The organism is Neobacillus drentensis (assembly GCF_036962125.1).
Lineage (GTDB): Bacteria > Bacillota > Bacilli > Bacillales > Cytobacillaceae > Neobacillus > Neobacillus drentensis_B.
In genome coordinates this window covers 95776-151234 of record NZ_JBALOA010000004.1, presented here as the reverse complement: position 1 = coordinate 151234, position 55459 = coordinate 95776, and the positions used below count along the sequence as shown (strand labels likewise).

Below are 55459 nucleotides of genomic sequence, written 5' to 3'. Positions count from 1 at the left end.
TAGAAAAAACAATAGGCGAAATTATTTAACTTTATTCCAAAAATAGGTAGAATAATATTTGAAATATATTGACTATTTACCCAATTCAAAATAAACTTAATTATGCAAGAAAATAGGATAATAGGGGGGATACTAGTTTTTGTTCATCACTTTATTCTAGTAGAGTGATAAATTGCTAGAAGTATTCTATCATTTTAAAAAGGGGGAAACGTGTTGAAAATCAGAAGAATTTTACCATTATTTTTGGTCTTTTTAATGGTTTTTTCAAGCTTTGCGCAGGCAGCAGCTCCTTCAGTGTCAAAAAGTAGCAAAGTTGACAAAACTACGGCCGTGACTAAAGCGCCTGTTTCGAAAAAACTACCAAAGTCAGTAAAAGTAAAAAATACACAGAAAACTTATAAAAAATCAGATAAAGTTCGTGTAATTGTTGAAGTTGATGGTGACCCTGCGATTACATATGCAACAAAGCAAGGGAAAAAGTATAGTGACCTATCAAAATCAGTCAAGGCACAACTACAAAATAAACTTCAAGATGAACAGCAAGCTGTAAAAAGCCAGTTTGCAAAAAAAGCAATCAAAATGCAATATAAACAAAACTTCACAACGACCGTTAATGGATTTAGCGGTATTGTCGAATATGGACAGATTGCAGCGATTAAAACAGTTGATGGAGTAGCAAAAGTATCGATTGCTACTGAATATCAACGCCCTGAAATTGAGCCAAACATGAAATATAGTAAAGAAATCGTTGAGGCTCAAAAAGCATGGGAAGCTTATGGTAAAAAAGGTGAAGGGATGATTGTTGGTATTATTGATACCGGGATCGATCCAAGCCACAAGGATTTTGTTTTAACTGATGGTTCCAAAGCAGCGCTTACCGAAGAAGAAGTGGAAGCTGCTGTTACAAAAGATGAATTAAAAGGAAAGTTTTACACGGAAAAGGTTCCTTATGGTTATAACTATTATGATGAAAATGCGCAGATTCTTGATTTAGGTCCGGATGCTTCTATGCACGGTATGCATGTTGCTGGTACAGTTGCAGCAAACGGTGATGAAGCAAATGGCGGAATTAAAGGGGTTGCACCAGAAGCGCAATTGCTAGCATTGAAAATATTCGGAAATGACCCGGAAATGCCTTCTACATGGGGCGACATTGAAATCAAAGCGATTGATGATGCGATCAAATTAGGCGCAGATGTTGTCAACATGAGCTTAGGTTCAACTGCTGGTTTCGTATTACCGGACTCTCCTGAGCAACAGGCTGTTCAAAGAGCTGTGGATAATGGTGTGTTAATGTCTATCTCAGCTGGGAACTCCAACCATTTAGGGGATGGATATTTCAATCCATACGCAGAAAACCCTGATTATGGTGTAGTAGGAACACCTGGTAGTGCCAATAGTTCATTACAGGTTGCTTCTTTGGAAAATAACTATCTTGATTTATATGCTGCTACCTATTCCTTCGATGGTACGTTAGCTGGTAAGGCTCCATATCTATCTTCGAGCAGTGTAGACCCAAATAAATTGGAACAAAAGAAATTTGATATTATTGATGCTGGCATTGGACAGCCTTCCGATTTTGCAGGAAAAGATTTCACTGGGAAATACGCATTAGTAAAACGTGGAACGCTTACTTTTGTTGAGAAAACGATGAATGCTCAAACTGCAGGTGCTGCCGGTATTATTGTTTATAACAATACTAGTGGATTACTTAGCATGGCTACATCTCCAGAAATTAAGATTCCACAACTATTTGCTCTAAAATCTGATGGAGATGCCATGAAGGCAGCATTAGTTGCGGGCCAGAAAGTATCGATTGAATTCCAAGGTGATAAGAAAACAACACAAAATCCATCTGCAGGACAAATGTCTACTTTCACTTCTTGGGGCGTCACGTCTAATTTAGATTTCAAACCAGAAATCACTGCACCAGGTGGAAATATCTATTCCACATTAAATAACAACTCATATGGTGTGATGAGTGGTACATCCATGGCAGCACCACACGTATCAGGTGGATCTGCACTTGTTCTTGAACGCGTGAAAGAGCAATTTGCTACTCTTTCAGGTGCAGATAAAGTAGGTATGGCGAAAAACATATTAATGAACACAAGTAAGGTTATTGACGATAAAGGCACATATAATGCTGCTTATACTCACAACCCATATTCACCACGTCGTCAAGGTGCTGGTGTAATGCAATTACATGCAGCTCTAAGTACACCGATTGTTGTGACGAATGAAGCGACAAAAGAAGCAAAAGTTGCTTTAAAAGAAATTAAAGGCGACCAAGCTACTTTCACTTTAAAAGCACAAAACTACTCTGACCATGAAGTGACTTATAAAGTAAATGGTAATGTGCAGACAGATTTGGTCATCAATGGTGTAGACCAATTAGAATCACAAGGTATTTACAAAGCAGATAGCGAATGGGACCCTGATACATTTGCTGGGCAATACCCAATTTCATTTAGTGCGGACGAACTTACTATTCCTGCTAATGGAAGTAAAACAGTTGATGTAACGGTTGATTTAGCAGACGCCGTTGATTGGTGGAACAATGAGCCATTAGAAACAATTTTTAAAAATGGCTACTTCGTTGAAGGTTTCGTTACTTTAACAGATGTAAACGATGTAAATCCGACCGTTTCCGTACCATACGTTGGGTTTAAAGGTGATTGGAATAAGTCGCCAATTCTAGATGCTAAAATCTATGACGAAAATATCAATGATTCCTTCTATGGTTGGACTGGTATGGTTACTGCCGCTGGTACGGACGAGGAAGGTAACCAAAACTATGATTACTTAGGTGTTAATCCTGCTGATGAAACAGCTAAGGAAGCTAATATTGCAATTTCGCCAAATGGTGACGGTCAAAATGACAATGCCGTTCCAATTCTTTCCTTCTTGCGTAATGCCAAAACAGTAGAATACAAGATTGTTGATAAAGATGGAAATGTGCTTCGTAAACTTAAATCGGATACACTTGTTTCTAAAAACTTCAATGATGGTGGTAGAGGAGCTCAATACTACCTAAATCCATCCAATGCATGGGACGGAAAAGTGAAGAACAAGGTAGTAGCAGATGGTCAATATTTCTATCAAGTCGATGCGACTATTGATTATGCTGGAGCAAAAGCTCAAGAATTGAAATTCCCTGTCCTAGTGGACACGGTTGCACCAACTGTAAAAGCAAGTGTAAATGGTGATAAACTAACCGTTGAGTCCACAGATGGAACGGGTTCAGGTGTGGCTTATTACGACATTACCGTGAATGGCAAATCTGTATACGGTGATAAAGAACTTCCATTAGCGGGTGACAAAACAGAATATACCTTCAAAGCAGCTCCAGCAGTTGGATCTACTGTTGAAGTTGTGGCACATGACTTTGCGGGTAATACTAGCACAGCAGTAGTTGAAGGCGCGAATGACACAACGATTCCATTTATCCATGTAACTTCCATTGGAGCTACAGGAATCTATCATTCTCTTGAACTCCCTGTTGAAGGTTATCTAACAGACGATTCAAAAATCCGTGAATTAACGGTTGACGGAAAGTCGGTTGAATTGAAATATAACGAAGAAAAAGCTCGTTATGAATTCAGCACAAAAGTAACAGTAGCTGCAGATGGAGTCCACGAAATTGAAATTAAAGGGACAGATGTGGCTGGAAATGAAATTGCTTACCTAGTTCGTGATTTAATTGTTGATACAACAGCACCGAAAATCAGTGTCGATGTACCAGCTAAGGTGAAATCAAATGTTAGCTCAGTTGATCTTAAAGCAACGATTTCTGATAACTTTGACAAGCTACGCTACTTTGTTGATGGCAGTGAAGAATTCTTTAAAGATACCAATCCAGATCATTTCGGGATGGAGGGCATTAGCAAAGAAGTCTCTACCACAGTAAATCTTGATCTTGGTAACAATACTTTCTTATTAGAGCTTGTTGATATCGCAGGTAACAAGACAACCAAAGAAGTAAATATTTTCCGCGGTGAGTCCAAATATAAAGTGAAGTTCTACAATGGCAGCAGTGTTGTGAACACTACTGAGGTTGTTGAGGATTCAAAGGTAAAAGCTCCAACAGCACCAAGCAAGTCAGGCTATACCTTCATCGGATGGTATAAAGATGCAGGCTTCAAAACGAAGTTTGACTTTAATGCACCGATAGTGGCAGACACTAACGTATATGCACGTTATGTGAAGAATCCTTCTGCACCAACATCTGTAAAAGCTGCTTCTTCTGACTACAATAAATTAACTGTCAGCTGGTCAAAAGTAACAGGTGCAAGCGGCTATGAGGTTTACCGTGCAACTTCTAAAACTGGTGCCTTCACTAAGGTAGCAACGGTTAGCGGAAGCACATCTAGCTATGCCAATAGCAGCTTAACTACTGGTCAAACCTACTACTATAAGGTTGTTGCGTTTACAACTGTAGAAGGTAAAAAACTAGTAAGTCCTAACTCAAGCACTGTAAGTGCCAAGCCTGCTCTTAAAACACCTACAAGTGTGAAGGCTGATAAGGCAAGCAGCACGTCTATTAATGTGTCTTGGGATAAAGTAAGTGGAGCCAGCGGTTATGAAGTGTACCGTGCAACTTCAAAATCTGGAAGCTACACTAAAGTAACAACTACTTCATCTTCAAGCTATACGAATACGAAGTTAACTAAGGGCAAAACTTACTATTATAAAGTAAGAGCTTATCGTACAGTAAACGGTGCGAAGGTTTATAGCTCCTATTCAAGTGTGGTTTCAAGAGGATTAAGTAAGTAATAAAGGTTAAAGTAAAACGCTCGGGTTCTTAGGAATCCGAGCGTTTTTATATGATCGAGTATATTCACTTTGCTGACTATTTTTCATTTGCCATTTTCACAAGGGTAATAATATCGCTTGATATCTTGCCATAGGAAGGATTTTTAGACTTAATATTCGATTTGATTCCATCAATGAGCGGCAACGCTTTTGGGTTTGTGATGGTCAAGATTTGAACATGGCCGTTAAAGGCTTTATCGATCATTTCTTTGGCACGATCTAAATTATCGTCCGTATTTACCTTGTCTTTATCCACTCCGTCTAGATTTCCTTTTCCAGAAGAACCAGAGGTGCTTTTTAACACCTTATTTTGGAGCTCATCGTAGCGTGTCGAGGTCACTTCTGGTTTTGAACGTGCCAAGATAACGGTGTCATCAAGCACAAACACCTTTATTCCAGGAATCCCCTCTCCAGACAGACGTGACTCCAAGTGGGAAGAGATCCCGCCGTCATGGAGGCTGGAACTGCCAATCAAACTATAGACATTGGTTCCTACCCCACTTGTGGTTTGGCTGTTAAGGTTGGTCGTACTTTTCTTTGTTCGATCTACGCTCGGAATGACATTCACACTATCTTGGTTATGGACGTGCCCGTTTCCTTTTTGGTTTACCTTCTGATCATGGAGATTTTCAGCAGCCCCCACCTCATGCCCTTTTAAACCATTTTCACCAGCACATGCCGTTAGCATCAATACCGCACCAACGAAAGGTAACCACCAGATTTTCCATTTTCTTTTCAAGATAATTTCCTCCTTTTTTTAAATCATTTTCTCCATTGTTATTTCTAAGTATGAGTGGATTATTTTGGGAACATATTAAAATTAGACAATTTTGGAGAATAATGTCGAAAAACCATGGAGGTTCAAAAATGGCTGAAGAAAACAAACAGAATCCTGAATCCATATCAAGAAGGAAGTTTTTACGGAACACAGGCTTCACCGTTGGCGGGTTAGCTGTTGGTGGTGTCTTAGGCAGTCTCATCCCTAGGAACAATGATAAACAGCAAAAAGCACCACCGGCAGAGGCTGAAAATTTTAATCAGGCACTGATGTATTTTACACCTGAACAATTTCAACTAACCGAAGCTGCAACAGAACGGATTTTCCCTGAGGATGAGACCGGACCAGGTGCTAAAACGCTCGGGGTAGCTTTCTTCATTGATCATCAGTTAGCGGGTGATTGGGGATTTAATGCACGTGAATATATGCAAGCTCCTTTCTTCAAAGGAGAAAAAGTTCAAGGCTACCAAGGACGGTTAAGGCGTAGAGATATTTTTGATATTGGGCTAAGGGAGCTTCAAAATCACAGTATGGCGGTTCATAAGAAAAAATTTACTGAACTAAAAGAAGAAGAACAGGATGCCATTCTGAGCGATTTCGAACAAGATAAGGTGAATTTAACAACCATCTCACCAAGTGGATTTTTTCTGTTACTGCGAAGTGCTACCCTAGAAGGAGCATACAGCGATCCTCTATATGGCGGGAATCGGAATATGAACGGCTGGAAAATGCGCAACTTTCCAGGCAGTCAAATGGCATACACCGATATTATTGATAAAGAATTTAAGAAAATAAATCCGCAGAGTTTAAAAAGTCATTTGAATCACTAGAAAAGCGGAAGTGCCCTTGGGCGCTGGAGCTATACACTAGAAAAAGTTCATTACTAACTACAAAGAAGCAGGTGGAGACAATGGCGAGAAAATTACCAAAAGTCGATGTAGTGATTGTTGGTGTTGGGTGGGCCGGCGGCATCATTGCCTCTGAATTAACAAAAAAGGGACTTAAAGTAGTCGGTTTGGAACGAGGGAAGGAAAGAAAAACAGAAGATTACTTTATGGTTCATGACGAACTTCGTTATGCATTGCGGTACGGATTAATGCAAGATTTGTCCAAAGAGACAATTACTTTCCGAGGAAATGAAAGAATTCGGGCCTTACCAATGAGGCAGTACGGCTCGTTTTTGCTTGGCGATGGTTTAGGGGGTTCGGGTGTCCACTGGAACGGGCAGACTTTCCGCTTCTTACCCTACGATTTTGAAATCTATAGCAAGACTGTCGAACGGTATGGGAAAAACAAAATTCCTGCAGGTATGACGATTCAAGATTGGGGAATTACCTATGATGAGTTGGAACCGTATTATGATCGATTTGAAAAACTAGCGGGAATTTCAGGGGAGGAGAACCCGCTTGCAGGTAAACGATCAGACAAATATCCAACGCCGCCAATGAAAAAGTCACCTCCGCTGAAGATGTTCGAGGAAGCAGCGAAAAAGTTAAAACTGCACCCGTATATGATGCCGTCTGCCAACCTTTCTGAATCCTATAAAAATCCAGATGGGATCTCTCGCGCAGCCTGTCAATATTGCGGCTACTGTGAGCGCTTTGGGTGCGAATATGGAGCAAAGGCAGATCCTGTGGTGACCGTCATTCCAGTCGCAAATAAAACAGGAAATTTTGAGATTAGAACTCATTCCAATGTAAGAAGGATTTTAAAAAAGGGCGATAAAGTAACAGGCGTTTTGTACACGGATGTGACGACTGGAGAGGACATTGAGCAGCCGGCCGATATTGTCGTAATGACTAGTTATGTTTTCAATAATATCCGCCTATTATTAATGTCCGACGTGGGCAGAGCATATGATCCTGGGTCGGGTAAAGGTGTGATTGGGAAAAATTATGCTTATCAGGTCATCAAAGGAAATGCAGTCGGATTTTTTGAGGATAAAGAGTTTAACACCTTTGCTGGGGCTGGCTCGCTTGGGATGGTCCTGGATGACTACAATGGCGATAATTTTGACCATTCAAAGGTTAATTTTATCCATGGCGGAATGGTTTCTCTTAGTCAGACGGGAATGAGACCAATTCAAAACAATCCCGTTCCTGGAGGCAAACCAACCTGGGGAAAGGAATTTAAGGAGAAGTCCGTCAAATATGCCAATCGCTTTTTATCAGTAGCTGCTCAAGGCTCCTCTATGCCTTTCCAGCATCACTATCTAGACCTTGATCCAACCTATAAAGATGCATATGGGGACCCATTAATCCGGATCACATTTGATTTTGAAGAGCAAGATCGGAATCTGGCAAAGTTCCTTGCCGGGAAATGTGAAACTGTCCTTAAAGAAATGGGAGCCGATCATATCGATACAATGAAAGAATTAGGCCCATATGATATCACTACCTACCAGTCCACGCACAATACAGGTGGAGTTATCATGGGTTCTGACCCATCCACTTCTGCTGTTAATAATTATTTGCAAATGTGGGATTATGATAACCTGTTTGTCATTGGGGCATCTGCGTTTCCACACAACTCAGGATATAATCCGACTGATACCGTCGGTGCCCTAGCCTATCGTGCCGTAGAAGGCATCCTTAAATACCAAGATAAGGGCGGCCAAGTTGTATAATTTTCTTAACAATAGATTAAAACGTAGTAATAGTGTTAATATAGATAAAAGAAATGGAAGCAGGAGGAGAAATAAATGACGACTGTAAATGAGAACAATACCTTACCGCCAAAAACTTGTTCAGTTGAACGCTTAGTCACATTGGAATCCGACGTACAGAAAGTCCTTGCGGGTGAAAAAACAGCGACACGTCGTAATGGCCGCTATGCAGACCCAGGTGAAATCATGACACTTGATGGCCGTGATTTTGTGGTTGACCGTGTGTATTCCCAGTCATTAGGTGAACTAACTGATGATGATGCACGCCGCGAGGGCTTTGAAAATGTCGAAGCATATAAACAATCAATCTTAAGCATTCATCCCGGAATGCCTTGGCTGCCGCAAATGCGGGTCTGGGTTCATGAGTTTAGCCCTGTTCAAAAATAGTAAAATAACTGCGGTCCATTTCATTGAAATGGGCCGTTTTTTTTCAGGCACAGGTCAAATAATTGTTTATTCCTTCTAAAAAAAATTATAATATTCCTTAAAGAAAGATTTCCGACATACTGGGGTGAGTGGGATGAAGTTTTTACCTAAATACATAAAAAAATATTGGAAGTCTTTTATGATTGCAGTGTTTTTCCTTACCCTTGAGGCGATTAGTGATTTGATGCAGCCCACAATAATGGCAAAGATCATTGATGAAGGTGTCGCCAACAAGGATATCCACTATGTTTTGAAAATGGGCGGGTTCATGCTGCTTATCACAGCCTGTGGTGCCGTCGCTGCATCCACTAGAAGTGTGGTTGCTAGTATTGTTTCCCAAAACTTTGGTACAGAACTGCGGGCGGACCTTTTTAAAAAGATCCAAACGCTCTCATTTAAGAATATTGATAAATTTGACCGAGCCTCTCTGATTACAAGGCTCACTAATGACGTCACCCAGGTTCAAGTATTTGTCAATGGCTTAATGCGGATATTCGTGAAAGCACCGCTTCTGGCGATTGGAGGCTTGATTATGGCAATGCGGTTAAACCTCCAGCTCTCGGTTGTCCTCGCAGTGGTGGTACCAATTGTTGCCTTGTTAATTATCGTCAATTTGCGCTTAGGATTTCCCCGCTTTTCCCGCGTCCAAAAAGCCCTGGATCGTGTAAACAGTGTCATGCGTGAGTATCTATCTGGTGTACGGGTTGTGAAGGCATTTAACCGCTTTGATGCTGAGGTGGGAAAATTCTCGAGTGTGAATGAACACTATAAACAAAGATCCATTTCAGCCAATCGGCTGATGGCTACGTTCAGCCCCGTAATTATGCTAACAGTCAATTTGGGGATTGTTGCTGTCCTTTGGATTGGCGGCCTTGGAGTAGATAATGGCAGCATTCAGGTGGGTCATATTATTGCCTTTATCAACTATATGACGCAAATATTATTTTCATTGATGATGATTTCGATGGTTTTCAATATGTTTGTCCGAGCTAAGGCATCAGCTGGGAGAATCAATGAAGTATTTTTACAGGAAGACAATCTCACTTGGCTTGAGGGACAGGACGAACCTTTCAAGGAAAAAGGCAGAATTGACTTTGAAAATGTCTCCTTTTCCTATGAAAATACGGCTGGCGAACCAATCTTAAAAAATATTAATCTGACAATCATGCCGGGCGAAACGGTGGGTATCATCGGTTCAACAGGCTCCGGCAAAAGCACGCTTGTCGGCCTGATTCCCCGCTTCTATGATTCTGTGAGCGGCACGATTAAAGTAGATGGCGTCGATAGTAAGCGTGTAGAACCGAAAGTTTTGCGGGAAAAAATTGCGATGGTGCCACAAAAGAATATTCTATTTACGGGCAGTATCGAGGAAAATATCCGCTGGGGAAAGGAAGATGCCACGGACGAGGAAGTGGTGACGGCTGCGACCATTGCTGGGGCACATGATTTTATTGAACGTTCACCAGAAGGCTATCAGACAAGAATTGGTCAGGGTGGCGTCAATTTTTCCGGCGGACAAAAGCAGCGGATTTCAATTGCCCGCGCGTTAGTGAAGAAACCGGAAATTTTAATCCTAGATGACAGTACAAGTGCGGTTGATGTTGCAACGGAGGCAAAAATTAAGGGAGCTCTGAAGAAATATGCAAAGGGTCTCACCTGTATATTGATTGCGCAGCGGATTACCTCAATTATTGATGCAGATAAAATTGTTGTTCTTGACCACGGTGAGCTAGTTGGTTTGGGCACACATCAACAACTATTGAAGGATTGCCGCGTGTACCAGGAAATCTACCAATCCCAAGTCGGTAAGGAGGTGCAGCCATAAATGTCTAAAGAAAATGCACAGACGGCTACCACCCCTCCTACCCCGCCGCCAATGAGACCAGGAGTCTTTGGGGGTGCCCACAGGCGCGGGCCAGTGGTAAAGCCAAAGAATTTTAAAGGAACATTACAGCGGCTTTGGGACTATTTTGGCAAAGAGCGGAAAATGCTGACGATTATTTTTCTCTTTATTGTCGCCGACGCGGCCTTAATGCTCCTTGCCCCCTACCTGATAGGCAAAGCAATTGATGCGATGCGTAGGAATGGCGGTGGAGTAGATTTTGGTTTTCTAGAAATCGTAATCTTCATTTTGGCAGCGGCCTATTTGCTCGACAGCCTGCTTACTTTTTTGCAAGGATGGCTAATGGCTGGCGTATCGCAGCGCATTGTCAAAAGCTTACGGGATGCTCTTTTTAAAAAATTACAAAAGCTGCCTGTCTCCTTTTTTGATTCTCGGTCACATGGTGAATTAATGAGCAGACTATCAAACGATGTGGATAACGTCAGTAACTCCATCTCGCAATCAACAACGCAATTAATGTCCGGTGTGGTCATTATTAGCGGATCACTAATTTTGATGTTATTATTAAGTCCGCTCTTAACGGTGGCGAGTTTAATAACCGTGCCGCTTGTCTTTTTACTAACGAGAACGATTGCTAAGCGCACAAGTGTTCTTTTTAAAAGCCAACAAGTTGAGTTGGGTAAATTAAATGGACATATCGAAGAAACCATTTCTGGAATTGAAATTGTCAAAGCGTTTAATCATGAGGGAAAGGTAATTGAAGAGTTCGACCAGGTCAATACCCGACTGCGTGAGGTCGGCTTAAAAGCTCAAATTTGGTCGGGCTTTTTGATGCCGATTATGAACGTGATCAATAATCTAGGCTTTGCAGTCGTCGCAGTCGTTGGCGGAATTCTTGCGGTGAAAAGCATCATCACTGTCGGAGCAATTGCCAGCTTTATTACTTATTCACGGCAATTCGTCAGGCCGCTTAATGATCTAGCGAATATATTCAATATCCTTCAGTCAGGGGTTGCGGGAGCAGAGCGGGTCTTTGAAATCATGGATGAACAAGAGGAACCAATTGATCCGCCACAAGCTAAAACCTTGGAAAATCCAAGGGGGCATGTTGTTTTTGAGAATGTTAGTTTTGGGTACCGCCCTGACGTACTGATTCTTAAGAATGTCAGCTTTGAAGCTAATATTGGCAGCAGCACTGCCCTGGTCGGTCCTACCGGTGCTGGAAAAACAACGATTGTGAACCTGTTGACGAGATTTTATGACGTGACCAGCGGACGCATCCTACTCGATGGGCACGATATTCGAGAATACACTCGGGATAGCTTACGAAAATGCTTTGGATTTGTTCTGCAGGATACGTATTTATTCTCGGGGACAATTAAAGAAAACATCAAATACGGAAATGCCGATGCTACCGATGACGAGGTCGACCGCGCGGCGAGGATGGCCAATGCGGATACCTTTATCAAACGGCTCCCAAACCAATATGATACCGTCTTAACTGAGAACGGCGGGAATCTAAGTCAAGGCCAGCGGCAATTATTAGCGATAGCGAGAGTTATTTTAGCGAAGCCGGCTTTACTCATCTTAGATGAAGCAACGAGCAGTATCGATACGAGGACAGAGCTCCATATTCAAGAAGCTTTGCTTACATTAATGGAGAATCGAACCAGTTTTATCATTGCCCACCGCCTCAATACGATTCGTGATGCGGACACCATCATGGTCATTGACCACGGCGAAATCATTGAGCATGGAAACCACGAGACGTTAATGAGTCAAGAGGGTAAATACTATAGTATGTTTTTTAATCAATTCAAAAATACCGAAGCGGCGTCAGATTGTTAGAGACTGGATATCCAGTCTCTTTTTTTGGTTATCTAATGACAAGTGTAAAGACACCTGATAGAATACTAATGATTGATAGAATTATTCTTGTACCTAAATTAAGGAATTTTAGGGGATAATGTAAAAAAAGCTGCAGCTTAGGGGGATTGACATGAAAAACAAAAAGGAAATTTCAGGCCGGAGATTGCTTGGTATCGCCGGGATGGGCTGGATGTTTGATGCCATGGATGTTGGCATGCTTTCTTTCATCATTGCAGCCTTAAAAGTAGAATGGGAACTGACTCCCGGTCAGATGGGCTGGATTGGGAGTATCAATTCAATCGGGATGGCGGTTGGTGCCCTTATTTTTGGCTTAATGGCCGATAAAGTTGGCCGCAAGAATGTATTTATTATCACTTTAATACTTTTTTCAGTTGGGAGCGGACTTTCTGCGCTTACGACAACGCTTTCTGCCTTTTTAGTATTAAGATTTTTCATTGGTGCAGGTCTGGGCGGAGAACTGCCAGTTGCTTCAACCCTGGTATCTGAAAGTGTCCCTGCGGAAAAACGCGGCAGGATTGTCGTTTTGCTGGAAAGTTTTTGGGCAGGAGGCTGGTTAGTATCTGCACTGATTTCTTACTTTGTCATTCCAAAATACGGCTGGCAAATTGCTTTGGTTATTAGTGCCATCCCCGCCCTTTATGCTTTATACCTGCGAATCGGTTTACCTGACTCGCCTCGCTTTACAGCGATAAAGAAGTCAGAAAGAATCTCTGCTTTTGAAAGCTTTAAAAGATTATGGTCAAAGGAATATCGCCGTCAAACTGCAATGCTATGGATAGTATGGTTTTGCGTGGTATTCTCCTATTATGGCATGTTCCTTTGGCTTCCAAGTGTCATGGGCATGAAGGGCTTTAGTTTAGTCAAGAGCTTTGAATATGTGTTGATCATGACGCTTGCCCAGCTGCCAGGTTATTTCACTGCCGCTTGGTTCATTGAAAAATTCGGACGTAAATTTGTATTAGTCATTTATTTACTCGGTACTGCCGTCAGTGCTTATTTCTTCGGAACGGCCGATTCCACTGCCCAACTGCTGACAGCAGGAATTCTGTTATCCTTCTTTAATCTAGGTGCATGGGGCGGCTTGTATGCCTACTCTCCAGAACAGTACCCAACAATTATCCGCGGTACCGGCACCGGCATGGCAGCCTCATTTGGACGAATTGGCGGTGTTCTTGGACCATTATTGGTAGGATCGTTAGTCACAAGAAACGTATCCATTTCAACAATCTTTACGATCTTCTGTATTGCTGTCCTCGTCGGGGCTTTTACGGTATTCTTTTTGGGAAAAGAAACGAAACGAAAAGAACTAGTATAATATTTCAAGTGGAGAGATTCCTTAATGAGGAGTCTCTTTTTTCATATATTCAACTAAGAAACATATTTAACCAAAATAATTGGAAAATGAAGTTTACTCCCTCAGCAATAATAATTACTGTATGGCTTTAGCGGGATAAAGATTTAATGGTGGTAAAACTCAGTATTTTTACTATATTGCAAATTATTTTAAAATAATGTACAATACCACTAGACGAACCCCTAAATATTTTGTACAATGTTTTCAGAATATTATCTTTTTTTAAAACAGTTAGACAAAGGTGTTTGGGAAATTTTTTAAAAATTAGGGGGTAAATCATGAGGAAAAAGAAGTTAGCAGGAATCTTTATGTCGTTTATGGTGGCAGCTGGGGTGTTGGCAGGATGTAATTCAAGTGCTAGTGGTGATGGGGAAAAAGGCGGCAAGATTAAAATTGGTGCGAACCTTGAACTATCTGGCGGAGTGGCTTCTTATGGTCAATCAGCAAAAGAAGGTATTGAATTAGCAATTGAAGAAATCAACAAAAAAGGTATTGATGGTAAAAAGCTTGAATTAGTGACATTCGACAATAAATCGGATGCAGCAGAAGCAACAAGCGGTGCACTTAAACTTGCTACACAAGATAAGGTTGTAGCGATGATTGGTGCAGCTACAAGTACAAACACACTTGCACAAGTACAAATTGCGCAGGATAATAAAATTCCTTTAATCACACCTACGGCAACTAACGCTACGATTACTAATAAAGATGGCAAGGTAAATGACTTTGTATTCCGTACATGCTTTATCGATCCATTCCAAGGAACGGTTGCAGCAAACTTCGCAACCAATGATTTAAAGGTTAAAAATGCGGCTGTTTTAATTGACAGCTCAAGCGATTACTCAAAAGGTCTTGCAGCCTCCTTCAAAAAGTCGTTTACAGCTAATGGAGGAAAGATTGTTAAAGAAGGAGCATATGTGGCAAAGGACACAGATTTCCGTGCAACTTTGACAAATATCAAAGCAGCTAATCCGGATTATATATTCCTTCCTGGGTTCTATGAAGAAGTAGGTTTAATTGTTAAACAAGCTCGTGAGCTTGGCTTAAATGTACCAATCATGGGCGGCGACGGCTGGGATTCACCAGACCTAATAAAAATCGCTGGAGCAGGAACGCTTAACAATACATTTATTACAAACCACTATTCATCAGGTGATAGTGACAAGAAGGTGCAAGAATTCGTTACTGCTTTCAAGGCTAAATATAATGGCAAATCTCCAGATGCCTTTACGGCGCTTGGGTATGATACAGTCTACTTCGTAGCAGATGCGATTAAGCGTGCAGGAAGCGCAGATCCTCAGAAAATCCAAAAGGCTCTTGAAGAAACAGATGGTTTACAACTTGTTTCAGGTAATGTAAAGCTTGATAAAAACCATGATCCAATTAAAGCGGCTGTAATTCTTGAGTACAAAGATGGTCAACAACAATTTAAAACAAAGATTAATCCTTAATAAAGAAAAAGCGGAAGCGCCTTGAACAGGGGCGACAGGCATAAGACGAGCCGGCGAGAAGGTTGCTCTTTAACCTTCTTGACGGATTGGCTTATGACCCCGAGCCCCTAGGCGCTGCAGCTAACCTATAGAATCTGAATCTGCTAGACAAATTTTAATAGTTTGCCAAAGGGATAGGGAGCGGATGTCTCCCTATTCCAATTTATTAGAGAAAAGCACGTTTCCCAACATGCAAATATTGTTTAACTGTATTTAAAAAAAGAGACGTTGGAGTCGGTCCAAAGGAGTGTAAGACATATGGAATTATTACAGCAGCTTGTCAATGGAATTTCCTTGGGCAGTATTTATGCATTAATCGCCCTGGGGTACACAATGGTTTACGGTATTGTAAAATTGATTAACTTTGCCCATGGGGATGTCTTCATGGTTGGTTCATTTATTGGCTTTTATTCAATTACTGTTTTAGATTTAGGATTTTTTCCAGCCTTACTTATTTCGATGGTTGCCTGTGCCATCTTTGGTGTATTAATTGAGCGGATTGCCTATAAGCCGCTTAGAAATGCCACAAGAATCGCAGCGTTAATTACCGCAATTGGAGTTTCATTGTTTATCGAATATGGAACCATTTATATTCGCGGTGCTCAGCCAGAAGCCTATCCAGATGGTATCGTTCCACTAAAAACCCTTGAGGTATTTGGGGTAAAAATTAGCGGCCAGTCGATCCTTATTTTAGGAACATCGGTATTTTTAATGATTTTACTGCAATTTATTGTTCATAAAACAAAAATTGGTAAAGCAATGCGTGCCGTATCACATGACATGGATGCCGCAAGATTAATGGGAATTAATGTAAATAATACAATTTCTGCAACCTTTGCGATTGGATCAGCCCTTGCTGGAGCCGCTGGTGTTATCTTTGGGGTCTACTATACGAAAATTGAGCCGCTAATGGGAATTATCCCGGGGCTTAAAGCGTTCGTTGCTGCCGTTTTAGGTGGAATTGGAATTATCCCTGGCGCGATGACTGGTGGTTTAGTATTGGGTGTCATTGAGTCACTCGTCAGTGCAGCAGGTTACTCGCTATGGAGAGACGGTGTAGCATTTGTCGTGCTTATCTTAATTTTAATTTTCCGCCCTGCTGGTTTATTTGGTAAAAATATTAGGGAAAAGGTGTAAGGAGGTCTTTTAGCAATGGCAATTTTAAAACAAGCAAAATTTTTCTGGACCTCGATCGTTTTAGCCATCGTTTTTTCGGTCGTCATGCAATTTTTAATCACTGGTGGTTCATTGAATCAATTCTATGTAAATACGCTATTTTTTATTGGTATTAATATTATTCTAGCAGTAAGTCTTCACTTAATTATTGGTGTAACCGGACAGTTCTCAATTGGACATGCTGGATTCCTTGCAGTTGGGGCTTATGCCTCAGCCATTATGACCATGAAGCTCAGCCTTCCTTTTCCAGTTGCCCTTCTTGTTGGAGGTCTTGCAGCTGCAGTAGCCGGGCTTATAATCGGGATTCCTTCTCTTCGGTTAAAAGGAGATTACCTCGCGATAGCAACACTTGGATTTGGTGAGATTGTGAGAATTGTTTTCCTGAATATTGATTATGTTGGTGGAGCAAGCGGTATGACTGTCTCCCACTTTACAACATGGCCATGGTTAATTGCTTGTGTCATTTTGACCGTCGTTGTTATTGCAAACTTTACAAATTCAACTCATGGCCGAGCTTGTATTTCCATTAGAGAAAATGAAATTGCGGCAGATGCAATGGGCATTAACACAACTTACTATAAGGTAACGGCCTTTGCAATCGGTGCTTTCTTTGCTGGAATTGCTGGTGCTTTATATGCGCATAACTTCTATATCATTCAGCCAACAAACTTTGGCTTTTTGAAATCATTTGATATTTTAATATTTGTCGTACTTGGCGGGTTGGGCAGTATGTCCGGAGCGGTTATTGCTGCTATCATCTTAACAATTATCTCAACCTATCTATCTAGTTATCCTGAGGTTCGGATGGTTATTTACAGTCTTGTCCTAATTGTAATGATGCTATTCCGTCCACAAGGCCTGCTTGGCACAAGAGAGATTACCTCATTCTTTAAGGTTGGTAAGACGGCTAAAGGAGGAGTACAGCATGACAACGAAAAAACAGTTGCTTAAAGTAGAAAATGCAGGAATCCGCTTTGGCGGTTTAAAAGCTGTTTCTGAGGTAAACCTGGAATTAAAACAGGGTGAACTTGTCGGTTTAATTGGACCAAACGGAGCCGGTAAGACCACCTTCTTCAACCTGCTAACGGGTGTGTATGTCCCGACTGAAGGCAGTATTTCGTTAGATGGCGAGAAACTTAATGGACTAGCTCCCTATAAGATTACGAAAAAGGGAATCAGCCGGACCTTCCAAAACATTCGTTTGTTTAGTGAACTGTCCGTTCTCGATAATGTAAAGGTAGCCTATCATTCGCTTGCGAAGCATTCGATGGTGAGTTCCATTTTCCGCCTTCCCACCCACTTTGCTGGAGAAAAGGAAATGGAAGCGAAGGCAATTGACTTCTTGAAAATTTTCAAGTTAGAAAATGTTATGCATGAAAAGGCAAAGAACCTGCCATATGGTCAGCAGCGTCGTCTTGAAATTGCCCGCGCATTAGCCGCAAATCCGAAGTTATTGCTTCTCGATGAACCGGCTGCCGGGATGAATCCACAGGAAACAGAAGAACTGATGAATTTAATTGCGTTAATCCGTGAGAAATTTTCATTAACCATCCTCTTAATTGAACATGACATGCTACTTGTTATGGGTGTATGTGAGCGGATTTACGTGCTGGATCACGGTCAATTAATTGCTGAGGGGACACCAGAACAAATCAGAAGTAATCCAAAAGTCATCGAAGCCTATCTTGGCGAGGAGGTCTCCTAATGTTAAAAGTGCATGATATTAATGTTTATTATGGAAATATCCACGCTTTAAAAGGAGTTTCCCTCGAAATTAATCAAGGGGAAATCGTTACCTTAATTGGGGCTAATGGAGCAGGGAAAAGTACATTATTACAGACTATATCTGGGTTACTTAAACCCAAGAACGGTGAAATCCTGTTTAATAATGAGCATGTTGCCGGTAAGGTTCCGCAATTAATTGTAAAGCGCGGAATATCGCAAGTACCTGAAGGACGCCGCGTATTCTCAAATATGTCAGTTGAGGAAAATTTAGAATTAGGCGCCTACTTGCGGAAAGATAAAAAAGGCATTCAAGAAGATTTTGAAAAGGTCTACCAGTTGTTTCCACGACTGCTTGAGCGCCGCAAACAGCAATCTGGGACACTATCCGGTGGTGAGCAGCAAATGCTCGCGATGGGTCGTGCATTAATGGCTAGACCGCGCCTGTTACTGTTAGATGAGCCATCCATGGGTCTTGCTCCTCTTTTGGTAAAGACGATATTTAAAATAATCGAGGAAATCAATAAAACAGGTACGACCATTCTATTAGTTGAACAAAATGCGAATATGGCACTCTCCATTGCCGACCGTGCCTACGTTATTGAAACTGGAAAAATTGTTGCCTCAGGTACAGCTGCCGAACTTAATCAAAGCGACCAGATTAGAAATGCTTATCTTGGTGGACATTAAACCTAGGATGCAAAAGGAGTGGGAAGCCCCACTCCTTTTTTTCTTATATTTTCATTTTCCTTTGTTCAGGATCAAGCCTGAATTGCTGGCGGCGCTGCGGTTTTAATAGATGCCTAATTTTGTTTGCATAATCCTCGTACAACTGTTCCAGTCCTACTAAAGTAAGGGAAAAGAAGTTGGCGTAATTCTTCTGAACTTCCCACTTTAGCTCATTCTTCCCACAGATACTATACTTATTTAATTCCTCAATTTCCTCACGAATCTTAGCTAATTCACCGGCTTGCTGCTCCTCTGGCAGCGCAAGGACCTGATCAATCTTTTCAATATAATTAATGGATTTCTCAATCTTCCAATTTATTTCCTTATAGCCATCTTCATCAATGAGGCCGTATTTTAATTTGAAGTCATTTAGTAATTTAGCAGACTCATAGGTAGAATTAACAATATCATCCCGGGTCATGTCCTTTGTTTCATAGCTTAGCATATGCTTCCAAGATGGCTGTGTAATAGCCTTGCGGTGGTCTTCAAGAGTGTGGCAATACTTTTTATAACCGTGCAGTTCAGGATTTTCAAAGGCTGGGCTTGCAGGATCAAGGAACGGTGCAAGCGGTGCAACAAAATAGAAAATCCGCTTGTCTTGATTACAAGCAAGGTGAATCTTCTCACAGAAATCTATGTTTTCTAAAGCACTGTTATAGGTCTGGCCTGGAATTCCGACCATGAAAAATAAATCGATTTTTTTACAGCCATGTTTTAGCGCAAAATTAAGTGTATCAATCACTTTTGGGTTGGTACAATTAAATTTCCCGTTATAGCGTCTGATTTTTTCATCGTGAGTTTCTAGTGTAATTTCAATACTGTATTTCGGCACACTATCATTCATTTGTTTAAAGAACTCTTCGTCAGCATACTGGAATAATTCAAACACCACTTCATTTTGAAGATTGAGCTCCTTTAGCCGGCTGAAAAATTCTTTTACATATTCACGTCCACCCTGACGAAGGTCATGCAGGATAAAAATCGGAGCCCGGCTAAATCGTGAAATGAATTTAATATCTTCAACCAGTTTTTCAGGTGATCGTAAAGCAAGCGAACTACGGTTGCAGTTTTGGTCATAAGCAGCTTTAGAACCGCCGCAAATTAGACAGTTTTGAGAGCATCCTCGTGCTGTCAGTAAAGCTGTATTCGGGTATTGAAGCCAGCCATTGTAGGGAAGCGGGTCAAGGAAATTACGGTATTTAAATACAGAACGGATCGCATAGCGATATCCCGGAACATCCAGATCATCCAAATCCTTTGGTACATAGGTAAGCGGATTGTAGCCGATGTTACTGCCTTTTTTCCAAGTTAAATTTGGAATGTCAGCATAGTGGGTATTTCCCTGTTCAATCTTATTCATTAACAACAGCATCAACTTTTCAGTTGAATCGCCGCGCATGACAAAGTCAATACAAGGGTACTCGATTAATTCTTTATGGTAATAGGTCGCTGATAGGCCGCCAAAGATTACTGGGGTCTCAGGATGGAGTTTTTTAACAATTTTAGCTAACTCGATACTGCCGTGGGCATGCGGAAGCCAATGCAAGTCGATTCCGAAGGCTTTGGTATTGATGTTCTTTAACTTAGCCTCAACGTCAAACTTTTCACTCATCAACATACGGTTGGCAATATTGATAATTTTTACGCGCAGGCCGTATCTCTCTAGATACTCTGCAATACTCGTGATGCCGATGGGATACATTTCAAATACAGGCGATGATGGGACAACATCACTGATGGGGCCGGCGAGCAAGGAGTTTTTTCTAAAATCATAGACGCTGGGTGCATGCAAAAGGACTAAATCATATTTCATTAATTCCACCTCATGTAGATTAGTTTGGATAAACAGTTTTTATATAGGGTTAAAATTAATTTGTGAAGTTTTTCACATAAACTAATTATATATAGTGATAATGAAGATATTTTCATATTTGGTAATCTAAGTCATTTATTGTTCTTAAATTTAGTGTACTATAATAATGGTTTAATAGAGTGACAAACGGGTGACAGATTTTGGGGGATTTTGTGTAATTTTTGTTAATCCAGTATGCTAATAGTATAAAGTGATTTTAATCTTTTGGGAGGATATGACAGGTGGCACAGGTAAAAACCAATGCAATGCGAATTCTAGATGCAAAAAAGGTTAGCTATGAAATACTTACCTACGATAATAAAGATGGAAAAATCGACGGTGTTTCTGTTGCTGAGAAGATTGGCAGAGACCCAGAACAAGTCTACAAGACGTTGGTTGCACAGGGGGCAAGCAGGAATATCTATGTGTTTGTCATTCCAGTGGCTGCGGAATTGGATTTAAAAAAGGCAGCCAAAGCCGCTGGTGAGAAAAACATTGAAATGCTGCCAGTCAAGGATATTCAGAAATGGACTGGATATATTCGCGGCGGCTGTTCGCCGATTGGAATGAAAAAGGAATATAAGACGTTTATTGATGAACATGCTAAACAGCTATCGGCCATCATCGTAAGCGGTGGAAAAATTGGGGTTCAAATGGTGTTGGATCCTGTTCAATTAGCAGAGGTCACAAAATCTGACATTGTCCCGATTAGTAAGTAAGATTTTTTTCCTAGGCACTCACCTATGGGTGGCATTCGCATAAGATAGGGTGAAATTATCTTTCGAGTGTCTCGATAAAAGCGGAAGCGCCTGCTTAGTGAAGTCCACTTGACGCTAGGCGCTGGAGCTGGACAGAGAAAAGGGAGTGTTGATTCAGTGGCAGGGAAAATTAAAAATTACTTTGCTGGCGGGAATACAGCGAGAGGCTTTCATCATCTATATGACTCCAATCTACAAGGTCTCGACCGTTTATTTATTTTAAAAGGCGGACCAGGAACTGGCAAATCATCTTTGATGAAAAAAATCGGCAATGAATGGCTTGAAAAAGGATTTGATATTGAATTTTTACATTGTTCTTCCGACAACGAATCGATTGATGGGGTATTAATCCCTCAGTTAAAGGTAGGAATTGTCGATGGAACAGCCCCACATGTAATTGAACCAATAGCACCAGGCGCAATTGATGAATATATTAACCTCGGTGAAGCTTGGAATGCCCGCGACTTAGCGGTCCATAAAATGAAAATCCTGAAATTAACCAATCAAATCAGTCAGTCCTTTCATAAGGCCTATGATACGTTTAAAGAAGCACTGGATATACATGACGATTGGGAAAAGATTTATATCAACAGCATGGATTTTAAGAAAGCAGATCAATTAACAAACAAATTAATTGATAGCTTTTTTGGAAAAATGAAGCTCAGTAAAAGGTCAGATATCCGCCATCGCTTTTTAGGGGCGGCAACGCCTAAGGGAGCAGTCGATTATGTTCCGAATTTAACCGAAGAGATTCCAAAGCGTTACTTTATAAAAGGCCGTCCGGGCTCTGGTAAATCAACGATGCTGAAGAAACTTGCGGCAGCAGCTGAAGTGCGTGGGGTGGATGCAGAAGTGTATCACTGCGGTTTTGACCCGCACAGTCTTGATATGGTTATTTTTAGGGAGCTTGGCATTGCCATCTTTGATAGTACAGCCCCACATGAGTATTTCCCAAGCAGGGATGGCGATGAGATTATCGATATGTATGAGTTACTCATCGCACCTGGAACAGATGAAATTTTTGAAGACATTATCAGCAAAATCTCGACGAATTATAAAAATAAGATGAATGAGGCTATCTCCTATTTGGCAAGGGCAAAGGAACTTCACGATGAGCTTGAGGAAATCTATATCGCCGCAATGGACTTCTCTGTTGTCGAACAGATTCAAACTAAAATTGCAGAGGAAATCCGGGCATTAGCTGCGAGTAAGGTAGAATAAAACAAAAGGTGAGGACTGTCTAGTGACCGAGGGCAGTTCTTTTTCTTGAGGTTTAATTTCCAAAATATGTATTTTTGTGCTAAACCACCTGAAATCTGTACTAAACTATTTGAAACTTGTACAAAACCCTTAAAAAATCGACTTTCTAACGTGAAAGTCGATTTTTTCCTCTTAAGATTGTGGATTTGTTTTGCTTTTTTGCCCTTTATTACGCTTATTCCCTTTGCTGTTATCGCCGCTGACAAACTCACTCGCGAATTCAGCTTCGGCATTCCCAGCCTGTGGGGAGTTTTGGTTCTTAATGCCTTTGTCATTTTTCTTAGTCATCAACTATCCCTCCTTTTACTATCGTTTAGTTTGGTTCCGCGCAGGTTGTTTATTCAAGAAAAATAAAGGAAATATTGGGGGTTAGGAGAATTAATTCAAGGTTAGTAAGAAGTTTTTTGAGAGGGATGATATAAATGCAGTCAATAGTTGCACGGTTAACAGAACTGTTTGAAGAAAACCGCAATCAGGCTAATGCCGAGCCCATGAAGAACTATATGAAAGGTCACTTTCCCTTTCTTGGAATCAAGAAGCCGGAACGCAGTTTGTTAGAGAAAAAATTTTTTCAAGAAACAAAGGTTTTGAAAGAGCCCTTTAACCAGGAATTTATTCGCGAGCTATGGGCGCAGGATGAACGTGAATATCAATATACGGCCCTTGTTTATATGGAAAAGACTTTAAATAAGCTTGAGAAAACGGATTTTCCCTTTATGGAGGAGTTGATTACCACGAAGTCATGGTGGGATACGGTGGATGCGATTGCCCCTAAGCCTGTCGGTAAAATTGCCGAAAAGTTCCCAGAAGTGGCTGCTGAAACCATTGATGGCTGGGCAATGAATGACAATCTCTGGCTGCGAAGGGCGGCCTTGCTTTTCCAGTTAAAGTATAAAGAGAAAACGAGGGAAGAATTACTTTATAAATACATACAGCAAAATGCCCAAAGCAGGGAATTTTTTATCCAAAAGGCAATTGGCTGGGCACTACGGGAGTATTCAAAGACCAATCCTGAATCAGTGAAGAGGTTTATCGAAACGACAAAGTTAGCGCCGCTCAGTGTTCGCGAAGGAAGTAAGTATTTGGCTTGAGCATATCGGAGATAATGTACTTGGATAATCTGTTAAAATGGCAATAGTGAAAAGGGATTGAGGGTGGACAGCATGATCAAATGTATTGCAACAGATATGGATGGAACATTATTAAATTCAGTTCAACAAATTAGCGCTGCGAATAGAGAGGCAATTTTAAAAGCACAGTCACAAGGAATTGAGGTTGTCGTCGCGACAGGACGGTCGTATCAAGAGGCGACCTATGTCCTTGGTGAGGCAGGCTTAACCTGCCCTGTTATTTGTGTCAATGGTGCGGAAGTTCGCTCTAAGGAGGGTGAGGTTCTTTCAGCAACATCGATTGGGAAAGACCTTGCCAGAGAGGTTGCAGCAAGGCTTACAGGCAAGGAAGTATATTTCGAGGTATACACCAACGAAGGTGCATATACAGTCGACCCAGACAAGGCAGTGTCGATTCTCGTTGATATAGTAATGAGTGCTAACCCCGAGGTGAATCGCGATGAGATTACCGAGGCAGCTGGGGCAAGAATCCGTGATGGGTTAATCCATACGATTGAGGATTACGAACTGCTCTTTGCCAATGAAGAGTATCAAATTTATAAATTACTGGCCTTCTCGTTTGATAAGGTAAAACTAGAGGCTGCCAATCAAGCATTAGCTGGTTTAACAGAACTTGCTATTGCCTCTTCAGGTCATGAAAACATCGAAATTACGCACCGTGATGCCCAAAAAGGAATTGCGCTCGAGTGGTTTGTGTCGGCTAAAGGGATCACCTTAGCGGAAACAATGGCGATAGGCGACAACTACAATGATGTCTCCATGCTGAAAAAAGCAGGCCGGTCAGTAGCGATGGGCAATGCCGGTTACGAGATCAAGTCACTTTGTGATGTCATTACAGACACCAATGAAGAAAACGGCGTAGCAAAGGCAATCCTAGAGGTTATTTAAGGATAAATGAAATGAAAAAGGGTGTCAGGTACCATGTGAAATTTTCACATGGTACCTGACACCCTTCTTTTCTATAAGATTTCAATTTTTAAGGAATTAACTTGAGATACTAGCAGTTCTTCGTATTCTTTTTGGGCTTGGTAGTAGACTTCCTGATCGCCTGCTTTTGGGTTTTCTTTCTTAGCTTTATTGATTAAGTCTTTTTGGACTTTTTGGGACATGACAATCATTTGATATTGCTGTTTTTCTGTTGCCCAAAATTTGTCTTCACCATACTGGTTAATCAGCTTTTTAGCGGATTCATACTGGTTGTATTGGCCACGTGCTTTCTCGAGGGCTGCATTTACCTCAGTATCAGCCGCTTTATGGCCCTTTTCCGATGCCAGCAGCGCCATAGCACGCAAGCGAATGATTTGTGTTAATAATTGATTCTTATCCTCAACCGTTTTTTCCTGGGAGTCTAAATATGCTAATTCTTCCTCCAACTGCTTGCCTGTGTATTTCTTCTTTGCGCCCTCGCGGTTGATTTCCAACTGCAGCTGATTAATAAGTCGGTAGAAACTGACATCTTCCGCGGTAATCCACTCTCCATTGATCTTGGCTACACCTTTTGGTTTAGTGACATTAAGGTTGAGGACTTTTTCCGTCTTTTTGCCATCTTTTTCAAGGGTAAATACGGCTTCGTATTTGCCGCCCATTGGCAGATTTACTTTACCGGAATAGGTGCCGTTCTTTCCTTCAACAAGCTTGACATCATAGCTGCCGTGGTCCATTTGTGTCATTGATAATTGGGCTGCAACATCAAGCCCTTTTACTGCCTTGTTGTTTTCTGTTACTTTTACTTCAAATGGCATTGCTGTATCCTTGACGAAATATAACTCCTTTGTAACGGTCACTTTATAGTCAGGACCGGAACTGCACCCTGTGATGACGGCTATCAGAAAAAGGAAAGCCAATACTACCCGTTTCTTCATGAACTAATTCCTCCTAAATTATGAGTTTGCAAAAACTCATCTACTGTAAACTTTTCCATTTTGCCATTTTCTAAATAAGCGACATGGGTACAAATTTGTTTGATTTCATCCAAGTGGTGCGAGGACAGCAGGATCGTTTTATTCTGAAGGGAACCAAGTACCTCCAAAATCTCTTTTCGGCCAAGCGGGTCGATACCGCTCGTAGGTTCATCCAGAATGAGCAGACTAGAATCCTGGTAAAGGGTTATCGCTAAGCCAAGCCGCTGCAGCATTCCTTTCGAATACTTCTTTACTTGGACATCCCGGTCATCCCATAGGCTGACTGACTTCAGCACCTGCTCGATCCGTTCTTGGTTAGGAGTCTTGGAAACTGCTTCGGCAAAAAAGGTGATATTTTCGAGACCAGTCAGCATCGGATATAACATGAATTTTTCAGGCAGATAGGCGATTGTTCTTTTCCACTCTTCATTTTTCTTATTAACGGCAATCCCGTTAATCAAAATCTCACCTTGCTTGACTGGCAATAAGCCAAGCAAACTATTAATAAACGTTGATTTCCCGGCACCATTTCGGCCGACAAGGGCACATATTTCATTCGGATGAATGGTGATATTAATCGAATCGAGGACGTTTTTTTTCCCGAACGATTGATTTAAGTTGGTCACGTTAATCATTCGTACCCCTCCTTACGGTTGAAAACAATCGCAGTAAAAAACGAAACGACCAACCAGAACAAAAGATTTCCAAGTAGGAAGAAGGCTGGCTTCGTCCACATAAACGCTTGTAAAAGTCTCGACATATGGCCAAAGGAATATACCCCTGTACCGGTTTCAAGAAACATTCGTACCGCTTGAAGCGGATTTAGAAAATAGACGGATGAAAATAGTTTCACATTTTCATGCGTCACATCTGGTAAAAACGACAGTAAGATAAAATCATGTAAGAAGAAAAAGTAGAACCAGACAAAAATGGTAAACCCTAGAATCTGCATCCGTGAGCGGCTGATGCTCCCGATAGCAGCACCCATTTGCAGAAAGACAAGGCTCATGCAAACAATCGCTGCCGCAAAGATGAAATAACCTTTAATATCAAGTTGAAAATTAAATTTTAGGAGTAACAGGTAGATGAAAAACCATGTGACTAGCGGAACGAGCACAACGGTATAGAGTCCAAGACTTTTTTTGAGCAGGAAGCTGCCGAAATGGTCGGTCTTGGTCAGCAGCATAATCAATGTCTTTTGTTCCTTTTCTTGAAAAATCGAGAACGCCCCAATAAATAAACATAGAATTGGAATAAAGTAGATAATCGTATCAAATAGATTGATTAAGAGCACATAAAAGCCTTTATCAAATGAAAGGGCGGAGGAACGAAAAAATATCGCAATTGAAATCAGAACAATAATACTTAAGCTTAGCCAGAGTCCTTTTCCTCTTATATTTTCCTTCCATTCCTTCCAAATGTAATGCATAGTAGGTGTCTCCCCTTTATTAAAATCGCTGCCAGTAGTATACCGGCGACTAGTAAAATTGCATTCGTATGTGACCCTTTGGATGCTGCTATTGGGTGTGTATCTTTAAACATGATTGCTTCGTTTGTCAGCGCTGCGTTCATTTTTTCATAAATCTTCAGTGCTGGACTTTTTAAAAATAAATAAGATAATTCTTGATCCTCAATTAGTTGATATAAAGAGGATCGATAGGTTATTGGAAAATCCCCAATGCTGTCTTGGTTCAAATCGGTGATTGGAAAGGTGCTTCCCCAGTCATTCCCTTTGCCATTTTTGCTCCAGGAATTATTCTCTCCATTGCCGCCAAGCGTTACAGCAGGAATCGTATTTTCGGTAATTTGGTTTAAGGTAAAAGTTTGCTCATTGGAACTTGCCCAAAGTTCAATTCCAATTTGGTTTTGAACGATTTTGTTATGGCGAAATTCATTTCTTGTGGCTTGATCGATATACATGCCGCGTTGGTTCATATAAAAGGTATTATTGGAAATATAATTATCATTGGCTTGGAGCAGCAATAAGCCAAACGATTGGTTGCCATAGTTCACAATAAACTGATTATCCTCGAGTTTCAAATGGTTCGAGTTCATAATCGCGGCGCCGCCGGTATTCATCGTAAAGGTATTTTTCTTAAAAATATTTTTGTCGGAGTACATGTAATGCAATCCATATCTGGTTTGGCTAATATTGTTTTTGTAACTGCGATTGTTATTGGCATAATCAAAGAACATCCCGTCCCGGGTACCTTCAATTGTATTCTTTTCTAGTAGATTATCATTAGCATAATACACATGAATCCCATTTCCCTGTGCGGCAATTTCACCTTTGCCCATTCCCTTTATATGATTGAAACGAATCTTATTATTGTGGGCCTGGCTTAAGTAAATGCCGTGAAAGGAGTCGCGGATGTTGATATGTTCAACGATATTGTTGTTTGTGTAAATCTTGATGGCCGCGTATTCCTCGGGTGAGTTCCTATCCATCCCCCCGTGTATGACGGTTAGATGGCTAAGCTTCACATGCGGAGCTTTAATCGAAATGACATTCCCCGTTCCGTCTCCCTTAATTACGGTATGTTTCGAACCAATCAGCGTCAGCGATTTGTTGATGACAATATTCCCCTGATAGGTTTTATTTTCAAGCTGTAATACCGCCCCATCTTTCAGGCTGTCGATGGTTACTTGTAAATTTTCGGCTGCCAGCTTTTTCTCAGGGCTTATCAATAAAAATAGAGAAAAAATGAAAGATAAGAGCGTTAGTTTTTTCATTTATTTTCGATCCTTCCATAAAGGAATGAGTAATAGGATAAAGGCTGCAATCACCAAATAAGTTCCCAAGCCTAGCAGGCTGGTGGTGTGAAAGTTGGCAACTGTATTATGCCCTAAAATCGGCGGTACAAATGGATCCATTTTGATTGGTGCTTCCGGACTTAAATTGGTACCAAACTTTTTCAGTGCGTGCTGAAGGTCAAAAACACCTAAGCCGCCGCCTATCACAAATAAACTAATTAAGCCATAAAGGACAGATTTTTTACGAAGCAGGGCGGTTAAAAGGGTAAGGGCCGCTAAACCTCCAACTAAATAAGGAAGATAGGCTAATTCAGGGAAATTCTTTTCACTGAAGTTGGCCATCCCGATATAGTGGTTAAGACCATTGACAATATCAATTTGTCCCTCCAGCTTATTTGGGTAGACAATAATATTTAACCCTTCTGGATATTGAGGAGCCACAAAGACCATTTTCCACCATGGAAAAAATAATGAAATGACTATTAAAATCGCTGAAACAACAATTAATAAGGAAGACACCATTGATAATTTTTTTGATTGACTGTTCATTATAAACATCGCCTTTATTTTGGGATCTCGTTTAACAGAGAAGGGTATCAATCGCTAGAATTGATACCCATCAACTAATTATTTCTTTGGTTTGACAAGGAAGTAACCGTTCATTTCCTGGTGTAGTGCAGAACAGAAGTTTGTGCAATAAAGTGGGTAGGTTCCGGCTTTATTAGCGACAAATTCCATGGAGTTTGTTTGTCCAGGCTGAACTTCCATGTTTAAGTTATAGCTGTTGATGGCAAATCCGTGTGTAATATCCTCATCGAAATCAATATTGGTCAAATGAATGGTCACGTGATCCCCTTCATTTACCTCGATCACATCAGGACGTTTTGCTTTTGCATCAAAAATGAACTTCGAGCGCATTGCAATACCGTAGACATCGACTTTGTTGCCATTGCGGACGATTTTCGTATCGCTCTGCTTGTAAACTGCTTCTTTATTCTTTGGATCTTTCGGATAGACGTTAATGGTTTTAATCTTATCTGCTTTAATCATTTGTGCATAGTGTGGTTCTGGATCTACTGGTGCAGATTGGATGACCTTCATCTTGCCGCTGATATCAATTAACTGCATCGATTCAGGGTGAGATGGTCCAACTGATAAGTAACTGTCTTTGGCAATTTTATTTAAAGCAATGAGCCATTTTCCATCCGGTGCTACTGTGTCACCTTCTGTAGCAACAGAGTGTCCTGGAGAATATTGAACAGGGACACGGTCTAACGTTTCACCTGTTTTTGGATTCCATTTCACAACCTCAGAAGAGATGAACATCGTTGTGTAGGCCATGCCTTTGTCATCAAATTGTGTGTGTAGCGGTCCTAATGCATTTTCAGGGTTTACTTCTCGTTCCATGACTGATTTGTAATTTAGGACAGGAATCCCGTTACGTTCCCCTGCGAAGTCTTTGTTTGCTACCGCCTTAAAGGCTTTTTCAAATGAGAATACAGTCATCGTAGGTGCTAATTTACCAGAAGCGATAAATTGCTTACCGTCAGGTGTTACATCGACACCATGTGGTGATTTGGCAACAGGAATTAAATATATTCCGCCTTTTTGCTTTTCAGGGTAAATCATTTTTTGACCGCCTACATTTTCGTACTTGCCTTCCTTGACCATTTTCGCAAGCTCTTTCCAGTTGAAAAGAACGATGTAGTCACGATCCGCTTGAGATGCGTTTATTTCAAGGTTTGTGGTTGCCTCTTCAGTATTGTAGGTCGACATTACGGCCCAATCAGCTGAGCTCTTTTTACCCGCATCCGAAAGGTCATAGGACCATGGCGGAAGAGCTACTTGATAAGCAATACCTAGCTTTTGATTCTTTTCATTAAAGGTTACAGCTGACATAACGCCGCGGTACTGATCGCTAAAGTTGTCAAGTGACTCATATTTTTGACCGACCGGTACAGCGAATCGAGTTGGTAAGAACATGTACTCTGTATTTTCTGTTACAAACGCTGCACAGTGTGGACCTGCTGTATTTGGTACCTGAATGATATCTTTGGTTGTAAAGGTTTTAAGATCGACCACAGCGGCACGGCTGTTTCCTACATCAGTGGCAAACATATATTTACCGTCATAGTCACCTTTTGTTTCGGAGAAGGCCGGATGGTGCAGGTCTCCCCATGTATAGTCACCCATCATTTTCTTAGAATGTTCATCGAAGCCATAGCCTGTGGCAGAATCCTGTGAAAATACCGGGATCGTTCTGATTTTCCGCATCGAAGGAACCCCATAAATAAACATTTGACCTGAGTGGCCGCCTGATGCGAATAAATAGTAATCATCTTTTTGACCGAATGGAACATACACCTTTTCTGCATCGCTTTTTGTGGTTGAAGCGGCTTCAGTATTTGTCTTTGTTGATGAGAAATCAGCAAATGAGATCGTTGCCGCGACAAACCCCGCTAACAGACCCGATGCAATCGGAATCCATTTTTTCATTACATACACCACCTTTATTATTTTTCAGAAGCTTCTTTAAGTAGATCTAACACTTGCTTACGTTCTTCATCAGATAATGGATTTTTGCCAATGACTCCTGACATAACTGCAGAGGTAGGCGCTTTTAGGAATTCTTCAATTGGCTTGCCATGTTTGCCTTCTACGTTAACAAATGCTTGGGATAGGTCTGGCCCTACGGCACCGCCTTTAATATTTAATGCTTCAACACTGTGGCAGCCTAGGCAGCCTTTCTTGTTAAGGATGTTATCCTCATTCGCAGAAACGGTTGCTGCTTCTTTTGAATCAGTAGCTTCTTCTTTGGCAGTAGCTGTTTCTGTCGCTTTTGTTGTCTCTGTTTGTGCCACTTGAGGCTGTTTTTCGGAATCCCCCATGATTACGCCAAACACTAAGTAGCCCAGACCAAAGCCAAGTAATGCACAGACTACAAAACTAATAATGGCTTTATTCACTTTTTTCCCTCCCTTTATATCTATCAACAATTTCATCCTAAACGCTTACAAGATAGAAAAGTGTGACCTACCGCACATCTTTTTTTGGAGTTTTGAACGTTTTGTGAAAAAGCATGTTGGTGTGAGCTTTGAAAAAATGAACATTTTGTGAATTTCGTCACTACATCATGGGACAGAGTTCTTTACAATAGAAGGTAAGTAGATTAAAAGGAAAATTTGATCAGGGTGGTGAGAGGATGAATCAAGTCGAATGTGTAAAAGATCCCAATTTAGCGATTTATCAAGGATTGAGCCAAGCGGATTTACTTCGGAAAATTGTTATTTTCAAGAATTTATCACAAAAATCGCTAGCGATTATTGTGCAGAGGATTCAAACGCTTGAGTTGAAGAAAGGGGAGCAGATTATTTCTGAGACTGAGGTGGCTAAGGGGGTTTATTTCGTTCATTCAGGTGCAGTGAAACTAACCAAGCAGGATGAGAGCGGCAATGAAATCATTGTTTGTGTGAAGCAAACAGGGGATGTATTTGCAGAGGCCTGTTTGTTTACCAAAGTGTCAGAATACTATCCGGCCACAGCCACCATGCTCCAGGATGGAAAGATCTTATTTTTGGATAAGCAGGAGCTGGAGCGGGACTTGTACAACTTTCCGGAACTATCATTGCAAATGATTAGCTATATGAGTGATGCCTTGCGGGAAATGACCTCCCAATTAAGAGATGTAGCACTTCTCGATGTCTATGCCAAGACCGTAAAAACATTAGAGCGTCTCGGAAATAAATTTAATAATGGACTGAATCGATGGGACATAGAGATACCCTTGACCATTCAGGAATTTGCAACCGTTGTAGGCACCACCAGGGAAAGTGTGAGCCGGGTTTTTTCCAAATTAAAAAAAGATGGCATTATCGACATGAAATCGAGGAAAATCATTATCCGCGATTGGTGCACGCTTTGCACCTTGCTTCATCGGGAATATTAAATAGAAAAAAAGCCCTTCATTATGAGGGCTTTTTGTTTACTTATCAAATTGATATGTCCAAAACCGTTCGTTATTGATCCACTTCATTACTTGTGGGTCTTGATTTTTTAACTTCTCTTCCATCCCAATAAACATCTGTTCGGTTTGCGAACGGTGTGCTTGGATGGCTGCCATTTTTGTTTCGGTAACAGGGCTAATATCATTGAGGATATCAGGTTCCCCTAGTTCGTCAACACAATTTTTTGAGAAAGCAACACAGTGTAAAGTCGGCCGCACGTCGTCACGTATTTTTTCAACCGCACGAATGACCGCCGCACCAGTGGCATCATGGTCTGGATGAACGGAATAACCTGGATAAAAGGTAATGATTAGCGAAGGATTTACTTCCTCAATCAAAGCTAACATCCTATTTGCCAGTTTTTCTTCATCTTCAAATTCAATCGTTTTATCACGGTATCCTAGCATGCGTAGGTCTTGTATACCTAATACACGCGCAGCTTCCTTCAATTCTTCTTTTCTAATTTTTGGCAGGTTTTCACGATTGGTAAAGGGGGGATTCCCCATGTTGCGTCCCATTTCACCTAAGGTTAAACAAGCATAGGTGACAGGGGTGCCGTTCTGCACATGGGTCGCAATAGTTCCAGACACTCCAAATGCCTCGTCATCAGGGTGAGGGAAAACGACCAATACTTGGCGTTCTTTTTCCATAAATCATTCTCCTTTCAGGCCTTGCTTGCCTCATTATTCAAAAGGGGTGCTGGAAATCTCCAGAGCAACCGCAAGTTTTCCATCATGATCATGACCCGCTAAAAGCAGGTGATTGTCTTCATCAATTTCGTAATGAGTAATGCCTTCTGCATAAATCCAGCCAAGGTTGATTTTTAAACCGACTCGATATGGGCCATTCCCTGTAATTTTTCCTAATTCATAACGGACTAGCGCGTTGCGGATGAAGGCACCGGCTGAAAAGAAGGATTGATCGTTATGTGAGGCATAGGCGCCATTCGTCGTTTCAAGGTGGATGTAGACATCTTTATTGGTAAAGCTGTTGATGGCAGCCTGTGCACCTTTTACATCAATAGGTTCCAAAGTTTGCTGCCTCCTTTCCCTCCATAATAGAAGATTTAAGTCTCATCTCTATTGTAGTTAATAATGTAACTATCATACTAAAATTAGGTAAAAAATGCGAAATACATGCTTGAAAAGCGCAAGCGCTTTGTTCAGCTCACGACAGGTCTGGAGATAGACAGTAAACTAAGCTCAAAGACCTAACTACCAAACAAAAAAGAGTCGATCAACCGATCGACTCTTCTCATCTTTTCCTTATTCAACACAGTCCTCACAATACTCTGTGACAGCTTTTGCGCCGCTGCGGTAGGCACCGTGCCAGGTTGGTCCGACGTATTCGTTTAAACAGAACCCCTGCTGGATGGCTGCAGTAATAAATTCTTTCGCCACATCGACAGCATCATAAACAGATTTTCCTTTGGCTAGTTCTGCTGTAATGGCTGAGGAGTAAGTACATCCCGCACCGTGTGTGTAAGTGGTTTTAAACTTTTCAGACTCGTACAGCATAAATTCTTTTCCATCATATAAAAGATCAACGGCCTTTTCTTCTGATTCGAGCTTGCCGCCGCCTTTGATTAAGACAAATTTTGCACCCTGCTCGTGGATCTTTTCGGCCGCTTCCTTCATTTCTGCAACTGTACGCGGTGTTTTCATACCTGCCAGCTGTCCTGCTTCAAATAGATTTGGGGTCACCACTAAGGCACGCGGTAATAGAAACTCGCGCATTGCATCCGTTGTTTCTGGATTTAAGACCTCATCTTCCCCTTTACAAACCATTACCGGGTCAATCACGACTCGTTCTAGCTTGTTCTCATCAATTTTTCGAGCCGCTAATTCAATAATTTCAACCGTACCAAGCATTCCTGTTTTCATCGCATCGATGCCAACCGAAAGAATTGTTTCTAGTTGAGTCTCAAGCGTATCCAGGGCAATCGGGAAAACATTGTGGTGCCAGTGGTTCTTTGGATCCATCGTCACAATCGATGTCACCGCCGTCATTCCGTAAACGCCCAGTTCCTGAAATGTCTTTAAATCTGCTTGTAATCCAGCCCCACCGCTCGTATCAGAGCCCGCAATCGTCAATACTTTATTGATCGTCATATGTACTCCTCCTTGGTATCTAAAACCTCTTATTTATTATAGAACATTTTAGAAAAATTAACAGAAATCTGTATGAACTTGACCTGAAATTCGTTTTTAGGAATGTCTGTGAGTTTAAATAGTCTGTTGATTGGAGGAAATGAACAGACAAGTTTAGCACCATATTAAAGGTGTTGTTGACAGAAAAATGACAAATCCATCATTTGTACTATTTACACGCATTTATAGTGATAAATGTTACTTTCGGATGACAGTGACGGCAGTAAGATATTAACAAAAGGCTATGCATGGAAAGGATTTAATTAGTGAAAACGTTTTCAAACAGCAAATAATTACTTTAATGACGGTGGTTAACTAACCTGTTCAAAAAATTGTCGAAAGAACGACACAAATATGAAATGAAATAGACAAAGTACCGCCATCATTGTGTGAAACAAATGTAATAGATTGATAAATGAATACAAAGACCTACTGTTAAGTAGGGTACTTTATTCCAAAGTGATAAATATCGCTGAGCACAGTAACTACAATTCTTACAATTATTAAATGATGAAGTATTTCCTGAAGAGGAGGGAAAACAATGAACCGAAAAGGTTGTCCCGATGAATATCCTATTTCCTTACTAATAAACGGGAATGAAATTGCCGTTTTTCAACTAACTAAATACAACCTAGACGATTGGACATATGGATATTTGTTTTCTGAAGGATTCATTCAGGATGCAAATGATATTGAGTCTATTGCAATCAATGAGGAATTAAGCACAATCAACGTATCACTCCGCAATGAATTTGACGGTGAGCAGTTTTTTTCCAAAAAGAAACATTACACAGCTGGCTGCGGCCGCGGGGTTACGTTTTTTTCGATGACAGATGTGAAGAACTTTGAAAAAGTCACATCAAACGTTAGCTTTGAATTAAGCTATCTATTAAAAAAGAGAAGTGAATTTGCGCAGAAGTCAGAATTATATCTTGAAACGGGCGGTATGCATGGGGCCTGTATTATTGCAGAAGACGGCAGTATGACGATTCGTGAGGATATTGGAAGACACAATGCGGTTGATAAAATAATTGGTTACGCTGTCAAAAATCACCTGCAGCCAGAGCGGTTAATATTACTAACAACCGGCAGGGTTTCATATGAAATGCTTTCAAAAGCAGCGAAATTTGGTTTTCCAGTGATTGGTTCGCGGACTGCTGCCACCAAGCAGGCCGTGCAATTGGCTAAATATTTAAACATAGAAGTAGTTGGCTATTTACGTGGAAAGATGGCATCAATCTATACTTCAACCGGCAGAGTCACTAACGATGTAACTGTCGAGTCTGAATTACAGACCGCCATTGAAGGGGGGAATTAACAACACCATTCAATGAGAGCAACAAAGGAATAGAGAGAAAAAGGGATGTTCTAATCAAAATTTGGGAAGGAGAATGATGATGGTTGAATTAAACCTGAATCGTCGGCAATTTTTAAAGCTATCAGGCGCGACAGCTGCCACACTAGCCGTTGTTGAACTGGGCTTTAATGAGAAAAAAGCCTATGCGAAATCAAAGGACTTTAAAATTGCCAAAGCTACTGTAACACCAACCATTTGCTGCTTTTGCGGTGTAGGATGCGGAATCCTTGTTCACACCAAAAACAACACAGTGGTTTATACGGAGGGGGATCCGGATAACCCAATCAACGAAGGTAAGCTTTGCAGTAAAGGTACAACTTTAAGACAACTTTACACTTCTGAAAAGAGAATGACAAAACCGCTTTATCGTGCCCCTGGCAGTAGCAAGTGGGAAGAAAAAAGCTGGGAATGGATGCTTGACACCATTGCCAAGCGTGCAAAAGACACTCGTGATGCTTCATTTGTGGTAGAAGAGAATGGAATAACAGTTAATAAAACTGAAAAAATTGCCAGCCTCGGCGGCGCGGCACTTGATAACGAAGAAACATATTTAGTGTCAAAATTAATGAGAGGGCTTGGTGTCACGTACTTAGAGCACCAGGCACGAATATGACATAGTTCTACGGTTGCCGGTCTGGCACCTTCATTCGGTCGTGGCGCAATGACAAACCATTGGAACGACCTACAACACACGGATTGTGCACTTATTATGGGCGCAAATCCTGCTGAAAACCATCCAATCAGCTTTAGATGGTTAACAAAAGCGAAAGAAAATGGCGGAAAAATTATCAGCGTGGATCCACGTTATACACGTACTTCTGCGGTATCTGATATTTATGCACCACTTCGTTCAGGTTCAGATATTGCCTTCATGGGCGGTATGATTAAATATGCAATCGACAACAATCTTTTCCATAAAGATTATGTTGTTAACTATACAAATGCTTCGTTTATTGTGGCAGACACCTTTAGCTTTAATGATGGTCTTTTCTCAGGTTATGACGAAGCTACTCGTACGTATGATAATACCAAATGGACTATTGCAACAAATGAAGATGGAACTCCGAAAAAAGATCCATCATTGCAAAACCCGCGTACTGTCTTCCAATTAATGAAACAGCACTATTCTCGTTATGATGTCGATACAGTTTCTGGTGTGACAGGAACACCGAAAAAAGATTTATTAAACGTTTATAAGACCTTCTGTGCTACAAGTCAAGTTGGTAAAGCCGGAACAATCCTTTATGCAATGGGTACAACCCAGCATACAGTTGGTTCACAAAACGTACGTGCATTTGCCATCATCCAAATGCTATTAGGTAACATGGGTATTCCGGGCGGTGGAATTAACGCGATGCGCGGAGAGTCAAACGTACAAGGTTCAACAGACTTTGGTTTATTATGGGATAACCTTACAGGTTACCTTGGGGCTCCAAAAGCAAGCGTACCTGAGCATGCGACATTAGCGGGCTATTTGGCAAAAGAAACACCGCCAACAGGTTTCTGGAGCAACAAACCAAAATTTGTGGTCAGCTTATTGAAGGCTTGGTACGGGGATAATGCTACAGATAAGAATGAGTTCGGTTATCAGTTCTTACCTAAAGGCAACAAAAACTACTCGCACATCAACTTATTTAAAGCAATGTACAACAAGGAACTAGAGGGTGCTTTCCTTTGGGGAACCAACCCAGTTGTCGGTGGTCCAAATGCGGGTAAAGAAAAAGAAGCATTAGGCAATCTAAAATGGATGGTAGCTGTTGACCTTTGGGAAACAGAAACTGCTGCATTCTGGAAGAAAGAAGCGGGCAGTGATCCATCGAAAATTAATACAGAAGTATTCTTACTTCCTGCATCAGCTTCTTTTGAAAAAGAAGGAAGTGTTTCAAACAGCTCACGCTGGATGCAATATCGCTGGAAAGCAATCGATTCAAGGGGCGAAGCTAGACCAGACCTTGACATCGTTCATGAACTAGCACTTAAACTTAAAAAGCTTTATGCTAATAGTCCAAAACCTGCCGATAAGCCATTCTTAGCTCTTACTTGGGACTATGGAACAGGCGAGGCACCGGACCTTGATAAGGTCGCTAAAGAAATTAATGGATATGACTTAAAAACTGGTAAACTACTTCCAGGCATTTTAGCAATATTAGATGACGGAAGCACTTCAAGCGGCAACTGGATTTATGCAGGCTTCTATCCTGAAGAGGGTAAAAACAGATCAAAGAGCCGTGATAATACAGATCCAGGATCACATAATTACCTTAACTGGTCGTACGCATGGCCTGCAAACCGCCGTATTCTTTACAACCGTGCTTCTGCTGATCCAAGCGGTAAGCCATGGAGTCAAGAAAAAGCAGTTATCTGGTGGGATGCAGCAGCGAAGTCTTGGGTTGGTAATGATGTCCCTGACTTTAAAGCAGTTCTTTCACCAAGTGAACCAGGTGGTACTGGTGCCTTCATGATGAATAAAGATGGTGTCGGTTTATTGTTCGCACCAACGATGAAGGATGGTCCATTCCCTGAACACTATGAGCCATTTGAAAGCCCAGCTAAAAATAAGTTCTCATCTGTGGAATTGAACCCTGCTGTTGTCATTAACGATGGCGACTTTAACAAAAAAGGCTTCAAGGTTGACTACCCAATTATTGCGACTACTTACCGTGTCGAAGCACACTGGCAATCAGGTTCAATGACGCGTAACCAAGAGTGGCTTTCTGAGATTGCTAGATATATGTTTGTTGAAATCAGTGAAGAGCTAGCTAAAGAAAAAGGTATTAAAAATAAAGATAAAATCATCGTTGAATCGGCACGTGGCAAGATCACAGCTTATGCAATGGTAACAAAACGCTATAAACCATTTGAAGTTAATGGTAAAAAAGTGCATCAAGTAGGGATGCCTTGGAACTTTGGATACAAAGGATATGCAACTGGAGATATTGCAAACCGTCTAACTCCACATATCGGGGATGCCAACACAATGATTCCGGAATATAAAGCATTCCTCTGCGACATAAGGAGGGCTGACTAATGGCTGAATTTGTAAAATATGTTGACGTAACCAGATGTGACGGCTGTAAGGCATGTATGGTGGCTTGTAAAAACTGGAATGACCTTCCGGCAGAAGTAACGGAATTCCAAGGAAGTGTTCAATCACATTCTAAAACAAGTGCGGATACATGGAACGTGCTTCAGTATATTGAACACGAAAATGGCAAGGGTGATTTGGAATATCTTTTCCGTCATTCATCTTGTATGCATTGTAAGGAAGCAGCCTGTGAAAAGGTTTGCCCGGAAAATGCGATTAGTTATTCTAAATTTGGCTCGGTAGTTATTGATCACGATAAGTGTGTAGGCTGCGGCTATTGCGTGGAAAACTGTCCGTTTGAAGTGATTTCCTTAAAGACTTACAAAGATAAAAATGGTAAAGAATATAAAAAATCACAAAAATGCACCATGTGTACGGATCGTCTAGAAGAGGGCCTACAGCCTGCCTGCGTAACAACTTGTCACACAGATGCCATGCAGTTTGGCAAAAAAGACGAAATGCTTGCAAGAGCACAAAAACGTTTAGCACAAATTAAAGACCGTTTCCCTAATGCGAATATTTATAATCCGCAAGGGGTTGGCGGTACGCACACAATTTATGTGCTGGCTGAAAAACCAAGCGTTTATGGGCTTCCAGAAGCACCTAAGGTACCAACATCTGCGGTTGTATGGAAAGACTATGCACAGCCAATCGGTAAAGCGATGATTGGGGCAACAACAATGGCTGTTGTCGGGGCATTTATCACGAATAGTATTATCAGTAAAAGAAATAATCATGACGAAGATGGAGGTGGCAGCCATGAGTAATTATCAGAAGCATCCTAAAGCAAATGAGCAAATTAGACGTTTTCCAAAGGCGTTTGTTTGGGCGCATGCTATAAATGGGCTTGCATTCTTTGCTCTATATATCACGGCTCTGCCAATGTATACCGAATTCTTTGATTGGCTTTATCCGGTTTTGGGCGGCCCAGCTAATGCCCGGTTATTACACCGAATCTTTGCGGTCGTATTTATCTCGCCTACCTTCATCTTGCTGGTTTTTAGTCCGAAGTTCTTTTTCCACTGGATGAAAGAATTAATCACATGGAAAAAGCGAGATCTTCAATTTTTCACTGAATTTGTTAAAGAATTATTTGGCTTTAATTTTAAGCATATCCGCCAAACCTTCTTTAACGCCGGGGAAAAAATTAACTCAGTGATCCAGATTTTCTGTGCTATTTTGGTTATTGCTTCAGGTTTCACAATGTGGTTCCCAGATTTCTTCCCAAGAGCACTTGTGCAATGGGGATATTTCCTTCATAACGTCGGTTTCGGACTAGGAATTGCTGTTATCGTTGGTCACATCTATCTATCTGTTGTTCATAAGCATTCTAGACCAGGATACTCTGGTGTTGTTACGGGAAAAGTACCTGCATGGTGGGCAAAAGGCCATTATCCTGACTGGTATGACGAAGAAGTCAAAAAAGGCAACTTCCCTAACCTAGACGATCCAAAGCATAAGAAGAATAAAGGCGCATAATACCGCTCAATTTTGATAAAAAAAAGAAATGGCTGTCGCACTATAGACAGCCATTTCTTTACTAAATGAAAGAGGTGCACCATCATATGATAAAATCCGTTGTTTCAAAAGAATATCAGGATCTTCAAAAGGAAATAGTCTTACTTCAAGATAAGTGGAAGCAACAGATGAATCCAGCAACAATTACAACAAACCTAGATAAAGCATCCATAGAAGCAGGAGTGCCAGCTATCGCTTTGACGTCTATTAATTTTGAGATTTCCCTATTTGTACAGTGTGTAGAGGAAATAAATTCCATATTAATAAACTATGACCCTCAGCTTGAATCAAAACTTGCAGGCATTAGCAGTCTTTTAACAGACGAAACGGTGACCCGGTGGATTGAGGAGACAGTTTCCTTCAACCATCTCTATTTTGTCAATTTTGCAGAAGAAAATGGCTTAGAAGAATGGATTCCACATTTCCTTGCAGAAACGGCATTTCGTCCTTATTTACAAAAAGTTGCTGAAATAGTCCAGCCTGAAATTACCCACGGTATTCCTGGTGCCGGATGTCCAGTGTGTGGCGAACCTGCCCGTTTAGCCACCATTGAAGAAGATGGCAAAAAAATGATCCAATGTCCACGCTGCCTTGTTAATTGGAATGCGAAACGCTTAGAGTGCGCTCATTGTGGCAATGAGGACCATAAAACCATTAAGTTCCTAACAATTGAAGGCGATGCAGTATCGCAAATTCAGGTTTGCGAAGAATGTAACGGCTATATTAAAATTATTGATATCCGCCAATATATTGAAAAACCATCGGCGGCCCTGCTGGATTTGAACTCCATCCACTTGGATTATGTGGCACAGGACAATGGCTATCATGCGGTTGGTGAGAAAGAAGAGATCAATTAAGAAGGTGCTCCCTATATGAATGCTGCGGCAATTATTTTATCAGGTGGAAAATCAAGCCGGATGGGCACCAATAAAGCCCTTTTAAAGATAAATGAGAAAACGAACATCGAGAGAATTGCAGATACGCTAAGTCGGTCGTTTAATGATATAATCCTTGTAACCAATCATCCTGAACAGTACGAATTTTTAGGAGTGAAGATGGTCAAGGACTATTATCCAAATCAAGGACCGCTTGCAGGTGTGCATGCCGGCTTGAGTTCATCCAATTTTGATACAAATTTTATTGTAGCTTGTGATATGCCATTTGTTTCAGTCGAACTCGCTGAGCTGCTCGTAACCAAAAGCGCTGATTATGATGCGGTCATCCCAATCATTAATGGAGTTCAGCACCCATTATTTGCTGTCTTCAACAAGAGGGTGTTGAGCGGGGCTGCGGAAAGTATTGAAGCAGGACGGCTGCGAATGAAACATCTACTTGACACCTTACATGTTCTGTATGTGACAGAAAAAGACCTTCAGGAATGCGGCAGTATCGATTTAGAACGAGTCTTTTTTAATATGAATCACCCAAATGAATATGAGGATGCCAAAAAGTGGGCCGAAGCAGATTTTTAAGGTTATAAGGGGGAAAAAGGGAACCATGCAATTTTTCAAAGTGAAGACAGTTGAAGAGACGTTTGCCTTAATAGAGGAAAAAGTACCGGCAATCAAAGCCACAGAAGTACGGGGCCTGGAAGACTCACTCCACTATATTCTAGCGGAACCAGTCATTGCGAAGGAAAACGTGCCGAGTTTTGATCGTTCAACTGTGGATGGATATGCTGTTCGTGCTAAGGATACGTATGGTTCTTCCGAATCCATGCCAGGCTTCCTCACGGTTACAGGGGAAGTGAAAATGGGTGAGGTTCCAACTGCAAAGTCTGGCCGAGGAAACGCTGTGTATGTACCAACAGGAGGCATGCTTCCTGAAGGAAGTGACAGCGTTATCATGATTGAACATTGCGAAGATGTCGATCAACTTTTAAATACGTACAAGCAGGTGGCCCCAGGTGAGAATGTGATTCGTGCTGGGGAAGATATTAAAGAAGGAGAAGTCCTTCTTACGGCAGGAACGAAGCTTCGCCCGCAGGAGTTAGGAGCACTCGCTTCGTTAGGAATAGCTAATGTCACCGTTTTTCGCAAATTGAAGGTTGGGTACCTTTCATCAGGGGATGAGATTGTTCCCTATCAAACCCAAACTCTTGTTGAAGGTCAAATCCGCGACATAAACTACTTAACGATTTCAGGGTTAGCGAGTGAATGGAATATAGAGGTGATCTACGGGGGAATTGTTCGTGATGAGTATCAAGAGTTTCAACAAAGGGCACGCGATCTTTATCAACAAGTGGACTGTTTAATCCTTTCCGGCGGAAGCTCGGTCGGCGCAAAGGATTATACAACGGAAGTCATCCAGTCATTAGGAGACCCTGGTGTCTTTGTCCATGGGATCTCAATTAAACCAGGCAAACCTACCATTCTTGCATTGGCAAATGGAAAGCCAGTGATTGGACTGCCTGGTCACCCAGCCTCTGCGATGATTATTTTTAAATTGTTTGGTGAGCGAATACTACGAAAGTTAATGGGCGAGGTTACTCGGCAAAAACCGGAGCGTATTTTTGCTAGAATCACCAAGAACATTCCTTCCTCACCGGGACGGTCCGATTATATTCGCGTCCGTCTGTTTGAAAAAGAAGGAGAATGGTGGGCTGAACCCATTATCGGTAAGTCTGGTTTAATCACGACTCTCGTCAAAAGTGATGGGATTGTCGAGATTAGTTCAGAAAAAGAAGGAATAGCACAGGGGGACTACGTACCTGTGATTGCATCACGATAAGGGGGTCCAAGTCATGGACTATAAACATTTTAAACGAAAAATATATTTAGAAGATAAACCCCGAGCACAAGCTAGAGAAGAAATTCTCGAGGCTTTTAGACTGACCCCGGAAAAAGAAGAAATCTCAACTATTACCGCCTTGGGCCGTGTCACGGCTGAACCTATTTTTGCGCGGGTGTCAATGCCGCACTACCACGCCAGCGCCATGGATGGAATCGCTGTGGTGGCAGAAAGTACATATAGTGCCCATGAGCAAAATCCTCTGCGTCTGAAACGCGGCGGAGAATTTTGTTATGTGGATACCGGCAACGCGATTCCTTCTCCTTTCAATGCTGTGATTATGATTGAGCATGTTGATGTGATTGATGAGGAAACGATTGAAATCATTGAACCAGCAACGCCATGGCAGCATATACGTCCGATTGGTGAAGACGTGGTACAAGAGGAAATGCTTTTTCCACAAGGGCATATCCTACGGCCAGCGGATTTAGGCGTCTTGTTAGCAGGACAACAAACGGTCATTCCGGTCGCAAAGAAACCGGTTGTGACCATCATTCCAACCGGCAATGAATTGGTTGAGCCAGGTGCAGAGCTGGCCCCGGGAAAAATTATTGAATTTAATGGTTCTGTATTTGCCGGTTTCATCAAGGAGTGGGGCGGAGAACCAAGGCTGCACCCGATTGTGAAGGATGAACCGGAAAACATTAAGGCCGTGCTTTTAGAAGCAGCCGAAACGTCCGATATCATCGTCATCAATGCAGGCTCCTCTGCAGGTTCAAAGGACTACACGGTTCACATTATTGGGGAAATCGGTGAAGTCTTTACCCATGGGGTCGCCGCACGGCCAGGAAAACCTGTTATTTTAGGAAAAATAAATGGAAAAATAGTCGTTGGAGTTCCGGGCTATCCGGTCTCTGCTTATTTAGCACTTGAGTGGTTTGTTAGACCCCTAGTCTGCAAGTATCTGCAAATTCCTGAGCCAAAAAGACAAACAGTGAACGTTAAGCTTGGACGCCGTATAGTCTCCTCAATGGGTGCGGAGGACTTCGTCCGCATGAATATTGGCTATGTGAATGGACAATTTGTGGCTAATCCGCTCACCCGTGCGGCAGGCGTTACGATGTCCTATGTTCGTGCCGATGGTATGTTAATTGTGCCAGCAAACATTATTGGTTATGAACAAGGTGATACGGCCGAGGTAGAATTGCTGCGGCCGCTTGAAGAAATTAAAAATGCGATCGTCTTCTGCGGCAGTCACGATTTGACGATTGATTTATTGTCGTCCCAATTGAAGAAGACGCGCACGGACATGAAAATTGTTTCTTCTCACGTTGGCAGTATGGCTGGGATCATGGCGATTCGTAAAGGAGAGGCCCATGTAGCAGGGATTCATCTGCTCGATCCGGCTACAAAGGAATACAATCTTTCCTATGTAAACAAACTATTGGCTGGCCAAGATGTGATTCTTTATCCGTTTTTAAAAAGAAAGCAAGGCTGGATTCTGCCAAAGGGCAATCCACTTGGAATTGAGTCCGCAGCGGATATCGCTCGAGTAAAGGCTAACTACGTTAATCGCCAAAAAGGGGCGGGGACCCGCATTCTTTTAGATCTTCTGCTTGAAGAAGGAAACCTCTCGCCAGAAGATATTATCGGCTATGACCGAGAAATGTTCTCGCATTTAGCGGTTGCGGCAGAAGTAAATGGAGATGCTCATGGGGCCGGACTTGGAATTTATCCTGCTGCCAAGGCAATGGACTTAGACTTTGTTCCGGTTGCAGATGAAGAATATGATTTGTTAATGACAAGAAGCTTTTATGAAAGTGAAAGCGGACAGTTGCTGATTGCAATGATTCAATCAGCCAATTTTAAAGCGCAGGTTGAAAAGATTGGCGGATATCAAGTGGTTGAAAATGCAGAGCCAAAGTGCTTAGAGGTAGAGGTGTAATCAGAATGATGTACGAAATTTCAAAGGAACCAATTAATATACAAGCGGTTATTGATAAGGTTGTGCAGCGTGAAGCCGGTGCAATTACTACTTTCATCGGAACGGTCCGTGAATTAACAAAGGGTAAGAAAACACTTTTCCTAATTTATGAAGCATACGAAGCGATGGCTGTGAAGAAGCTTGAACAGATTGGTCAAGAAATTGAACAGCGCTGGGAAGGGGCTCACGTGGCAATCACTCACCGAGTGGGCCGCTTAGAAATTACCGATGTGGCGGTCGTGATTGCAGTCTCCACCCCGCACCGCAATGATGCGTATGAAGCCAATCGCTATGCAATCGAGCGGATTAAAGAAATCGTCCCTATTTGGAAGAAGGAACATTGGGAAGAAGGCGAAGCATGGATGGGTAATCAACTTGAAACGGTTGCCTACCCAAGCGGGAAACCGGAGGAGAGTGACTTAAATGAATAAGATTTTGTTTTTTGCTCATTTACGTGATGCTGTCGGTGAAGAGTTTCTTTCCATTGATGCGAGTGGAAAAACAGTCGCTGAGTTAAAAGCAGAGTTAACAGCCAAGTATCACTTGCCGAAAATGGATACTGTGATGACTGCGATTAACGAGGAATTTGCTTCAAACGACGAAGTGATTCAAGCTGGTGATGAAATTGCCTTTATTCCGCCGGTAAGCGGGGGCTGATGATCATGAACGAACGGTATTCACGGCAGGTTCTCTTTTCTGGAATCGGTAAAGAGGGACAAGCCAAGGTTAGCAGCAAACACGTATTGATTATCGGTGCGGGTGCCCTAGGATCAGGGAGTGCGGAGATCCTGACTCGTGCCGGTGTTGGCAAGATTACGATTGTCGATCGTGATTATGTCGAGGCGAGCAACCTGCAGCGCCAGCAACTGTACACTGAAGAGGATGTAGCTGAAAAACTTCCTAAAGCGGCAGCGGCAGAAAAACGCCTCACCTCGATCAATTCAGATGTAGAAGTGGTTGGGATAATCGGTGATGCGACGCCGCAATTGCTGGAGGAACTGGCAGCTGGCGTGGATCTGATGTTGGATGCAACGGATAACTTTGAAACCAGAATGGCCATGAATGATGTCTCACAAAAGTATAATATTCCGTGGATTTACGGGGCCTGTGTCGGAAGCTTTGGCATGACGTTTTCAATTATTCCAGGGAAGACGCCTTGTTTGAATTGTTTGTTGCGTTCCATACCTCTTCAGGGGATGACGTGTGATACAGGCGGAATTATCTCGCCCGCTGTGCAAATGGTGATTGCTCATCAAACAGCGGAGGCACTGAAGATGTTGGTTGAGGATTGGGATGCAGTCCGAACTTCATTTGTCAGCTTTGACCTATGGAGAAATCAATATACAAGCATGAAGATGGCAAAGGCAAAGTTTGCTGGCTGCTTATCGTGTGGTGACGAGCGGACCTATCCATATCTCGAACAAGAAAATATGACGAAGACAATGGTGCTGTGCGGCCGTGATACGGTGCAGATTCGTCCATCATCGACCGGCGAAATCTCATTGGAGCGCCTTGCCGGACAACTGAGCTCACTTGGGCTTGAGGTGAAAGGCAATCCGTATTTAGTGTCAGTCGACATGGGCGAAGAGCGGATGGTTATCTTCCAGGATGGCCGCGCCCTTATTCACGGTACCAAGGATATGATCCATGCAAAGGCGATTTACCAACGAATATTAGGTTAAGCAATGACCCGTACCTTGTGAGGTGCGGGTTATTTTTTTCATAGTTTCGACATGTTTCACGTGGAACATGTCGAAGTGTCTGCTAGTTTTGAAGGCTAATTTTTCGAAAAAAGGGCCATACTCATGTAGAATAGAAGCGAGACTGAAATTAGAGGTGTCAAACGTGAATATATCTGTCCAAAAACTATTAACGAAGATAGAAGAAGAATTGAAACAGGCAAAAAGCAGCACAAGAGAAGAAAGTTTACGGGAAAAGGTCTACTCTATTAAAATATTGTGTGAATTATTGTTAGATGAAAAACCAGCTTTGAAAAGCGAGGCTCCGGTGGCACCGCTGCCTGTGGTTCAACCTGTCAACTCGTTCCAGGCCTTCCAACAGCCTGTGATGAATCAACCAATCATTCAACAGAGCGCGCCAATACAACAGCCTAAAAAACTCGACATGGAAAACGAAGCAAATGGGGATTCATTGTTTGACTTTTAAAATACAAAGCGGAAAAAGGGGAGATTTTTAGATGAAAGCATTTATTATTGTGGGTGCGATCAATGCCTTTATGGCAGTGGCACTTGGTGCCTTTGGGGCCCATGGATTAAAGGATAAACTAGATGCATATTATCTGGATATTTGGAAAACCGGTGTCACCTACCAAATGTTTCACGCCATCGGGATTTTAATCATTGGTTTACTAATTAGTAAAGTAACAGCCGCCAGTCCACAATTTACTTGGTCGGGATGGTTAATGCTCGCTGGAATTATTTTTTTCAGCGGAAGTTTGTATGTACTGAGCTTAACAAAGATAGGCATTCTAGGAGCAATCACACCAATTGGCGGAGTATGCTTCTTAGCCGCGTGGATCTTAATCATAGTTGGAGCGGTGAAACATCTCTAATAGAAAGTTAGACATCGGGTCTGTGAACTGCCCGATGTCTTTTTTGTCCCTCAAAAAAATAAACACCAATTGACGGTCAATTGGTGTTGGCTTCATAGGATTTATCTTGGCGGGTAAGTAGCCATAGGTGGCGCACTGCCATATGGATATTCATACTCAATTTCCTCAGAGAACTGAATATAATCAACAGCGACCATTGGAATAAGGTAACGAGTCCCAACTTGTGGATCACTCAGGATGACATGGTCTCTTCCAGCCGCTTCTATAATCCCTTTAAATTCCTTCGCATTCCATTGATTATTACCTTCGAAAGTGGCAAAAACACTAACCAATTTACCTTTATTTAAGCGTAAAATATTTTCAATGTAGGACTGCTCAATTGGCAATTGACCTGGAGCCATCCCTGCAGGTGCACCCGCACCTGCACCTGTACCGGCACCTGCTGGTGGAAATTGTGGGAATCCTTGTGCGCCAGGTGCTGGATAAAAGCCTTGACTGCCCCCTTGTACCCTTGGATCTGCCTGCTGCTGCCCATTTGCTCCAGTATAAGGTTGGAATCCCTGTGGATTGTAGAATTGATTCATCTTTTTCCCTCCTAAAAAGTGAATAAAACGAGTGGCACAATATCCTATTCATACTCCCTCACTCCCAAATATGTTCCAATGGGGAAAAATAAAATTTATAGTATTTAAAAGGAGTGGAGTTCTTTCATAGACTCGCTGTTTAAATACTATGAGCACAGGCAACAGAATATGACTAGCTAAAAGGGGGAAATAGCAAAAAAGTCCCCAGCCGAAGCTTGAGAACTTTTTAATAAATTATACATGAAGGAAGCTAGCTACGCGTTCTTCCTCTAAGATGTTACCAACAAAGAACGATCCGAATTCTCCGTATCTAGCACTAACTTCATCAAAACGCATTTCATAGACAAGCTTTTTAAACTGAAGGACTTCGTCCGCAAACAGGGTTACGCCCCATTCGTAATCGTCAAAACCGACAGAACCGGTAATGATTTGCTTGACTTTCCCTGCGTATGTACGGCCAATCATTCCGTGGCTACGCATTAAACTTTTCCGCTCAGCCATCGGCAACATGTACCAGTTATCGTTGCCCTCACGTTTCTTATCCATTGGATAGAAGCAAACATGCTTTGTTTTAGGAAGCGTTGGGTATAGGCGTGCTAAAATTTGTGGATTCTGATACGGATCCTCGCCTTCAGGTAAATAGTTACTTAACTCAACAACGGAAACATAAGAATGGGCTGGGATTGTGAACTCAGCCAATCTTGTTTTATTGAATTCCGTTTCAATTTGGTTCAGTTCTTCCATCGTTGGACGCAGAATCATCATCATAAAATCAGCTTTTTGACCAACAATTGTATATAAAGCATGGCTGCCTTCTTTACGTTCCTGGGTGGCATTCCATTTCTCAACTAGACTTAAAAACTCGTGGATGGCGGCTTGGCGCTCATCGCTAGGGAGCATTTTCCAAGTAGTCCAATCAACGGTACGGAAATCATGGAGGCAATACCAGCCATCAAGCGTTACTGCTGCTTCACTCATTATAATCACTCCTAAATAATCATTCTTCTTATTTACAATCTATACTATATCATAGTTTGACCTAGTGGCGCGCGAATAAACCTATGGAAACAAGTGAATGGATATTTTTCATGGAAAAAGTAAATAGTAAATCCTAGAGTGTAATTTTTTGAAAAGATAAACTTCTATTCTGAAACCGTTTTCTGTGAGTCTTATCATTGAAATTTAAAAAAGGTAAAGTATGCTAATTAAGTAGGTTGATTAAGGGAGGATTAGTTGTGAGTGATTTATTTGAAGGATTAAAACAAAAAATTTCTGGACGTGATCTGAAAATTGTTTTTCCAGAAGGATTAGACGAGCGGATTGTCAAAGCAGCGAGCCGTTTAGCTGCGGAAAAATTAATGACACCGATCTTGATTGGCAACATTGAGCAGGTTCAAGCGAAAGCAAGTGAGCTTGGCGTTTCCTTAGATGATGCGGAAATTTATGACCCGGCAAGCTACGCAGGCATGGACGAGCTTGTAAGTGCCTTTGTTGACCGCCGCAAAGGGAAGGCAACTGAAGAGGATGCACGCAAAATCTTGCTAGATGAAAACTATTTTGGCACGATGCTGGTTTATTTAAATAAAGCCCACGGTCTTGTCAGCGGTGCAGCCCACTCGACGGCAGACACCGTGCGCCCTGCGTTGCAGATTATTAAGACCAAAGAAGGCGTCAAGAAAACGTCTGGTGTGTTCATCATGGTTCGTGAGGATGAAAAGTATGTGTTCGCTGATTGTGCGATTAATATTGCCCCAGACAGCAATGATTTAGCTGAAATTGCGCTTGAAAGCGCGAAGACCGCGAATATGTTTGATATCGAGCCGCGCATTGCCATGCTCAGTTTCTCAACAAAGGGTTCCGCAAAATCGCCTGAAACGGAGCGAGTGGCGGAAGCCGTGGCCGAAGCGAAGCGTCGCAACCCATCGCTTGTTTTAGACGGAGAATTCCAATTCGATGCGGCCTTTGTTCCGTCTGTTGCTAAAAGTAAGGCACCAGATTCGCCTTTACAAGGGGATGCGAATGTATTTATTTTCCCAAGCCTAGAGGCAGGCAATATCGGCTACAAAATTGCGCAGCGCCTTGGCGGCTTTGAAGCTGTTGGACCGATCCTACAAGGCTTAAATGCACCGGTAAACGATTTATCACGCGGCTGTAATGAAGAAGACGTCTACAAGCTGGCGTTAATTACCGCAGCACAAGGGTTATAGGAGTTTTATTTTGGCAGGGAGCTAGTCCATTGTTGCGGACTGGCTCCTCTTTTGGGTTATATTCCCAATTTTTGTATTAATGTCCCGTGTTTTTGTAAAATTCGTGCTTACTTTTGTAAAATTATCATGTTTTTCGTAAATAAAGTATAATATTTTGTATAAATAACGACCGGAGTATCTAAAAATTCTAGTAAAAACCTAAGGAGCCATCGAAATGGAAGGATTACTACGCCAGCCGCAATGGCGAATCATTGATCAATCATCAATGGGGATTCACTTTCAAGCGATCCAATCGTTTGGAACCGACGATACCCTATGCGCGTCAGTCGGATCATCACAGGCACCGGCAACTGCACGAACATGGGTCCATCACAATACAGTTGTTCTAGGGATTCAGGATACGAGATTACCATTTTTACAAGAGGGAATTCAATTCTTAAAGGAACAAGGCTACCAAGCGATTGTCAGAAACTCCGGCGGTCTCGCTGTCGTCCTCGATGAAGGGGTCCTCAATATTTCTTTAATTTTTCCTGAAGCAGAAAAAGGGATTGATATCAACCGCGGCTATGAGGCGATGTGGCGGCTCATTCAAAACATGTTCGCCGACTTTCCGCACCAAATTGAAGCGCGGGAAATTGTCGGTTCTTATTGCCCGGGAAGTTACGATCTGAGTATAGAGGGGAAAAAGTTTGCTGGCATCTCGCAGCGCCGTCTGAAAAAAGGGGTCGCCGTCCAAATTTACCTTTGTGTGAATGGAAGCGGCAGGAAGCGGGCCGAGTTAGTAAGGCAATTTTACAAACTGGCAAAACAAGAGGCAGAAACCAAATTTGCGTATCCAGAAATTGTTCCTGAAGTCATGGCTTCGCTCGCAGAATTGCTCGGGACGGAGTTTACGATTGCCGATGTGATGCTCCGTCTTTTAAAGCAGTTAAAAGAATATAGTGAGCGATTATATGCTGGACCATTGAACAGTTATGAACTCGATTTATATCCTGGTTATTATCAACGAGTCTTCGACCGCAATGAAAAAATTGCGTCCATGTAAAAAGCCGTAAATCGTAATGTGGCGATTTACGGCTGTTTTTCAAAGAGATGTTGCGCTTTAACTCTTCTCCCAGTACTTACTGTCTAGCGCCAGAGCCCAGCGGCTAGTGTCCTTCGCTCTTTTCCCTACGATAAGTCAACATCGAATCGCTACGCTCTCCGTGTTTCTTTTATCTCAGTCAAAACGCTCCAGGCCATACGCCGCTAAACGGGCTCTTCTGCTTTTCTGATTATTCCGCTACTTTCTCTAAGTTCCCATTACGATCCATTTTAAATTTTGTAGCTGGTCTTTCTTCTTCTTCAAATAACACAAGCTTACGGGCGCGGTTCATAATTTTCATTAAGGTCTCGTAATCTTCTTGAATCGTTTCGGTATTCTGCTCGAGTCCTTCGATTTTAGCAGCCATTTCTTCATTTTGTCTTCTTAGGTCGGCGATTTCTCTCTTTAATCTTTCATTCTCACTTTTTAATGCTTCATTTTGCAGATTGGAATGATGAAAGTTTTGCAAGTAAGTAATAACTGAATCAAGTGAAAGCCCTGTGGTATTGGCCTGACGGTACGTTTGGGCCGGTCTTTGAACCTGTGCCTGTGTTTGTACGGGTGCTTGTACCTGCGCTGTAATGGCTGCAGCAGGGTTAACATACGTTTCCTCTGCGGCCTCTGCTGTCATATCTGGCAGATCGAACGTGGTTTCCAGCGGCATCTCCACTTGACCCGGCATTGTTTCAAACTCGGCTGTTCCAGTGAGCGGCGGGCTATACAATAGCTTTTTCTTGCCGCCTTGCTCTTTTCCTAACACTCTCTGTCTTTGTTTTCGCTGCTTTTTAGCTAATTGCAATGCTTTTTCGTAGCGGTGACGGACAACGGCATTCCATCTGAATCCACAAGCAGCCGAGGTACGATTCAACTTATCGCCCACCTCTTCAAAAGCATTCAATTGGGTACTGCCTTCTCTTACATGTCTAAGGACAGTCTCGGCTAAAAGCAAATCATTCTCATCTGTCCACGCATCTTGACGAACTTTCATATGTTCAACTCCCTTTTATAGTTTTTGGATGAACCCGACCTTATTTCTTGACGAGTTTTTAAAAGTTCTAGTCTTATGATGGACAAGTTTATGAGGCTTTATACCAAAATGGTTGCAAGGATAGTAGATTTTTTTAACGAGTTTAGTAAAGATTGCAACTTGCATTCGAAAACAAGAAAATGTAAAATACCATAGGAGTTAATTGAATGTTTTAAGATAGCCAAGTTGGCTAAAATAATTATATATACATTGTTCGAAACAGAAAGGATTGTCCTACATGTCTAATGAATTTCGCGTTTGCGATGATTGTCAAGCCGTGAATTTAAAGACATTAATCCCTCGTTTGAAAGAACTAGATCCGGAGGCTGAAATCAAAATTGGCTGCCAATCCTATTGTGGACCTGGCCGGAAAAAGACCTTTGCCTTCGTTAATAACCGCCCGGTTGCGGCAATGACAGAAGAGGAATTAATGGAAAAAGTGAATAAGAAGATAAAATAAGTCACCTTTGCCTTAAAACTCAGGTGATTTTTTTTCCCATTCATGTCGAAAAATCGTGTAGAATTTTGCTGAAAAAAGGGTGGTTATTGGGATATAATAGAAAATATCAGTGCAGGTGGGCTTGATGCTTTTAAGCGCCAGAAGCAAGTTTACGAGGAAGAGGGATGTCTATGGCATATTCAGCGGAAAAGCTCAGTGAAGAAAAAGTGTTTAAGGACCCTGTCCATCGCTACGTCCACGTACGTGACTTGGCCATCTGGGATTTAATCGGAACGAAAGAGTTTCAGCGCTTGCGCCGTATCAAACAGCTCGGAACAACGTTTTTAACCTTCCATGGCGCAGAGCATAGCCGCTTCAATCATTCTCTAGGTGTCTATGAAATTGTTCGCCGCATCATCGATGATGTGTTTGCGGGCCGTCCTGAATGGAATGATGAGGATCGCTTGTTGACTCTATGTGCTGCGCTTCTCCATGACCTCGGCCATGGTCCATTTTCCCATTCCTTTGAAAAAGTATTTGATTTTGATCATGAGGAGTTTACCCGGCAAATTATCTTGGGGAACACCGAAGTAAATCATGTGTTGTTGCGTGTGGGACCTGATTTTCCTAAAAAAGTGGCCGAAGTGATTGCGAAAACCTCAGAGAAAAAGCTGGTCGTTAGTATGATTTCCAGTCAAATTGATGCCGACAGAATGGATTATTTGCAGCGCGATGCCTATTTTACCGGTGTCAGCTATGGTCAGTTTGATATGGAACGAATTCTGCGGGTGATGCGGCCGCGCGAAGATCAAGTTGTCATAAAAAAAAGCGGCATGCATGCGGTGGAAGATTATATTATGAGCCGCTACCAGATGTATTGGCAGGTTTATTTCCACCCAGTATCACGCAGTGCGGAGGTTATTTTGACAAAAATCCTTCACCGCGCCAAGCAGTTGTTTGAGGAAAACTATTCTTTTAAATATGAACCAATCCACTTTACATCCATCTTCAATGAAAAGGTAACCTTAGAAGACTATTTAAAATTAGATGAATCGGTGATTTTATACTATTTTCAAATATGGCAGGAAGAGTCAGACCCAGTGTTAAGCGACCTCTGCCGGCGGTTTGTCAATCGCAATCTATTCAAATTTGCAGAATTTGACCCAGCGAAAGAATACAAAAAGCTTGCCGAACTAGGTTCATTATTCAAAAAGGCAGGGTTAGATCCTGAGTATTATTTGGTGGTAGATTCTTCGTCGGATTTGCCGTATGATTTCTATCGTCCCGGTGAGGAGGAGGAGCGGCTGCCGATTCATTTGCTGATGCATAGCGGGGAATTGAAGGAGCTTTCGCGGGAATCGGAAATTGTTGATGCGATTTCGGGGAAAAGACGGACGGATCATAAGCTCTATTACCCCGCTGATTTTCTTCTTGATGATTCAACTAAAAAAACGGTAAAGAGGCAAATTCGCGCCCTTTTAGACTTATAGAACGAATGATTGGTACCTGACACCCAAAATGATCTGTTTTAGATGGAGTAGGAGATGACGAGCGTTGTTAAATGATCATGCGAAATTGATGCAGGCGGTTATGGTTTCCGGTGAGATTATCGGACGCAAGAAGCTGCAAAAGATGATATATATTGCGAAGAAGGTAGCATTTCCCTTTCATGAGCGGTTCCAGTTTCATTTTTATGGTCCATACTCAGAGGAGTTGACGTTACGGGTTGAGGAGCTTTGTAATATGGGGTTTCTCAATGAGGTGAAGGAGAAAAAGGGCGGCTATTTTCAATATCGCTACACGTTGACAGAGCCGGGGAAAGAGTTTTTAAGTTTAAATGAGGTGGAGATGCCGTTTTTGCAGGATTGCCTCGCTGATATGAATGAGCAGAATGCTAGATTCTTGGAGCTGGTTTCAACGGTTTTATATTTTGATAATCTCTCAAAAGAAGAAGTGACGGACAAAGTATTTACGTTAAAGGCAAGCCAGCGCTATACGGAAGCGGAAATTGATGAGGCCTACCAATATATCGACTCGTTAAAGGCGAAAATACAATAATTAGGGGGTAAACACTGCTTGAACCAGCTGCTTGCGCAGAGGGTCAGGTGGTGTTTTTTTGTTCTTTTAAGGAGTAGTTCCGAAAGATATTTTCTCTGGTATTATGAGTAGTTTTGT

At 41.8% G+C, this 55459-nt stretch carries 51 protein-coding genes; 35 read left to right on the top strand and 16 right to left on the bottom strand.

Annotated elements, in window-relative coordinates:
• Positions 1–213 precede the first annotated feature (213 nt).
• Positions 214–4776, top strand: a complete 4563-nt coding sequence (locus tag V7121_RS04215; protein ID WP_335497352.1) for a S8 family serine peptidase — start codon at positions 214–216, stop codon at positions 4774–4776.
• A gap of 76 nt (positions 4777–4852) precedes the next feature.
• On the opposite strand, the gene V7121_RS04210 is transcribed toward V7121_RS04215, so the two are convergent.
• Positions 4853–5554, bottom strand: a complete 702-nt coding sequence (locus tag V7121_RS04210; protein ID WP_335497353.1) for a hypothetical protein — start codon at positions 5552–5554, stop codon at positions 4853–4855.
• 128 nt (positions 5555–5682) lie between these two features.
• Between V7121_RS04210 and V7121_RS04205 the strand changes: the two genes are divergently transcribed.
• The 11 genes from V7121_RS04205 (at position 5683) to V7121_RS04155 (ending at position 18849) form a co-directional block, all read left to right on the top strand.
• Positions 5683–6423 (top strand): gluconate 2-dehydrogenase subunit 3 family protein, encoded by a 741-nt coding sequence (locus tag V7121_RS04205; protein ID WP_335497354.1) that lies wholly within the window; start codon positions 5683–5685, stop codon positions 6421–6423.
• A gap of 80 nt (positions 6424–6503) precedes the next feature.
• Positions 6504–8219, top strand: coding sequence for a GMC family oxidoreductase (locus V7121_RS04200; RefSeq protein WP_335497355.1), 1716 nt, complete (start codon positions 6504–6506; stop codon positions 8217–8219).
• A gap of 75 nt (positions 8220–8294) precedes the next feature.
• Positions 8295–8645, top strand: coding sequence for an ASCH domain-containing protein (locus tag V7121_RS04195; protein ID WP_335497357.1), 351 nt, complete (start codon positions 8295–8297; stop codon positions 8643–8645).
• Between the two features lie 133 nt (positions 8646–8778).
• On the top strand, positions 8779–10509 hold the full coding sequence (locus tag V7121_RS04190) for an ABC transporter ATP-binding protein (protein ID WP_335545830.1): 1731 nt from the start codon (positions 8779–8781) through the stop codon (positions 10507–10509).
• Positions 10510–12375, top strand: coding sequence for an ABC transporter ATP-binding protein (locus V7121_RS04185; RefSeq protein WP_420490603.1), 1866 nt, complete (start codon positions 10510–10512; stop codon positions 12373–12375).
• Positions 12376–12526: 151 nt separating this feature from the next.
• Entirely contained in the window at positions 12527–13732 is a 1206-nt protein-coding gene (locus V7121_RS04180; protein ID WP_335497359.1) for an MFS transporter, read from the top strand.
• A gap of 317 nt (positions 13733–14049) precedes the next feature.
• The gene (locus V7121_RS04175) at positions 14050–15222 is read left to right on the top strand and encodes an ABC transporter substrate-binding protein (protein ID WP_335497360.1); all 1173 of its coding nucleotides are present in this window, start codon (positions 14050–14052) and stop codon (positions 15220–15222) included.
• 297 nt (positions 15223–15519) lie between these two features.
• A complete protein-coding gene (locus tag V7121_RS04170) occupies positions 15520–16398 on the top strand; it encodes a branched-chain amino acid ABC transporter permease (protein WP_335497362.1) in 879 nt (292 codons plus the stop codon).
• 15 nt (positions 16399–16413) lie between these two features.
• The gene (locus tag V7121_RS04165) at positions 16414–17388 is read left to right on the top strand and encodes a branched-chain amino acid ABC transporter permease (protein WP_335497363.1); all 975 of its coding nucleotides are present in this window, start codon (positions 16414–16416) and stop codon (positions 17386–17388) included.
• Complete coding sequence (locus tag V7121_RS04160) at positions 17363–18142, top strand: ABC transporter ATP-binding protein (protein ID WP_335497364.1); 780 nt, start codon at positions 17363–17365, stop codon at positions 18140–18142. Before V7121_RS04165 ends, V7121_RS04160 begins: the two co-directional genes overlap by 26 nt.
• Positions 18142–18849 carry an ABC transporter ATP-binding protein gene (locus V7121_RS04155; protein WP_335497365.1) on the top strand — a complete coding sequence of 236 codons (708 nt, stop codon included), beginning with the start codon at positions 18142–18144 and terminating at the stop codon, positions 18847–18849. Before V7121_RS04160 ends, V7121_RS04155 begins: the two co-directional genes overlap by 1 nt.
• Before the next feature lie 43 nt (positions 18850–18892).
• Here the strand turns inward: V7121_RS04155 and V7121_RS04150 are convergent, their stop codons facing one another.
• Positions 18893–20701: a TIGR04190 family B12-binding domain/radical SAM domain protein gene (locus V7121_RS04150; RefSeq protein WP_335545828.1), complete on the bottom strand. Its 1809-nt coding sequence runs from the start codon at positions 20699–20701 to the stop codon at positions 18893–18895.
• Between the two features lie 281 nt (positions 20702–20982).
• Between V7121_RS04150 and ybaK the strand changes: the two genes are divergently transcribed.
• Together ybaK and V7121_RS04140 are read left to right on the top strand one after the other, a co-directional pair.
• The gene (gene ybaK / locus V7121_RS04145; RefSeq protein ID WP_335497367.1) at positions 20983–21459 is read left to right on the top strand and encodes a Cys-tRNA(Pro) deacylase; all 477 of its coding nucleotides are present in this window, start codon (positions 20983–20985) and stop codon (positions 21457–21459) included.
• Between the two features lie 156 nt (positions 21460–21615).
• Complete coding sequence (locus V7121_RS04140; protein WP_335497368.1) at positions 21616–22719, top strand: PRK06851 family protein; 1104 nt, start codon at positions 21616–21618, stop codon at positions 22717–22719.
• 171 nt (positions 22720–22890) lie between these two features.
• Here the strand turns inward: V7121_RS04140 and V7121_RS04135 are convergent, their stop codons facing one another.
• Positions 22891–23046 carry a hypothetical protein gene (locus tag V7121_RS04135; protein WP_335545826.1) on the bottom strand — a complete coding sequence of 52 codons (156 nt, stop codon included), beginning with the start codon at positions 23044–23046 and terminating at the stop codon, positions 22891–22893.
• 134 nt (positions 23047–23180) lie between these two features.
• Here V7121_RS04135 and V7121_RS04130 point away from each other — a divergent pair, with 134 nt between their 5' ends.
• Positions 23181–23849 (top strand): DNA alkylation repair protein, encoded by a 669-nt coding sequence (locus V7121_RS04130; RefSeq protein WP_335545823.1) that lies wholly within the window; start codon positions 23181–23183, stop codon positions 23847–23849.
• A gap of 72 nt (positions 23850–23921) precedes the next feature.
• Positions 23922–24776: a Cof-type HAD-IIB family hydrolase gene (locus tag V7121_RS04125; protein ID WP_335545821.1), complete on the top strand. Its 855-nt coding sequence runs from the start codon at positions 23922–23924 to the stop codon at positions 24774–24776.
• A 71-nt stretch (positions 24777–24847) separates the two neighbouring features.
• Here V7121_RS04125 and V7121_RS04120 read toward each other — a convergent pair whose 3' ends face one another.
• The 7 genes from V7121_RS04120 to V7121_RS04090 all read right to left on the bottom strand — a co-directional run bounded on the left by V7121_RS04120 (position 24848) and on the right by V7121_RS04090 (position 31509).
• Positions 24848–25750: a FixH family protein gene (locus tag V7121_RS04120; protein WP_335497374.1), complete on the bottom strand. Its 903-nt coding sequence runs from the start codon at positions 25748–25750 to the stop codon at positions 24848–24850.
• Complete coding sequence (locus V7121_RS04115) at positions 25747–26424, bottom strand: ABC transporter ATP-binding protein (protein WP_335497376.1); 678 nt, start codon at positions 26422–26424, stop codon at positions 25747–25749. Before V7121_RS04115 ends, V7121_RS04120 begins: the two co-directional genes overlap by 4 nt.
• Complete coding sequence (locus V7121_RS04110; RefSeq protein ID WP_335545820.1) at positions 26421–27218, bottom strand: ABC transporter permease; 798 nt, start codon at positions 27216–27218, stop codon at positions 26421–26423. The genes V7121_RS04115 and V7121_RS04110 overlap by 4 nt, the downstream gene beginning before the upstream one ends.
• Entirely contained in the window at positions 27182–28522 is a 1341-nt protein-coding gene (gene nosD, locus V7121_RS04105) for a nitrous oxide reductase family maturation protein NosD (protein ID WP_335545817.1), read from the bottom strand. Before nosD ends, V7121_RS04110 begins: the two co-directional genes overlap by 37 nt.
• Positions 28523–29092: a hypothetical protein gene (locus tag V7121_RS04100; protein ID WP_335497381.1), complete on the bottom strand. Its 570-nt coding sequence runs from the start codon at positions 29090–29092 to the stop codon at positions 28523–28525. It lies immediately after the preceding gene.
• 78 nt (positions 29093–29170) lie between these two features.
• The gene (gene nosZ / locus V7121_RS04095; RefSeq protein WP_335497383.1) at positions 29171–31039 is read right to left on the bottom strand and encodes a Sec-dependent nitrous-oxide reductase; all 1869 of its coding nucleotides are present in this window, start codon (positions 31037–31039) and stop codon (positions 29171–29173) included.
• A 17-nt stretch (positions 31040–31056) separates the two neighbouring features.
• Positions 31057–31509 (bottom strand): cytochrome C, encoded by a 453-nt coding sequence (locus V7121_RS04090; RefSeq protein ID WP_335497384.1) that lies wholly within the window; start codon positions 31507–31509, stop codon positions 31057–31059.
• A 236-nt stretch (positions 31510–31745) separates the two neighbouring features.
• Between V7121_RS04090 and V7121_RS04085 the strand changes: the two genes are divergently transcribed.
• Positions 31746–32489, top strand: a complete 744-nt coding sequence (locus V7121_RS04085; protein ID WP_335545815.1) for a Crp/Fnr family transcriptional regulator — start codon at positions 31746–31748, stop codon at positions 32487–32489.
• Between the two features lie 36 nt (positions 32490–32525).
• Here V7121_RS04085 and bshB2 read toward each other — a convergent pair whose 3' ends face one another.
• The 3 genes from bshB2 to pdxK form a co-directional block, all read right to left on the bottom strand.
• The gene (gene bshB2, locus V7121_RS04080; protein WP_335497387.1) at positions 32526–33197 is read right to left on the bottom strand and encodes a bacillithiol biosynthesis deacetylase BshB2; all 672 of its coding nucleotides are present in this window, start codon (positions 33195–33197) and stop codon (positions 32526–32528) included.
• Between the two features lie 33 nt (positions 33198–33230).
• Positions 33231–33578 (bottom strand): YojF family protein, encoded by a 348-nt coding sequence (locus V7121_RS04075; protein WP_335497389.1) that lies wholly within the window; start codon positions 33576–33578, stop codon positions 33231–33233.
• A 234-nt stretch (positions 33579–33812) separates the two neighbouring features.
• A complete protein-coding gene (gene pdxK / locus V7121_RS04070; RefSeq protein WP_335497391.1) occupies positions 33813–34658 on the bottom strand; it encodes a pyridoxine/pyridoxal/pyridoxamine kinase in 846 nt (281 codons plus the stop codon).
• A 580-nt stretch (positions 34659–35238) separates the two neighbouring features.
• Between pdxK and fdhD the strand changes: the two genes are divergently transcribed.
• The 13 genes from fdhD (at position 35239) to V7121_RS04005 (ending at position 47943) form a co-directional block, all read left to right on the top strand.
• Positions 35239–36015, top strand: coding sequence for a formate dehydrogenase accessory sulfurtransferase FdhD (gene fdhD / locus V7121_RS04065; RefSeq protein ID WP_335497392.1), 777 nt, complete (start codon positions 35239–35241; stop codon positions 36013–36015).
• A gap of 79 nt (positions 36016–36094) precedes the next feature.
• Positions 36095–39082 (top strand): formate dehydrogenase-N subunit alpha, encoded by a 2988-nt coding sequence (gene fdnG / locus V7121_RS04060; protein ID WP_335497429.1) that lies wholly within the window; start codon positions 36095–36097, stop codon positions 39080–39082.
• The gene (locus tag V7121_RS04055) at positions 39082–39906 is read left to right on the top strand and encodes a 4Fe-4S dicluster domain-containing protein (RefSeq protein ID WP_335497394.1); all 825 of its coding nucleotides are present in this window, start codon (positions 39082–39084) and stop codon (positions 39904–39906) included. The genes fdnG and V7121_RS04055 overlap by 1 nt, the downstream gene beginning before the upstream one ends.
• A complete protein-coding gene (locus tag V7121_RS04050) occupies positions 39899–40618 on the top strand; it encodes a formate dehydrogenase subunit gamma (protein WP_335497395.1) in 720 nt (239 codons plus the stop codon). The genes V7121_RS04055 and V7121_RS04050 overlap by 8 nt, the downstream gene beginning before the upstream one ends.
• A gap of 86 nt (positions 40619–40704) precedes the next feature.
• On the top strand, positions 40705–41514 hold the full coding sequence (locus V7121_RS04045) for a formate dehydrogenase accessory protein FdhE (RefSeq protein WP_335545813.1): 810 nt from the start codon (positions 40705–40707) through the stop codon (positions 41512–41514).
• 15 nt (positions 41515–41529) lie between these two features.
• Positions 41530–42129 carry a molybdenum cofactor guanylyltransferase gene (gene mobA, locus V7121_RS04040; RefSeq protein ID WP_335545811.1) on the top strand — a complete coding sequence of 200 codons (600 nt, stop codon included), beginning with the start codon at positions 41530–41532 and terminating at the stop codon, positions 42127–42129.
• Between the two features lie 25 nt (positions 42130–42154).
• Positions 42155–43387: a molybdopterin molybdotransferase MoeA gene (locus V7121_RS04035; RefSeq protein WP_335545808.1), complete on the top strand. Its 1233-nt coding sequence runs from the start codon at positions 42155–42157 to the stop codon at positions 43385–43387.
• Between the two features lie 13 nt (positions 43388–43400).
• Complete coding sequence (locus V7121_RS04030) at positions 43401–45332, top strand: molybdopterin biosynthesis protein (RefSeq protein ID WP_335545806.1); 1932 nt, start codon at positions 43401–43403, stop codon at positions 45330–45332.
• 5 nt (positions 45333–45337) lie between these two features.
• A complete protein-coding gene (locus V7121_RS04025; RefSeq protein WP_335497402.1) occupies positions 45338–45802 on the top strand; it encodes a molybdenum cofactor biosynthesis protein MoaE in 465 nt (154 codons plus the stop codon).
• On the top strand, positions 45795–46028 hold the full coding sequence (gene moaD, locus V7121_RS04020; protein WP_335497404.1) for a molybdopterin converting factor subunit 1: 234 nt from the start codon (positions 45795–45797) through the stop codon (positions 46026–46028). The genes V7121_RS04025 and moaD overlap by 8 nt, the downstream gene beginning before the upstream one ends.
• 5 nt (positions 46029–46033) lie before the next feature.
• Positions 46034–47053 (top strand): thiazole biosynthesis adenylyltransferase ThiF, encoded by a 1020-nt coding sequence (locus V7121_RS04015; protein WP_335497405.1) that lies wholly within the window; start codon positions 46034–46036, stop codon positions 47051–47053.
• Between the two features lie 163 nt (positions 47054–47216).
• The gene (locus V7121_RS04010) at positions 47217–47537 is read left to right on the top strand and encodes a YwdI family protein (RefSeq protein ID WP_335497407.1); all 321 of its coding nucleotides are present in this window, start codon (positions 47217–47219) and stop codon (positions 47535–47537) included.
• 31 nt (positions 47538–47568) lie between these two features.
• Complete coding sequence (locus V7121_RS04005; protein ID WP_335497409.1) at positions 47569–47943, top strand: DUF423 domain-containing protein; 375 nt, start codon at positions 47569–47571, stop codon at positions 47941–47943.
• A 101-nt stretch (positions 47944–48044) separates the two neighbouring features.
• Here the strand turns inward: V7121_RS04005 and gerQ are convergent, their stop codons facing one another.
• Entirely contained in the window at positions 48045–48527 is a 483-nt protein-coding gene (gene gerQ, locus V7121_RS04000; RefSeq protein WP_335497411.1) for a spore coat protein GerQ, read from the bottom strand.
• A gap of 234 nt (positions 48528–48761) precedes the next feature.
• A complete protein-coding gene (gene hemQ / locus V7121_RS03995; protein WP_335497413.1) occupies positions 48762–49505 on the bottom strand; it encodes a hydrogen peroxide-dependent heme synthase in 744 nt (247 codons plus the stop codon).
• 257 nt (positions 49506–49762) lie between these two features.
• Between hemQ and pta the strand changes: the two genes are divergently transcribed.
• Positions 49763–50734, top strand: a complete 972-nt coding sequence (gene pta, locus V7121_RS03990; RefSeq protein WP_335497414.1) for a phosphate acetyltransferase — start codon at positions 49763–49765, stop codon at positions 50732–50734.
• 214 nt (positions 50735–50948) lie between these two features.
• Complete coding sequence (locus V7121_RS03985) at positions 50949–51779, top strand: lipoate--protein ligase family protein (RefSeq protein WP_335497416.1); 831 nt, start codon at positions 50949–50951, stop codon at positions 51777–51779.
• 229 nt (positions 51780–52008) lie between these two features.
• Here the strand turns inward: V7121_RS03985 and V7121_RS03980 are convergent, their stop codons facing one another.
• The gene (locus V7121_RS03980) at positions 52009–52806 is read right to left on the bottom strand and encodes an RsfA family transcriptional regulator (RefSeq protein ID WP_335497417.1); all 798 of its coding nucleotides are present in this window, start codon (positions 52804–52806) and stop codon (positions 52009–52011) included.
• A 277-nt stretch (positions 52807–53083) separates the two neighbouring features.
• Between V7121_RS03980 and V7121_RS03975 the strand changes: the two genes are divergently transcribed.
• From V7121_RS03975 to V7121_RS03965, 3 genes are all read left to right on the top strand, one after another.
• Positions 53084–53305, top strand: coding sequence for a DUF1450 domain-containing protein (locus tag V7121_RS03975; protein ID WP_335497419.1), 222 nt, complete (start codon positions 53084–53086; stop codon positions 53303–53305).
• Between the two features lie 170 nt (positions 53306–53475).
• Positions 53476–54774 carry an HD domain-containing protein gene (locus tag V7121_RS03970; protein WP_335497421.1) on the top strand — a complete coding sequence of 433 codons (1299 nt, stop codon included), beginning with the start codon at positions 53476–53478 and terminating at the stop codon, positions 54772–54774.
• 64 nt (positions 54775–54838) lie between these two features.
• Positions 54839–55342, top strand: a complete 504-nt coding sequence (locus V7121_RS03965; protein WP_335497423.1) for a YwgA family protein — start codon at positions 54839–54841, stop codon at positions 55340–55342.
• Positions 55343–55459 lie beyond the last annotated feature (117 nt).

What these genes read in the sequence shown, in the direction of transcription:
- V7121_RS04115 (WP_335497376.1), bottom strand. Translation starts at nt 26,424, where the DNA reads ATGATTAACGTGACCAACTTAAATCAATCGTTCGGGAAAAAAAACGTC.
- V7121_RS04100 (WP_335497381.1), bottom strand. Translation starts at nt 29,092, where the DNA reads ATGAACAGTCAATCAAAAAAATTATCAATGGTGTCTTCCTTATTAATT.
- V7121_RS04165 (WP_335497363.1), top strand. Translation starts at nt 16,414, where the DNA reads ATGGCAATTTTAAAACAAGCAAAATTTTTCTGGACCTCGATCGTTTTA.
- V7121_RS04030 (WP_335545806.1), top strand. Translation starts at nt 43,401, where the DNA reads ATGGACTATAAACATTTTAAACGAAAAATATATTTAGAAGATAAACCC.
- nosZ (WP_335497383.1), bottom strand. Translation starts at nt 31,039, where the DNA reads ATGAAAAAATGGATTCCGATTGCATCGGGTCTGTTAGCGGGGTTTGTC.
- fdhD (WP_335497392.1), top strand. Translation starts at nt 35,239, where the DNA reads ATGAACCGAAAAGGTTGTCCCGATGAATATCCTATTTCCTTACTAATA.
- V7121_RS04180 (WP_335497359.1), top strand. Translation starts at nt 12,527, where the DNA reads ATGAAAAACAAAAAGGAAATTTCAGGCCGGAGATTGCTTGGTATCGCC.
- V7121_RS04200 (WP_335497355.1), top strand. Translation starts at nt 6,504, where the DNA reads ATGGCGAGAAAATTACCAAAAGTCGATGTAGTGATTGTTGGTGTTGGG.
- V7121_RS03985 (WP_335497416.1), top strand. Translation starts at nt 50,949, where the DNA reads ATGGAAGGATTACTACGCCAGCCGCAATGGCGAATCATTGATCAATCA.
- hemQ (WP_335497413.1), bottom strand. Translation starts at nt 49,505, where the DNA reads ATGAGTGAAGCAGCAGTAACGCTTGATGGCTGGTATTGCCTCCATGAT.
- V7121_RS04150 (WP_335545828.1), bottom strand. Translation starts at nt 20,701, where the DNA reads ATGAAATATGATTTAGTCCTTTTGCATGCACCCAGCGTCTATGATTTT.
- mobA (WP_335545811.1), top strand. Translation starts at nt 41,530, where the DNA reads ATGAATGCTGCGGCAATTATTTTATCAGGTGGAAAATCAAGCCGGATG.
- V7121_RS04035 (WP_335545808.1), top strand. Translation starts at nt 42,155, where the DNA reads ATGCAATTTTTCAAAGTGAAGACAGTTGAAGAGACGTTTGCCTTAATA.
- V7121_RS04185 (WP_420490603.1), top strand. Translation starts at nt 10,510, where the DNA reads ATGTCTAAAGAAAATGCACAGACGGCTACCACCCCTCCTACCCCGCCG.
- V7121_RS04130 (WP_335545823.1), top strand. Translation starts at nt 23,181, where the DNA reads ATGCAGTCAATAGTTGCACGGTTAACAGAACTGTTTGAAGAAAACCGC.
- V7121_RS04045 (WP_335545813.1), top strand. Translation starts at nt 40,705, where the DNA reads ATGATAAAATCCGTTGTTTCAAAAGAATATCAGGATCTTCAAAAGGAA.
- V7121_RS04190 (WP_335545830.1), top strand. Translation starts at nt 8,779, where the DNA reads ATGAAGTTTTTACCTAAATACATAAAAAAATATTGGAAGTCTTTTATG.
- V7121_RS04015 (WP_335497405.1), top strand. Translation starts at nt 46,034, where the DNA reads ATGAACGAACGGTATTCACGGCAGGTTCTCTTTTCTGGAATCGGTAAA.
- V7121_RS04160 (WP_335497364.1), top strand. Translation starts at nt 17,363, where the DNA reads ATGACAACGAAAAAACAGTTGCTTAAAGTAGAAAATGCAGGAATCCGC.
- bshB2 (WP_335497387.1), bottom strand. Translation starts at nt 33,197, where the DNA reads ATGGAAAAAGAACGCCAAGTATTGGTCGTTTTCCCTCACCCTGATGAC.
- V7121_RS03975 (WP_335497419.1), top strand. Translation starts at nt 53,084, where the DNA reads ATGTCTAATGAATTTCGCGTTTGCGATGATTGTCAAGCCGTGAATTTA.
- V7121_RS04125 (WP_335545821.1), top strand. Translation starts at nt 23,922, where the DNA reads ATGATCAAATGTATTGCAACAGATATGGATGGAACATTATTAAATTCA.
- V7121_RS04175 (WP_335497360.1), top strand. Translation starts at nt 14,050, where the DNA reads ATGAGGAAAAAGAAGTTAGCAGGAATCTTTATGTCGTTTATGGTGGCA.
- gerQ (WP_335497411.1), bottom strand. Translation starts at nt 48,527, where the DNA reads ATGAATCAATTCTACAATCCACAGGGATTCCAACCTTATACTGGAGCA.
- V7121_RS04195 (WP_335497357.1), top strand. Translation starts at nt 8,295, where the DNA reads ATGACGACTGTAAATGAGAACAATACCTTACCGCCAAAAACTTGTTCA.
- pdxK (WP_335497391.1), bottom strand. Translation starts at nt 34,658, where the DNA reads ATGACGATCAATAAAGTATTGACGATTGCGGGCTCTGATACGAGCGGT.
- V7121_RS04155 (WP_335497365.1), top strand. Translation starts at nt 18,142, where the DNA reads ATGTTAAAAGTGCATGATATTAATGTTTATTATGGAAATATCCACGCT.
- V7121_RS04120 (WP_335497374.1), bottom strand. Translation starts at nt 25,750, where the DNA reads ATGAAGAAACGGGTAGTATTGGCTTTCCTTTTTCTGATAGCCGTCATC.
- V7121_RS04005 (WP_335497409.1), top strand. Translation starts at nt 47,569, where the DNA reads ATGAAAGCATTTATTATTGTGGGTGCGATCAATGCCTTTATGGCAGTG.
- V7121_RS04050 (WP_335497395.1), top strand. Translation starts at nt 39,899, where the DNA reads ATGAGTAATTATCAGAAGCATCCTAAAGCAAATGAGCAAATTAGACGT.
- V7121_RS04170 (WP_335497362.1), top strand. Translation starts at nt 15,520, where the DNA reads ATGGAATTATTACAGCAGCTTGTCAATGGAATTTCCTTGGGCAGTATT.
- V7121_RS03980 (WP_335497417.1), bottom strand. Translation starts at nt 52,806, where the DNA reads ATGAAAGTTCGTCAAGATGCGTGGACAGATGAGAATGATTTGCTTTTA.
- V7121_RS04025 (WP_335497402.1), top strand. Translation starts at nt 45,338, where the DNA reads ATGATGTACGAAATTTCAAAGGAACCAATTAATATACAAGCGGTTATT.
- V7121_RS04110 (WP_335545820.1), bottom strand. Translation starts at nt 27,218, where the DNA reads ATGCATTACATTTGGAAGGAATGGAAGGAAAATATAAGAGGAAAAGGA.
- V7121_RS04135 (WP_335545826.1), bottom strand. Translation starts at nt 23,046, where the DNA reads ATGACTAAGAAAAATGACAAAGGCATTAAGAACCAAAACTCCCCACAG.
- V7121_RS04085 (WP_335545815.1), top strand. Translation starts at nt 31,746, where the DNA reads ATGAATCAAGTCGAATGTGTAAAAGATCCCAATTTAGCGATTTATCAA.
- V7121_RS04055 (WP_335497394.1), top strand. Translation starts at nt 39,082, where the DNA reads ATGGCTGAATTTGTAAAATATGTTGACGTAACCAGATGTGACGGCTGT.
- nosD (WP_335545817.1), bottom strand. Translation starts at nt 28,522, where the DNA reads ATGAAAAAACTAACGCTCTTATCTTTCATTTTTTCTCTATTTTTATTG.
- moaD (WP_335497404.1), top strand. Translation starts at nt 45,795, where the DNA reads ATGAATAAGATTTTGTTTTTTGCTCATTTACGTGATGCTGTCGGTGAA.
- V7121_RS04205 (WP_335497354.1), top strand. Translation starts at nt 5,683, where the DNA reads ATGGCTGAAGAAAACAAACAGAATCCTGAATCCATATCAAGAAGGAAG.
- V7121_RS03970 (WP_335497421.1), top strand. Translation starts at nt 53,476, where the DNA reads ATGGCATATTCAGCGGAAAAGCTCAGTGAAGAAAAAGTGTTTAAGGAC.